Genomic DNA, 55187 nt, shown 5'->3' on the forward strand with positions numbered 1-55187 from the left:
TCCTCGGACGTGACCCTCGTCCGCGACGGCCGCGCCGAGCGGACGACCGACGCGGAGATCGGGGGCCACCCCGTCGGCGTGCCGATGGTCGACGTACACACTGTCGGCGCCGGCGGCGGGTCGATCGCCCGCGTCGACGAGGGCGGCGCGCTCCGGGTCGGGCCCGAGTCCGCGGGCGCCGAGCCCGGCCCGGCCTGCTACGGGAAGGGCGGCGACGAGCCGACCGTCACCGACGCGGCCGTGGTACTGGGGTATCTCGGCGCGGACACGACGCTCGGCGAGGGGCTCGACATCGACGCCGACCGCGCGGAGGAGGTCATGGAGGAACTGGCCGAGGAGGCCGGCCTCGACACCGTGATCGACGCCGCCAAGGGGGTCTACCGGGTGGCCAACGCGACGATGGCCCGCGCCATCCGCGGCGTCACCGTCGAGCGCGGCCACGACCCCAGGGAGTTCGCGCTCGCGGCGTTCGGCGGCGCGGGCCCGATGCACGCCGCGACGCTGGCCGACCGGCTGGGGATCGGGACGGTGCTCGTCCCGCCCGGCAACGGGGTCCTCTCGGCGCTGGGACTGCTGGCCGCCGACGAGCGCCACGACGCGACCCGGACCTACCGGACCGGCCTCGCCGACGCCGACCCCGAGGCGGTCGAGTCGGTGTTCGAGGGGCTGGCGGCGGACGCCCTCGGGGACGCCAGCGAGCCCGAAGCCGCCACAGTCGAGCGGGAGGCCGAGTGCCGCTACGAGGGACAGAGCTTCGAACTCGCGGTCGACGCGCCCGAGCCGTTCGACGCGGCGACGGTCCGCGAGCGGTTCCACGACGCACACGAGCGCGCCCGCGGCTACCGCATGGACGAGCCGGTCGACCTGGTGACCTGCCGGGTCACCGCGACGGTCTCGGGGGACCCGCCGGACCTCGCGTACGAGCCCGAGGGCGACCCGCTACTCGGGAAGCGCGACGCCTTCTTCGAGTCGGGGTTCTACCGCGCGCCGGTCTACGACCGCGCCCGCGTCCCGGTCGACGTGTCCGTGGAGGGACCGGCCGTCTTCGCCGGCGGCGAGAGCACGGTCGTCCTCCCGCCGCAGTGGACCGCCCGCGCCGACGAACGGGGGACGCTCGTGCTGGAGGCGGGCGAAAAATGAACTACAGTGTGACTTCCCGTCCGGCGTGCGCTGTCGCGCGCTCTCGTGCGCGCGACGGAACCGCGCGAGGGATGAGCGAGCGAGCGGGGCGAGCGAGCGAATCGGCTGGGGAGGCCCGTGGTTCGCGGTGTCGGTGCGGTCGTGTCGGGTGGACTGAAAGGGGCCGCTCGCTCCGGGAACCCGGGCGACGCAAGCACCGCAGCCGAGCGAAGCGAGGCGAGGCGCGCAGCGAGCCCCGGGACCGGAGCGGGCGGGGGATTTCAGCACTCGTTCCCGTCGGCCGGCTCGCAGCCGCTCACGCCACCAACCGACACACCACCCACCGATACGACACCGAAGGAGGCGACGACGGATGGTAGACCTCGACCCGGTCGAACTCGAGATCCTGCGGAACCAGCTTGAGAGCGTCGCAGAGGAGATGGGCCAGACACTCATCCGCGGCGCCTACTCGCCGAACATCACCGAGCGCCGGGACTGCTCGACGGCGGTCTTCGACGCCGACGGACGCATGATAGCCCAGGCTGAACACATCCCGGTCCACCTCGGCGCGATGCCCGAGGCCGTCGACGCCGTCCTCGATCGGGATCCGCAACCGGGGGACGTGTTCGCGCTGAACGACCCCTTCGAGGGGGGCACGCACCTCCCCGACGTGACGCTCGTCTCGCCGATCGCGCCCGGGCGGGATCCCGACTCCGACGACACCACCGACTCGGACGACCCCGAGATCCTCGGCTACGCGGTCTCGCGGGCCCACCACGCCGACGTAGGGGGGATGGCGCCGGGGAGTATGCCGGCCGGTGCGCGAGACATCCACCAGGAGGGGCTCCGCATCCCGCCGGTCCGACTGGTCGAGCGCGGCGAGATCCGCGAGGAGGTCGAGTCGCTCCTGCTCGCCAACGTCCGCAACCCCGACGAGCGCCGGGCGGACCTGCGGGCGCAGATCGCCGCTAACGAGCGCGCCGAGGTGCGGATCGGCGACCTCCTCGACGACCACGGCGACCGCCTGCTCGCCGCCTTCGACGCCGTGATCGACTACTCCCGCGAGCGCGTCGAGGCGGAACTCCGCGAACTCCCGGACGGCACCTACCGCGCGGCCGACGCCATGGAGGGCGACGGCGTCACCGACGACGACATCCCCGTCGAAGTCGCGGTCGCCGTCGACGGCGCGACCGTCGACGTGGACTTCGCCGGCACCGCAGACCAGGTCGCCGGCAACGTCAACGCCCCCCTCACCGTCGCCAAGAGCGCCGTATACTTCGTGATCAGGTGTATTACGGACTCCGAGATACCGCCGAACCAGGGCTGTTACGAGCCGGTCACGGTCGACGCGCCGGACGGATCGCTGTTGAACCCCGAGCCGCCGGCGGCGGTGGTCGGCGGGAACGTCGAGACGAGCCAGCGGGTGACCGACGTGGTCTTCGCAGCGCTGGCGGAGGCGGCGCCCGACCGCGTGCCCGCGGGCGGACAGGGGACGATGAACAACCTCGTCGTCGGCGACGCCGGCTTCGCCTACTACGAGACCGTCGGCGGCGGCGCGGGGGCCAATCCAGGGAGTGACGGCCTCTCGGGCGTCCAGGTCGGGATGACGAACACGCTGAACACGCCCGTCGAGGCGCTCGAAGCGGCCTACCCGCTCCGCGTCGAGCGCTACGCGCTCCGCGAGGGCAGCGGCGGCGACGGCCGATATCGCGGCGGCGACGGCCTCGTCCGCACGGTGCGGGTCGAGACCGACGCGACCGTCTCACTGCTGACCGAACGCCGCCGGCACGCGCCCCGGGGCATCGCCGGCGGCGAAGACGGCGAACCGGGCGTCAACCGCATCGACGGCGAACGCGTCGCCCCGAAGGTCACCTGGGAGGTGTCGGCCGGGACGACCGTCACCGTCGAAACCCCCGGCGGCGGCGGGCACGGACCACCGCCGAGCGACTCGGAGGGGGCCGGAGCGGACGACGCCGACGGCGACCCGGCCGACACCGGGTGACGGGTCGAACCGACGAGCGTGTTCAGTACAGGTGACGGCTATGGAACAGCCGACGTGGCGCGCGCTGTCGCGCGTCTCGTCGCGCGACAGCATCGTGCGAGGGATGAGCGAGTGAGCGACGCGAACGAGCGAATCGGCTGGGGAGGCTCGTGGTCCTCTACGGTGCTGTGCGGTCGTGGTCTCCTGGCGGACTGAAAGGGCGAGGCGCGCTCGCGCTTGTGTAGTCGCCTGAGCGGGCACTATTCAAGGGAGTGCAACGACCGAGAATATCCCGCTCAGCGACCGCGAGCGTGCCGAGGGCTTTCACCGCCCGTTGTTGGTAGCGGTACCGATGGTTGAGAGTGAGCGTACCGAAGGCTTTCACCGCCCGCAGTCTCCTGCGGTCGTCTTCGCGGGACTTCATTTCACGCCACGTTCGACAGAAACAACCACTCAACTCGCACGACCGCAGTATCACTCCGTACCTCACCACGCAGACCGACGGGCATTTGCCGTCGGGCCGCCCATCCGTCCCTCAGTGCGAGAGTTCAGCGCCGACTACCTGGAGACGACCCGCGAGGGGATGTGGGCCGACTCCCGCGAGGCCCTCGCTGATCTCGACCTCGACGGCCGCGAGCGTATCCTCGACGTGGGCTGCGGGACGGGCGAACTCACGCGCGTCCTCGCGGAGGAGAGCGGCGCCGAGGTGATCGGCGCCGACGCCGACCCGCGGCTGCTCGCCGCCGCGAGCGAGGTCGCCCCCGTCGTCCAGGCCGACGCGACGCGCCTGCCCTTCATCGCGGACGCCGTCGACCTGGTGGTCTGCCAGGCGCTGCTCATCAACCTGCCCGACCCCGTCGGCGCGGTCGAGGAGTTCGCCCGCGTCTCCTCGGACCTGGTCGCGGCGGTCGAACCGGACAACGGCGCCGTCAGCGTCGACTCGACGGTCGACGCCGAGCCGCCGCTGGCCCGCCGCGCCCGAGAGCGGTTTCTGGACGGCGTCGAGACGGACGTGACCCTCGGTGCGGGCGCCCGCGACGTGTTCGAGGAAGCCGGGCTCGACATCGTCTCGACGCGGCGGTACGACCACGAGCGGGTGGTGGCGCCCCCCTACTCCGAGGGAGCCGTCGAGGCCGCCCGCCGGAAGGTCACCGGCGAGGGGCTGGCCGACGACCGCGAGACGATCCTCTCCGGGGAGACCACCGAGGGGGAGTACGACGACCTGCGCGCGGCGTGGCGCGCGATGGGCCGCGACGTGGTCGACCAGATGAGCGACGAGGAGTACGTCCGCACCGAGACGGTCCCCTTCTTCGTGACCGTCGGCCGAGTGTAGTCGATACTGACCGGGTTCCCCGTGTAGTCGTTCCCGATCCCGGCGGAGTGGGTTCGACTGCGAGGATGGCTGAGCGATGAACGCCCTCGGTCCGTAACGATGACTGCGACCGCTGGAGACAGCAGACGATGAACGCCCTCGGCGCGCTCGCTCACGGCTCACTTCGTTCGCCGTTCGCGTAGCCGAGGCGCTCCCTGCGGTCGCGCCTCGCTCTCGCGGTCGCTGAGCGGGATATCCGCGCTCTCGGCACCGCCCGCGCGGATAGTACCCGCTCAGGCGACTGAACTGCACGCGAGCGCGCCTCGCCCGTTCAGTCCACCAGGAACAGCACCGCGACCGCAGACAACCACACACCTCCCCAGCCGATTGCGCTTCTCGGCCTCCGGCCTGCGATGCTCATCCCTCGCGCGGTTCCGTCGCGCGCATGAAAGCGCGCTCCAGCGCGCGCCAGAAAGGAAGGTCAGTGGTCGGGATTCAGTCGTCGGCGGGTGCGGGTTCGCCGGACTCGCCGGCTTCCCAGTGGCTGACGTTCGCGGGTTCGAAGAGATCCGTCGAGAGGTAACGCTCGCCGGTGTCGGGGAGGACGACGACCACTAGGTCGTCGGGGCGCTCGCGGGCGACCTCGGCGGCCGCGGCCAGGGCGGCGCCGGCGGAGACGCCCGTCAGGACGCCCTCTTCGCGGGCGAGCTTGCGCGTCGTCTCGACCGCCCGCTCGTGTTCGACGGCGCGGACCTCGTCCAGGAGTTCGGTCCGCAGGATCTCGGGGACGAAGCCCGCGCCGATGCCCTGGATGGAGTGCGACCCGGGCTCGCCGCCCGAGAGGACCGGCGAGTCGGCCGGTTCGACGGCGACGCTGTCCACGTCGGCACCCCGCTCCTCCTTGAGGTACTCGGAGACGCCGGTGATCGTGCCGCCGGTGCCGACACCGGCGACGAAGACATCGACCTCGCCGTCCGTATCGGCCCAGATTTCGGGGCCGGTCGTCGAGCGGTGAGCCTCGGGGTTGGCGATGTTCTCGAACTGGCTGGCGACGACGCCGTCGCGCTCGTCGGCGATGGCGTCGGCGGCCTCGATGGCGCCGTCCATCCCGCCGTCGGCGGGGGTGAGGACGACCTCGGCGCCGAGTGCGGAGAGCAGGGCCCGGCGCTCCTCGCTCATCGACTCCGGCATCGTGAGCACGAGGTCGTAGCCGCGGGCGGCGCAGGCCATCGCCAGCCCGATGCCGGTGTTGCCGGAGGTCGCTTCGACCACCAGGGAGGTGTCGTCGAGGTGGCCCATCCGCTCGGCGCGGTTGAGCATGGCGGCGCCGATGCGGTCTTTCACCGAGCTGGCGGGGTTGAACGACTCGACCTTGCCCGCGAGGTTGTCGGCGAACGAGTCCAGCCACACGAGCGGCGTGTCGCCGATCTCCGCGGCGATGTCGTCTGCGATTTCCATCGTCTCGCCGTAGGCGCTCGCCGCGGTTGGGTCGCCGCCCTCAACATCGGGGGGAACGACCCCCGGCCGCCCCCGGCGTGTCGGTTCGCTTGCAGAACGGCGCGTCAGGGAACCATTAACAGTCCGGCGGTCGACCCGGTGGGTATGGATCCCCGAGTCGAAGACCACGCCGACGTGATCGTCGACCACTCGATCGACCTGCGGGCCGGCGACGAGGTGTTGATCTCGGCGCCTCCGGCGGCCGAGGACCTGGTCGTGGCCCTGTCGGAACGGATCGGAGAGCGCGGCGCCTACAGCATCTCCTTCGGCGGCAACAGCCGCGCCCGGCGGGCGTTCATGCGCGCGATGGACCCCGACGACTACGACGAGGTCCCGGGCGTCGTGGAGGCGATGGTCGACTCGGTCGACGCGATGGTCACGGTCCGGGGGGCGCGCAACACCCACGAGACCAGCGACGTGTCCCCGGAGAAAAACGCCGCCTACGCGAAGATCATGGAACCGCTGTTCGACGCGGTCGCCGACAAGCGCCGGGTCATCACCCAGCACCCCGCGCCCGGCAACGCCCAGGCGGCCGAGATGTCCACTGCGGCCTACGAGGCGTTCGTCTACGACGCCGTCACCAAAGACTGGGACGAGCAACGCGAGTTCCAGGCCAACATGGTCGAGATCCTCGACGGCGCCGACGAGGTCCGGATCGTCTCCGGCGACACGACCGACGTGACCATGTCCGTCGCGGGGATGAACCCCGTCAACGACTACGCCGAGAAGAACCTCCCCGGCGGCGAGGTGTTCACCGCGCCCGTCCCCGACTCCGTCGAGGGCGAGGTGCTCTTCGACAAGCCCCTGATGGCCCAGGGACGGGAGGTCGAGGACGTGCGCCTCGTCTTCGAGAACGGCGAGGTCGTCGACTCGTCGGCCGCCAAGAACGAGGACGTGCTCGCCGCGATGCTCGACACCGACCCCGGCGCGAAGCGCGTCGGCGAGCTGGGCATCGGGATGAACCGCGACATCGACCGGTTCACCTACAACATGCTGTTCGACGAGAAGATGGGCGACACCGTCCACATGGCGCTCGGTCGCGCCATCCCCGAGAACGTCCCCGACGACGGCGACGCCGAGGCCAACGAGTCCGCCGTCCACACCGACATGATCGTCGACATGAGCGAGGATTCGTACATCGAGGTCGACGGCGAAGTCGTCCAGCGGGACGGCACCTTCCGGTTCGAAGACGGCTTCGACGCGTAGACCGCCTCGACCGCACCAACACCCCTACTCTCACAGCGGGTCGTCGCCGTCCCGCGTCCACCCGTCGGTCTCGTATTTCTCGCTCGCGCGCTCTCGCGCCCGCGACAGTTCCGCGCCCGCCCACGTGCCCTCGTGGGCATCGGCCCACGACCGGAGCGCCCCCTCCAGTTGCGCGACGGCCTCGTCCCTGTCGATCCCGGTCTGCTCGCGGACGCTCGTGACGCGCTCGTCGAACTCGGCGGCGGTGGCGTCGGGGTCGGCGAAGCAGTTCAGGTGGCGGTCGGTCCTCCGCGCGAACGTGATCGAGCCGTGCTGGACGACCGCGTCCTTCCGGCGGTACTGGGCGTTGCCCGAGATCTTCCGGCCGTCGCCGGCGACCACGTCGTGAGCGGGGTGCAGCGCCCGGAGGTAACACGCCGGCTCGTACACTGCCGGCCGCTCCTCGTCGGCGAAGTGCGCGTCGACGCCCATCCCGTCGAGGGCGTCGAACAGCGGCTCGCAGAGCAGTTCGTAGGAGTCCAACAGATCGCCGGGGAGTTCCTCGGCCGGCGCGACGACGGAGTAGGAGATGTCGCCGACGGCGTCGTGGTAGATGGCGCCGCCGCCGGTCGGCCGGCGGGTGACCGTGACCCCCTCGCGCTCGCAGTGCTCCCAGTCGACCGTCGCGGGGTCCTGATGGTAGCCCAGCGAGAGCGTGCTGGGCTCCCAGCGGTAGACCCGGAGGGTGCGGATCCCCTCCTCGGCGGCGGTTTCGGCGGCCGTCTCGTCCAGCGCCATCTGCAGCGGCCCCGGGCGGGACTCCTCGGCGATCAGCCGCCACTCCCGGTCGGCCAGGCTCATATCCGGGGTTGGCACGGCCCCAGGAAATCGGTTGCGTTCGTCAGGCCCGACGACTGCGAGCGACCAGGACCAGCGTCACGACACCGGCGACGACGAACGGCCCGGCGACCAGCGCGCTCGTCAGCCGCGAGACGAGGAAGTCGAGGAACTGGAAGGCGTACGGCTGGACCACGTCGAATCCGAACAGGCGCGCCCACTCCGCTCGGGATCTCGGTTCCAGCGGTGCCACCGGCCGGACGGCCGGCAACAACCGCGTGCTGAAGGGCAGGTACAACAGGAACGTCAGCGCCAACGCCGCGAACAGCCTGCCGAGCGCGCCCGTACGCGCGGACCACTCAGTCGCGCCGCTCGTGAGCCTCGATCGGTGTCGCTCGGTTCATCGGTGGTCGGGAGTTGACAGTCGAAGTTGGTAAATATCAGTCACCGAGGCGGCAGTGGTCAGTACAGGCGGTAGCTGTTGCGGTGAGCGGTTGCGGTGGGGTCGGCGTGCGCTGTCGAGCGTGCCCGCCTCCTGGCGGGCCGCTCGAAACAGTCGCGCGAGGGATGAGCGACGGCAGGAGCGAATCGGCTGGGGAGGTATGTGGCCGTCTGCGGTGCTGTGCGGGGCGGTGCGGTCCCTGGTGGACTGAAAGGGCGAGGCGCGCTCGCGCTTGCCTGGTCGCCTGAGCGGGCACTATCCGCGCGGGCGGTGCGGAGAGCGCGGATATCCCGGTCAGCGACCGCGAGCGCGCCGAGGGCTTTCACCGCTCGCCATCGAGTGCCGTCACATTCATCTCGCTTCCTTCCACACCAGATCGACCAGAAACCACTACTCAACTCGCACACCGAACCGACCGGCCGGGAGACGTGACGGGAGTCTTAAGTTCCCGCTGACTGAGTAGTCAGGAAATGGCAGACCGGCTCGCCGCGGCGGCGGTGGTGGTGTTGTGTGTCGTCGCGCTGGCGCTGACGGCGTCGACGCTCTCGGCCACGTCGAGCAACCAGCGCGGCGCGGGGGAGGGCGAATCTGTCGGGGCCACCGACGACCCGCTGGGTCAGCAGACGCCCACGAACGGGAGCGCGCCCGACGCGCCGGGGCTCCCCGGCGAGTGGGTGGCGGGGCTGATCGCGGCGGCGGTGATCCTCGCGGTCCCGGCAGCGTTGCTGGTGGGGCGCGCCAACGCGCTCGGCGTCGCCGCCGCCGTCGTGGCGTTCGTCGTACTGCTGGGGCTGTATCTGTTCCTCTCCGGGACGTTCGACGGGTCCTCGATGGGCCAGTCGCTCCCGAACGTGAGCGGCAGCCCGCTGGGGGGTGGCGGCGACATGGGAAGCGCTGACGAGAGCGCGGCCGACAACGCGCGGGACCTGCCGTCGCTGGTGACGTTCGGCGTCGTCGGGTTCGCACTGGTCGCCGCGCTGGGGCTGATCTACTACGCCAGCGCCAGCGTCGACGCGTCGGTCGACCCGGCGCCGCCGGCCGAACCCGACGCGCCCGACCGGGAGGCCGTGGGCGCCGCGGCGGCCCGCGCGGCCGAGCGCATCGACGACCACTCGGGCGACGCCGAGAACGCCGTCTACGAGGCCTGGGTCGAGATGACGGGGGCGCTCGACGTGGCCGACCCCGCGACGAGCACGCCCGGCGAGTTCGCCGCCGCCGCGACCGGGGCCGGGATGGACGCCGACCGCGTCAGCGAGCTGACCGACCTCTTCGAGCGGGTCCGCTACGGCTCCGAACCCGTCACCGCCGACCACGAACGGCGAGCCGTCGAGACGCTGCGGGCGATCCAGGCCGCACACGCGGATGTCGACGCCGACTCGGTCGCCGCGACCGCCGACGCCGAAGCCGACGGCGGGTCGCCCGCGGGCGAGGAGCCGGGGGGAGAGGCGGACGCGACCGGCGCGGAGGCCGACGGGACGGACGCGGCCGACACCGGGGCCGACGACGCGGACGCGGTCGACGACGCGGGTGATCGGCCGTGAGTCCCGACGACGTGGACCGGGACCCCGGGAGCGTCACCGACCAGCGGCTCCAGCAGGGCCAGGCGATGCGGGAGACGATGGCGGCGGTCGACACGGGCGTCACCGGCGACATCGACTTCGCGGCGCCGTCGGTGCGGGACAACCCGGTCAGGACGGCGGTCGGGCTGGTCGTCGTCCTCGCGGGGCTGGCCGCGGTCGTCGGCCTCGACGTGGTCCCGGCGCTCCCGTTCGGGAACGCGGTCGTAGCGGGGATCTCCCTCTCCGCGGTCCTGACGGGCGGGGTCGTGCTGGTCCGGCGGCTGTTCACCGACTACGAGACCGCGGCGACGGCCGACGTGGAGTACCGCGAGTCCGTCACCGTCCCCGGCACCGAGTTCGACGACACGCTCGCCGGCGCGATCCACGGGCGGAGCCGACGGCGCGTGGACGCCCGCCGCGACGTGACCGAGCGGCTCCGGCGGGCGGCCGCCTCCGTCTACGCCGGAGCCGAGCGCGTCCCCGAGCGCGAGGCCCGCGAGCGGGTCGCCGCGGGGACCTGGACCGACGACCCCGTCGCCGCCGACTTCCTCTCGGAGGGGTCGACGCTCTCCGCGACCGGCGACCAGGTCCGGTCGCTGGTCGGCCGCCGCCCGAAGCTCGCGACCGACATCGACCGCGTGCTGGTCGAACTCGCCGCGCTCGCGCCCGGGCTGGACCCCGACGACTGGCCCGACCCGGCCGACCCGCGGGCCGACCGCCCCGCCACGGTCCGGACGACCGACCGCCAGCGCCGCCAGGTCGACCGGCGGACGAACCGCTGGACGGGGCTGACGGGGCTGGGCCTGCTCGCCGTCGGCGTCGGCATCTGGGCCGGCCACTCGGCGGTGCCGCCGTCGCTGATGGTCGCCGCGGCGACCGTCGTCGGCGCCGCCGGCTACGTCTACCTCTCCTCGCCGCCGCCGGTCGACCTGGCCGTCGAGCGCGAGCTCTCGGCGGCCGACCCCGCGCCCGGCGAGGCGGTCACCGTGACCGTCCGCGTCACCAACGGGAGCGACGAACTGCTACCCGACCTGCGGCTCGTCGACGGCGTCCCGTCGGCCGTCCGCGTGGTCGAGGGGTCGCCGCGGTTCGCCACCGCCCTGCGGCCCGGCGAGACGGTCGCGTTCTCCTACACCGTCGAGGCGGTGCGCGGCGACCACCCGTTCGACCCCGTCCACGCCATCGTCCGCGACTTCAGCGGCGCGCTGGAGCGCGAGCGGTACGTCCCGAGCGAGGCGGAGACGGTCCTCTCGACCGCGCTGGAGCTGAGCGCAGACGAGCAGATCCCCGTCCACCCCCAGACCGCCCGCCGGGTCGGACGCGTCGTCACCGACACCGGCGGTAGCGGCGTCGAACTCCACTCCGTCCGGGAGTACCAGCGGGGCGACCCCCTCTCGCGGATCGACTGGAACCGCGTCGCCCGGACCGGCGAGTTCGCCACCCTCCTCTTCCGCGAGGAGCACGCCGCGACGGTGGTCGTCCTCGTCGACGCCCGCGCGGAGGCGTACGTCGCCCCGCGGGTCGACGCCCCCTCCGCCGTCGACCACGGCATCGCGGCCGCCGACGTGGTCGTCGCGTCGCTGATTGCGGCCGGCGACTCCGTCGGGCTGGCCGCCCTCTCGCCGGAGCGGTGCTGGCTCGAACCCCGCGGCGGCGCCACGCAGGCCGCCCGCGCCCGGAGCCTGCTCGAACGCCACCCCGCCTTCGACGGCAACCGGCCGGAGGGGGCCTTCTACGGCGAGTTCGCGGAGCGCCGACTCCGGCGGGAGCTCCCCAGCGACGCCCAGCTCGTGCTCTGCTCGCCGCTGTGTGACGACGACGCCGTCGACATCGTCCGCCAGCTACACGCCCGCGGGTACCCGGTCACGGTCGTCAGCCCCGACGTGACCGCCCGGGCCTCGACGGGCCAGCGGCTGGCGACCGTCGAGCGGGCGATGCGGATCTCCCGGCTGCGACGGGCGGGCGTCCGCGTCGTCGACTGGGACCCCGACGAGCCGCTGGAGACCGCCATCGACGCCGCCCAGCGGCGGTGGTCGGCGTGAGCGTCGTCCGCTGCCCCGCCCGCGAGTCGGTGTGGCTCGCGCTCGCGCCGGGCGTCGTCGCCGTCCTCGGCCTGGCGGTCAACCTCGCCGCGTTCGCCGTCGCGGCTGTCGGTCTCGCCGTCGTCGGCTTCGGGACCGACCGCGCCTCGCGCGGACTCGTGACCGCCGGGAGCGGCCTGATTTTCGCCGGCGTCCTCGTCGCCGGCGCCCGCGGCGCCCCGCCGGCGGTCCTCCTGCTCGTCACCGCAGCGACCGTCGTCACCTGGACGACCGCCGAGCACGTCGTCGGCCTCGCCGAACACCTGGGTCGCGAGGCCCCGGTCCAGCGGTCGGTGCTCGTCCACCTCGGCGGCGCGGCGCTGACGACGCTGCTGGCCGGCGGGATCGCCCTGGCCGTCTTCCTGCTCTCGACCGCGACGCTCACGCCCGGCGTCCTCGTCTTCCTGCTGGTCGGCAGCGCGCTGTTACTCTACGCGCTGGAACCCTGATGCGGGAGCCACCGCGGTCGCGGCTCGGGCCACCACAAAGGTTTCGAGGCCTCCGGACCAACCACTCGACTGACAGCATGGAACTCGCTACTCGCCCGGCGGTCGTCGCGGCGCTCGCGGGGGTTGCCCTCCTGGCGGCGCTCGGCGGGCTGGTCCACTGGTACGGTCCGCTGTGGGCCGCCGTTCTGGTCGTCGCTGGCGTGGCCTACGTCGCCTTCGAGACCGCCTTCGCGAACGCGTCGTTTTGAGTCCCCGGCCGGCGGACTCGCCCCCGCTCATTTGCAAGGGCAAGGCAGTTGCGCGGCCCGGCCCAAGAGGGGATATGGCCGAGGACGACAGCGACGAGGACCACGAGCAGGGGGTCGAGTTCGGGTCGATCGAATCGGTCTTCGAGGGTCTCGACTACCCGGTGACGGCCGGGGCGGTCGTCGACGAGCACGGCGACCGGGAGATCGAGCGCACCAGCGCCGACCCCATCGCCATCCGGGACCTGTTCGCGGGCGCGGGCGACCAGTCGTTCGAGTCCGAGGCGGAGCTCCGCCAGGGGATACTCAACATGATGCCCGCCGAGTCGGTCGGGCGCCAGCGCTACTCGGACCGCGACTCGGACGGGCAGGAGCCGGGCGACGAGGACGAGAGCCTGTGACTGGTTTGGGTCAGACCGTCGGGACGGGGACCTCGTCGAGGACGGCGTCGACGACGGCGGACTTCTGGACTTCGTCGACGCGGGCGTCGGGCGTGAGGACGACGCGGTGGGCGAGCACCGGCTGGGCGACCCGCTTGACGTCGTCGGGGGTGACGTACTCGCGGCCGACCATGGCGGCGCGGGCGCGGGTCGCCTCCAGCAGGCGCTGGGTCCCGCGCGGGGAGACGCCCACCTCGACGCGGCGGTCCTCGCGGGTCGCGCGGGCGATGGCCGAGACGTAGGTCACCAGGTCGTCGTCGACCCGGACCGACTCGGGGGCGTCGCGGAGGTCGGTGACCAGATCCTGGTCGAGCACCGGCGAGACCGACGGGCTCTGCTCGCTGCGGCCCAGCCGGCGGTGGAGCAGTTCCTCCTCGCCGGCCTCGTCGGGGTAGCCGATGGAGCTCTTGACGAGGAATCGGTCGACCTGCGCCTCGGGAAGTTCGAAGGTGCCCTCCATCTCGACGGGGTTCTGCGTGGCGAGGACGAAGAACGGGGAGGGCAGCTCGTAGGTGTCGCCGTCGACGGTGACCTGCTCCTCCTCCATCGCCTCCAGCAGGGCGGACTGCGTCTTGGGGGGCGCGCGGTTGATCTCGTCCGCGAGGACGACGTTGGCGAAGAGCGGCCCCTCGTTGAACTCGAACTCGCGCTCGCGCTCGTTGAACACGTGGGTGCCGGTGATGTCGGCGGGCAGGAGGTCGGGCGTGAACTGCACGCGCGAGAACTCCAGGCCCAGGGCGGTAGCCATGCTGCGAGCGGTGAGCGTCTTCCCGGTCCCCGGCACGTCCTCCATGAGGACGTGGCCGCGGCCGACGAATCCCAAGAGGACGGTCTCGAGGAACTCCCGGTCGGCGATGACGGCCGAACCGATCTCGTCGAGGACCCGGTCGCACTCCGCGCTCGCTTCGCTTACGTCCATGGAGTCCCGTGAGCGCGCCGACAAGTTAGGCGTTGGGTCTGCCGTCCAGGTCGCCCGCTGTCCGTCGACGGGTCGACCGCGATCCGGAGGTCGTCGGCGGCCCGATGTCCCCCGATCTCCCCGACACCGACGGGACGGATCGTAACCGATAAAGTCGCCCTGCGTGTAGCGGGGAGTGAGCCGAGGTAGCCTAGCCTGGCCAAGGCGCCTGCTTCGAGAGCAGGTCTCCGCAAGGACTCAGGAGTTCAAATCTCCTCCTCGGCGTTTCTCACCGACTCACGTGCGCGAGGGCGTCGTATCGCTCTCGCTCCGAGTCGAGGGGCGCTTCCGCGTCCTTCTCAGGGTTCCGACCGCGTAGCGGCCGCTCACGGCCGGGTCATCGATCGGAGTCACGTGACCGGGGTCCGCCGGCGGTTCGTCGGGCGGTCAGTCGCCGGTCCCGGGGTTCTGGTAGACCGCGGTGACGATGCCGGCGGTCTGACCGACGCCGACGGCGGCGATCCCGACGGCGGCGTCCACGTCGGAGCCGGCCAGCGCGTAGGTGGCGGTGCCGGCCAGCGCGAGGATGGCGCCGGCGAGGTAGACCCGGTTGAACGGCGGCTCCACCTCGGCGGCGGTCGCCACGTAGGCCAGCGCGGGGATCACCATCCAGCCGTACAGCGTCACCGGGAGCACGGGGTCGGTGCCCGGCGTGACCGCCAGGTCGACGGCGCCGACCAGCGTGATGACGAAGCCGAGGACGATCACTCCCTCCCAGACGGCCAGGACGGGCCCGGTCATCTCCCCGCGGGCGACGACGGCGAACGCACCGAGCAGGACGGTCATCACCGCGAGCCCGACGAGCAGGACGTGGCGGGAGACGGCCGGCGAGACGTGGGCGGCGAGGGTCAGCGCCCACGCCGCCGGGACGAGGACGGCCGGCGCGACGTCTGTCAGCGAGCGGCTCACGGCGTGCGCTACGGATAGCTCCGTGTTCGGCGTTTCGGTCTCGCGGGCGGCGGGTCGGCCGCCCGGAGCGGTAGCCAGTCGCCGCTCACAGCCGCGCGACGAGGAAGATGAGCGCCGACACCGAGAGGGCGGCAGTGATGATGGCGCCGGCCAGCGGCGCGCCCATGGAGACGGCGGCGTTGGCCGTCGAGGCGAGCATCTCCGTGCGGTCGTTGCCGAAGACGGTCACCTCCGCGTTCTCGGTCTCCATGCCCGCCTCGACGGGTTCGAGGTCGGCCTTCGCCTCGGCGACCAGTTCTTCGATGGCCGCGGCGATCTCGGACTCGGGCAGGGCGTCGCCGACCTGATTCTCCGCTTCCATCGTGTTGACGACGTGGGTGTCGGTGGTAAGCACCTCGACGCGGTCGACGGCGTCGACGGCGTCGACGATCCGCTCGCGCAGTCCCGGAACCATGTTGTTGCCGTCGACGAACACGTAGGCGGTCTGCTGGTCGTCCACTTCGAACACCGCCACGCGGATACCCAGCGGGCCGATGCCCTCCTCGGGCTCCCAGTCGGTCTCGTCCCAGGCGACGCCACAGCGGAAGGGCTTGCGGGTCGCGGCGGCCAGTCGGGCGCCGACCTCCCCGGCGCCCTCGATCATGTCGAACGAGCGCTGGCTGCCGGGGACGACGTGGCCCAGGTCCTCGCCTTCCAGCCCGTTGTTGCAGTTGTGGGCGTCGGCGAGCATCACCTCCTCCAGGTCCTCGGTGCGGGCCTCGGCGACCGCCGAGAGGCCGACGGCGTACTCCACGTCGTCGGCGAACTCGGGGGAGAACGTCGACGCGAGGAAGGCGCCGTCGCCGAACCCCTGGCCGGTCAGGGTGGCCTCGCCCGACTCGACGCGGACGGACTCGGTGGCGGTCGGGCCGTACTCGATGCGCTGGTAGGCCGTCTCGGCGGTGTCGATGACGGTGTCGACCTCCCGCTCGGTGACGAGGTTGAAGTCGTGGCCGGCGGTGGCGTGGGGCGGGAACGCCAGCCCGTCGGCCTGCTCGGCGATCCGACGGGGGAGGTTGCCGCCGCCGATGTCGCCCATCGGCCCGGGGTGGAGCATCGGGAGGACGAACCGCGCCTTCTCGCCGCCCTCGGGCCGGCGGACCGAGAGCACGGTCACCGGGACGATGGCGTCCTCGCCGATGTCCTCGAAGAACGTCTCCAGTTCGCGGCTCCCCTCGGCGACGTGGCCGATGAACCCGCGGACGAAATCGAGGACGCTCACGCCGAGGCTGCGCTTCCAGGGCTGGTCGATGACGGTGAGAAAGAGCCAGACGCAGCCGGCGTAGACGAGACAGATGAGCGCCAGCAGGCCGAACTTCCCTGGGTCGATGTACTGCATCTCGGCGATCCGCTGGGGCGCCTCGTCGGGCCGGAAGAGAAAGGCGCGGGCGACCGGGCCGCCGCCGAACTCCATGTATCGCATCGTCCCGCTGTAGATGAAGAGGAGCAAGGCGGCGGAGACGGTCTGGATGCTGGCGGCCGCCGACGCGACGACCAGTCGCTGGCGGGAGACGGCCATGATGATGAAGAGTCGCAGGGCGAAGATCGACGCCAGCGCGACCAGCAGGGCGTCGACGACGAACTCCTGGCCCAGCGGCGTCGCCACCGCGACGACCGCGGCGACGGTCAGCACGCCGATGGTGATGAGCTCGCAGGCAAGCGCCAACAGCGACGCCTGGTTGCGCGAGAGCTGGCCGCCGAGCTTGCGGTCGACGTACGGCGTGAACACGCTCGCCGCGACGGTCGGGATGCCGATGTAGAACAGCCCCTCCCAGGCGTCCTCGAAGACGAACCGGGAGTCGAAGGCCGCCACCCCGGCCACCGCCGCGATGAGCAGGGCGAACCCGACGCTGGAGTACCAGCTGGGCGCGCGGAAGACGAACCGCGAGAGGCTCGCGAGGTTGCCCTGGGTGGTCGTCATGACTAACCTTGTCCACCAATGACCGTACGATCACTTCAAACGTGGGAGTTCCGTCAGACGCCCGTCAGCGGCCCGTTCGAGCGCCGAAGCCCCGAGATCGCCGGTCGATATCGCGCAGTCGCGTGGATGAATAACACGCCGCAGGAGGGCGGCCGTCCGCGGTCGCCCGACGGCGGTCGGCCGCAGTCGTCCGAGGGCGGTCGGCCGCAGTCGTCCGAGGGCGGTCGGCCGTGGTTGCCCGACGGCGGTCGTCGGTGGTCGTCTGACCGCCGTTGTCCGCGGTCGACTACTCGCAGATGTCGAGGAAGTTCTCGAAGACCTCCTCGCCGCGCTCGGTGTGGGCGACCTCGGGGTGCCACTGGACGCCGTACAGGTCGCGGTCGGTGTCGCTCATCGCCTCGACGCCGCAGACGTCGCTCTCGGCGGTGCGCGCGAAGCCCTCGGGGACGCGCACGACCTCGTCGGCGTGGCTCGCCCAGACGCGGGTGTTCGGGGCGAGCGACCCGATCAGGGGGTCCGCGTCGTCGAGCACGTCGACGGTCACGTCGGCGTAGCCGCCGTAGTCGCCCTCGCCGACCTCGCCGCCGAGTTCCGTCGCGATGACCTGGTGGCCGAGGCAGATGCCCAGGACCGGGATATCGAGGTCGAGGTAGTCGGGGCAGTTGCCGATGCGGTCGATCGAGGGACCGCCCGAGAGGACGAGGCCGTCGGCGTCGATCTCCTCCGGTGGCGTCTCGTTGTCCACGAGTTCCACGTCCACGCCCATGTCCCGGAGCGCGCGCTGCTCCAGGTGGGTGAACTGGCCGTGGTTGTCGATCACGTCGATGCGAGTCATTACGCCCCCGTAGCCCACCGGGCGATAAAAGGCGTCCGGAACGCGCAGGACTGGCCGGCCGGCCGGGCTCGCGGCCGTGTCAGTCCCGAGGTCGAGGTTCGCGCGACCGTGCCACCGCGCTTATGCCTAGTCACCGCGAGAAGCCGGTAGATGCGACGCATCCTCCGGGTCGTCCTCGGGTTCGCGCGACCGTGCCACCGCGCTTATGCCCAGTCACCGCGAGAAGCCGGTAGATGCGACGCATCCTCCGGGTCGTCCTCGGGTTCGCGCTGGCTCTCCTCGCGGTCGGCGGGTTCCTCTGGGTCGTCGGGCCGCGGCAGGTCCTCGACGAACTGGCGGGCGTCGACCCGGCGACCTACGCGGCGGGTTTCCTCGCGGTGGTCGCCGCCTTCTACTGCTGGAGCGAGGCGCTGCGGCGGCTGCTCGCGGGCGTCGGCCACGACGTGGGCGGCCCCCGCTACCGCGCGGCGTTCATGAGCGGCGAGTTCGCGAAACAGGTGGTCCCGATGGGCCACTCCGGCGGTCCGGTCTTCGTCTCCTACGCGGTCAGCCGCGAGACCGACACGCCCTACGAGGCGGCGCTCGCCGCGGCGACGGTCGTCGAGTTCGTCAACGTCGCGGCGTCGATGGGGCTCGCGGGCGCCGGCCTCGCGGTCGTCTTGCTGACGAGCGACGGGCCGGTCACGCCGCTGTTCGCGGCGCTACTCGTCGGCTTCGCGGTCGCCGTCGCCGCACTCGGCGGCGCCGCGCTGCTGGTCAACTCCCGCCGGGCGCTCGTCGAGCGGCTCGTCCTCCGGGCCGCCGGCGTCGGCCGGGCGACCCTGGGGAGACTCTCCGCCCGTGCGCGCGACGCGCTGGCGGCCGACCGCATCGCCGGGACCTTCGGCACCTACTACGCGGCGTTCGACCGGGCGCTGGCCGACCGGGCGGCGGTCCGGCGGGCCGGCGTCTTCTCGCTGGCGGGCTGGGCGCTCTTCCTTGCCCCGATGTACACGAGCTTCCTGGCGATCGGCGAGCCCGTGCCCTACGCGCTGGTCGTCTTCGTCGTCCCGGTGTTGAGCCTGGTGAACGTCGTGCCGCTCCCGGGCGGACTGGGCGGGTTCGAGGTGGCGCTTGCCGCGGTGGTCGTCGCGCTCGTCGGGCTGGAGCTGCCGGCGGCGACGGCCGGCGTCTTCCTCTACCGGCTGTCGAACTACTGGTTCGTCGTCCTGCTCGGCGGGGTCGCCGCAGGGTGGGTCTCGACGCGGCTGGCCGACCCGCCGAGCCCCCTCGCGCCGACCCCGGAACCTGACGGATCGTGTGTGGAGTCACCGCCGGACGGGGAGTGAGGGTGCTGTTCGGTTCGATGTGCGAGTGTCTCAGTTGTTTCTGGTCGTGGTGTCGTGAAACGAAGTCGAGCGAGAGTGATCGCAGGAGACGGTAGGCGTTGAAAGCCCTCGGCGCGCTCGCGGTCGCTGAGCGACATACCCTCGCTCCGCTCGGGTAGGGGTCGCTCAGGCGACTGCATAAACGCGAGCGCGCCTCGCCCTTTCAGTCCGCCAAGGACTGCACAGCACCGCAGCCGCACCGCAGACAGCCACGAACCTCCCCAGCCGATTGCGCTTCTCGGCCTGTGGCCTGCGATGCTCATCCCTCGCGCGGCTACGGTCGCGCGCATGAACGCGCGGTCCAGCGCGCGCCGACCGCACCGTTCACTGCCACAGCCGTCACCTGCATTGATCGTCGCCAAGACGGGCGCCGGGCGATTTTTACGGGCCGGCTGCGTCCGTTGGCGTCATGTCACGTCGCGTCCGGCTGGTCGCGGGGTTCGCGGTCGCGCTCCTGGCCGTCGGCGGGTTCCTCTGGGCGGTCGGCCCGGAGGCGGTGTTCGCGGAACTGGCGTCGGCGGATCTGGCGGTGCTGTCGGTGGGCTTTCTCGGAGTGATCGGCGCGCTGGCCGCCTGGAGCGAGGCGGTGCGGCGCCTGCTGGCGAGCACCGGCCACACCGTCCGGGGGCGACGCTACCGCTCGGCGTACCTAAGCGGCGAGTTCCTCAAGCAGGTGCTACCGATGGGTCAGAGCGGTGGCCCGGTCCTCATGTCTTACACGGTCAGCCGCGAAACCGACGCGCCCTACGAGTCGACGCTGGCCGCGGCGTCGGTGTTCGCCTTCCTCAACGTCGTCGCGTCGCTCGTCCTCGCGGTCGCCGGCCTGGCGCTGCTGGTCGCCACCCGGCGCGGCCCGACCGGGACGCTGCTTCGCAACGTCCTCGTCGCGATGGTCGCCGTGACCGCCCTCGTCCTCCTGGTGACCTACCTCGCGGCCTACCGTCGGGAGACCCTCGAACGTCTCGCGCTCCGGGTCGCCGCCGGCCTCCGACGGACGGTGGGTCGCGTCTCGACCCGGGCCGAGGCGGCGCTCGCGCCCGAGGGCGTCGCGGACGCGGTCGCGCGGTTCGGCGGGTCGGTCGGGGAGCTGGCCGACGACCGGCGGGGGATCGGGACGACCGTCGGGCTCGCCGTCGTCGGCTGGCTGTGCTTCCTGCTGCCGCTGTACACGAGCTTCCTGGCGATCGGCGAGCCGGTGCCCTACGCGCTGGTCGTGTTCGTCGTCCCCGTCGTCACGCTGCTGAACGTCGTGCCGCTCCCGGGCGGGCTGGGCGGGTTCGAGGTGGCGCTGGCGGGCGTGACCGCCGCGCTCGCGCCCGTCGACCTGCCGACGGCGACCGCCGCCGTCTTCCTCTTCCGGCTGTCGAACTACTGGTTCGTCGTCCTGCTGGGCGGGGTCGCCGCCGCGTCGCTGTCGGTCCGAGTGAGCGACCCACCGCCGCTCGCGCCGGTCGAGGACGACGAGGGGATCTGACCCCGACTTCGTATCGCCGTCAGGCGCTCTCGTCGTCGGTGTCGAACCGCTCGGCGGCCGACTGGAAGCCCAGCTCGGCCTGCTCCCGGGAGCGGCGCCCCTCGCGCTCGGCGATGGCCTCGGGGTCGGGGTTGGCGTCGTCGTCGATACTCGCCCACGAGTCGTGGACCTTCGCGTGACACCACCGGCAGAGGAAGACCGTGATCTCGTGGCTCGTCTCCCCCTCACCCGTCCGCGAGTCGTCGGCGTACGACAGGTGGTGTTCCTCCAGCAACGGCCGCTCGTCGTCGTGGGCCATCCGGCGCTCCTCGAGGCCGCAGCGTTCGCACTCCCGGTCCCTGTTTCGACACCGGAAGTGCGGGCAGTCGGCCCACTCCCACGGGCCGGTCAGCCCCTCCTCGTCGAGATCTCCCACGACGGGACACCGGAAGTCCTCGCGACTGCGCGCGTCCGCGAACTCGGGGTCGCGGTCGCCCTGCTCGACGGCGAACCGACAGCGGCCCTCGCCGGTGCAGTGGTCGCAGCGGTCGACGTGGGCGTAGGGGTCCGCCACGCCGACCGACGTGCCCGAGGGCGTCTTCTCCATGCATCCGGCCACGGCCGCGATCCGTTAGAGCGTTTCGAGGGCGACCCGGTCGCGATCCCCGGAAGATTTGTACCGGTGTCCGCGCAATCGCCGGCCATGGCTCCACGTAGCGCCGCGCTCGGACTCGTCGTCCTCGTCGCGGTCACCGGCTGTCTGGGCGGTCCGACCGCGACCCCGGGGTCGACGGCGACCGACGCGCCGACGCCCTCGCCGACGCCGACCGAGACCGCGGCGTCACCGGCCGTGCCGACCGCGACGACCACTGACGGGACCGCCACGCCGACGACCGACCGCGGGACGCCGACGCCGGCGACGGCGGCCGAGACCGTGACCGTCGAGTACGTCGTTCGCGCCGGCGACCTCCCCGACGAGGTGGTCGCGGCGAACGCCACGCTCGCCGTCGCGTTCGCCGACACGCACGTCTACAACTGCGACGGCATCTCCCCGTCGGCGGCGTCGGGGTCGTTCTCGACGCCGACGCAGACGCCCGACCTGGACCGGGACCTGGACTGTCTCCGCTATGGGGGGATGCAGGTCGACCTCGCGGACCTGAACGGCTCCCGCTCGCTGGGCGCGTACACCGTCCCCGCCTCGGCCGTCTCGGAGTACGCGCTGGTCGTCCGCGACCTGACCCTGACGCTGGAGAACGGGACCGTCGTCGAGGACGTGTACGCCGGGGAGTTCCGGGCACACACGGCCAGGGACGCACGGGGCGGGACGGTCGGCGCCGAGATCGACGTCGACCGGCGACCCGCCGACGCCACGCCGCGACCGAACCGCGGCGCCCACGCCGACAGCCCCTACGAGACCGGGTCGAGCGAGTTCTCCACGGAAACCGGCGAGCCGCCGGTCCGCTACCGGCTCGCCACCGGCGGGAGCGTCGCGGACGGCGAACTGACCGTCAGCGTGACCCGCGACGGCGCGCCGGCGAACGTGACGCTGGCGACCGTCGGCGCGGCCGAGTCCCGGTACCGCACCGGCGCCGACGGGCTCGTCGCCCTCGACATCACGAGCCCGGAGATCGTGGAGATCGAGGCGACGGTCGACGACCGGGTGCCGTGAGCGCGCGAGCGGCTACCCCGCGTCTTCTCAGCTATTGAAATACAGTTCCCGATTTTATAGGGCCCGTCGCCGACCGACTGACCATGTACGATCGCCCCGTGAAGTGGTACAAGCGATTCATACGACGGTGGATGACGGCGATGGGGATCGACCGGTCGGTCGAGCGGACGGTCGTCGGCGCGGCCGGGATTCAGTTTCTGATATCGGTCGCCCAGGCGGTCCTGCCGTTCGTGACGGCCGGCGCCGCGCGCGTGGCGCTGGGTGCGGTCCTGTTCGTCGCGGCGGCGCTCGCCCTGGTCAACACGGTCTGGATCACCCGCGAGGACGTAGTCGTCCCCATCCAGCGGCTGGAGTCGGCGGCCGACAGGATCGCGGACGGCGAGGTGGACGTGGCCGTGCCGGCCAGCGACGACCCCTCGGAGGTCGGGAGCCTGACGCGGTCGTTCGCGGAGATGAGTTCCCACATCGAGCTCGTCGCCGCGCAGGCGGACGCGCTGGCCGACCAGCAGTTCGACGCGCCCGTCCTCGACGAGCAGGTGCCCGGCGCGTTCGGCGAGTCGCTGTCGCGGATGGCCGACAACCTGCGGGAGCACACGGCGGAACTGGAGTCGATGACGGCGGACCTGGAGCGGCGTTCGGAGCGGCTGGAGTCGCTGGTCGAGGCGTTCGCCGGGGCGGCCGACCGCGCTGCGGACGGCGACCTGACCGCGCGGCTCGACGCCGACGACATCGCCGGGGAAGACGACCAGTACCGGGAGATCTGCGAGAACTACAACCGTCTGGTCGAGACGCTCGGCGCGACCGTCGGCGACGTGCGTGCGTTCGCCGACGAGGTGTCGGCGGCCAGCGACGACGTGGCCGCGAGCATGGACGAACTCGACCGGACGAGCGACGAGGTCGCCGAGTCGGTCCAGGGGATCTCCGAGGGCGCGACCCGACAGAGCGAACAGGTCCGGTCGGCCGCCGAGCAGTTGAACGACCTCTCGGCGACCGTCCAGCAGATCGCGGCCTCGGCCGACGAGGTGGCCGACACCGCGGGGACCGCCGCCGAGCGCGGCCGCTCCGGGCGCGACGCCGCGGCCGAGGCCATCGACGCGCTCGACGACCTGGAGGACCGGATGGAGCGGACCGCCGACGCCGTCGAGGGGCTGGCCGACCGCATGACCGAGGTCGACGAGATCGTCTCGTTCATCGACGGCATCGCCGAGCAGACGAACATGCTGGCGCTGAACGCCTCGATCGAGGCCGCCCGCGCCGGGGGCGGCGACGGGAGCGGCGACGGGTTCGCGGTCGTCGCCGACGAGGTGAAGGGCCTCGCCGGGGAGACCCGCGACGCGGCCGAGGAGGTGGGCGACCTCGTCGCCGAGCTCCAGCGCGAGTCCGCCGAGGCGGCCGCGACGGTCAGGGAGATGCACGCACAGGTCGGCGACAGCGTCGCCACGATCGAGGGCGCGCTGGGCGACTTCGAGGACATCGTCGCCGACGTGGGGGAACTCGACGCGAGCGTCCGCGAGATCAGCGCGGCGACCGACGAGCAGGCCGAGACCACCCAGGACGTGGTCGCCGTCGTCGACGAGGTGGCGGGTATCAGCGAGGAGACCCGCGACGAAGCGGAGTCGGTCGCTGCGGCGGCCGAACAGCAGACCGCCTCGGTCTCGACGGTGACCGCGGACGTGCAGTCGGTCGCCGAGCGCGCCGACGACCTCCGGACCGCCCTCGACGACTTCCGCCTGCCCGACGGCGTGGGCGAGGGGAGCGGGGCGCTCGCGGGCGGCGAACCCGGACTGGCGTCGGCCGCGACAGACGACTGATACGGATTATTGCAAGCGTTTCCCGGGTCGCCCGCACGCAGTCGTGCGGTCGATCCCGGAATGACTTGCAATAATCCGTATGACGAGCGTCGAGTCGCCGGCGCGGTCGCTCCGGTGCGCACCCACCCGCGCCGGAACGGTTTTGTCCCGGTCTCTCCAGTGTCGAGCCATGCGCCTCGTCCACGAGCCGGCCGATGGCGACCCGCGCACGCTCGCGACGGACGTCGAGCGCGCGGACTCGCTGTTGAAGAAGGTCAAGGGACTGATGGGGAAGTCGTCGCTCCCCGACGGCTACGCGCTCGTGTTCGACTTCGGTCGGACGGGCTACCGCGACGTGCATATGCTGTTCGTCCGCACGCCGCTGGACGTGGTCTGGCTCCGCGACGAGGAGGTCGTCCAGGTGAAGACGCTGCGGCCGTGGCGCGGCACCGGCGTCGCCAAGGCCGACCGGTTCGTCGAACTCCCGGGCGGCGCCGCCGACGGCGTCGAGCCCGGCGACCGCGTGGTGCTCGACGGCGAGGCGTGACCGATCCGGCCCGCGGGTCGCCGGTCAGGGGCTCGACCCGAACGCGCCGTGGGTCCCGAACGCGGTGAGGTTCGCGCTCACCGTCCGGGCGTCCGTGTCGACGGTCGCGCCGCCCGCCTCCGTCCAGGCGGACCCGTCGTGGGTCCACAGCGACAGCGTCGACTCACCCACGCCCGTCGCGTCACCGGCCTCGTAGTGGAGCGTCACGTCCAGGTACGCGTCCGGCCCCAGGCTCGTCGCGTTGAACAGCCGGCCGATGCCGGCGCCGTTCGGGTTCGACGGCGCGGTATCGGCGGGACTGATCCGAACGTCGCTGCCCTCGAACGAGAGCGTCGTGTTCGGCGCGGTCGAGTCGCCGATGTCCAGCGACTCGACGGTCGTCCCGCTCGCGCCGTCGAGCGCGAGCGCCCGCGTCCCGCTCCCGGCGGCGTAGACCCCGGTGTCGGTCAGCGCGTTGCCGCTCGACCCGTCGGTGACGTGGATCCCGCGGTAGCTGTTGACGACCGTGTTGCGCGACAGCCGGTTGTCGTGGGCGTCGGTCAACTCGATCCCGGTCGGCCAGGTGATCGTGCCCCGGGTGTGGACGTTCTCGACCGCGTTCCCCGTCACCCGGTTGTTCGACGACCCGCCTTCCAGCCGGATCCCGCCGTCCGGGTGGCGTTCGACCGCGTTGTCCGTCACGTCCGAGTCGGTGACGCCCCTGAGAGAGACGCCCCAGCCGCCGTTGTCCGCGACGGTGTTGTTCGCCACGGCGTGGCCGCCGTTGTCCCGCAGGCGGATCCCGGTGTTGCCGTTGCCGACCACGGTGTTGCTGCGCACGGTCGCGGCCCCCGCGTCGCTGACCGCGATCCCCTTCCCGCCGTTGGCCTCTATCGTGTTGTCCCGGACGGTGTACCGGCTCCCCGCCTGCGAGATGTAGATCCCGGCCCCGTTGTTGCCGGTGACCGTGTTGTTGCGGATCGTCAGGTCCGACCCGCCGCCGATGCTGAACCCGGCGCTGCCGGTCCCGCCCCACCGCGAGTCGTGGACGACGTTGTCCGCGAACGTGTTCCCGCCGGACCCCCTCACGACCCTGACGTTGTCCGCGCTCGACCAGCCGATCTCGTTGGCGCGGAAGACGTTGTCCGACGACGACACGACCGTGACGCCGTACTCGTCGGCGTCCAGCACGGTGTTGTCGACCAGCGTGTTGCCGTCCGAGCCGGACTCGAGCGCGAGCGCGGCCTGGCCGAACGTCGCGTCGTCGATCTCGTTGTCGGCCAGCCGGTTCCCGGTCGCGTCGATCAGCCGGATCCCGTAGTCGCCGCCGGTGATCTCGACGCCGGAGACCTCGCCGTCGTCGACGCCCTCGAACCTGACGGCGTGGCCGCTCTCGCCGAACCCGTTGTGCGCCCACCCGCTCATATCGAGGTCCGTTATCGTCACGCCGGTCAGTCCACCGGCGCTCCCGTTGGCGTAGACCCCGAGGCTGTCGGACGCGGGGTCGGTCCCCGTCAGCGAGTGCCCCTGCCCGTCGACGGTGACGTGGCTCGCCGCGATCTCGATGCAGGTCCCGTCCGACGAGAGGTCGGCAACCACCTCGTAGCGACCGGGCTGGTCGACAACGGTACACTCGTCGATCTCCTGGTTCGCCGGTTGGCCGAGCGACTCGCCGCAGTCGACGTTGCCGACGCACTGGTCGGGACCGGGCCCCGATGCCTGCCCCCACCAGTTCCGGGTGGCGTCGCCCGCCGGGCTCGCGCCCTCGGCGTCGACGCCGTTGACGGCGTTGTCGGTGATCCCCGTCCGGTGGATCGTCCACGCGCCGCCGGTGTCCGCGGCGAGCACGCCGACGGCGTTGCCCGTCACGTTGGCGTGTCGGACCCGCCAGTCGCCGGTCGACCGCTCGGCCGCGATGCCGACGATGCTGTCCGCGATCCTGGTGTCGTGGACCGACCAGTCGCCGGTCGCGCCGATCGCCCGGATATTGACGCCGGACTGGCCCCGCTCGGGCCGGAAGGTGTTGGCCGAGACGTTCGATCCGACGACCGACCACGCGCCGCTCGTCCCGCTGGCGTCGATACCGTGGTCGTTGCCCGCGACGGTCGTGTTCGAGACGACCCAGTCGCCGGTCGCGTCGCCCGCGGCGATCCCCGGTTCGGTGATGTTGTCGCTGCGGGACTCGCCGTTGTTCCGGACGACCGAGTCGGTGATCGACCAGTCGCCCTCGGCGGCGTTCGCGCGGACGCCGACGGCGTCGTTGCCTTCGACGGTCGCGTCGGCGATCGCCCAGTCGCCGGTCGTCCCCTGTGCCTCGACCGCTTCCTCGCCGTTGTCGCGGAGGGTCACGTCCGCGAGCTCCCAGTCGCCGGTCGCGCCGACCGCTCCGACGCCGACCCGGTCGTTGCCCTCGACCGTCGCGTCGGCGAGCGTCCAGTCGTAGCCGGCACCCCGGGCGTCGACCCCGATGACGTTGTCGCGGACGGTGAGGTCGCGGAGCGTCCCCGCCGCCGGCGAGCGGCGGGGGAGCGCCACCCCGACCGCGTACCCGGTGACCGTGAACCCCTCGACATCGACGGCGACTCCCTCGGCGAACCGTATCGCGTCGTTCTCCCCGCTCAGCGACGAGCCGTCCAGCGTCGCGCCGTCGGGCGCCACCAGCCGCACGTTCGCGTCGACGAAGACGCTCTCCTCGTAGGTGCCGGGCCGGACCTCGACCGTGTCGCCGTCGTCCGCCTCGGAGACGCCCTGGGTGATCGTCTGTGCGTCCCCGGTCCCGTCGTCGTCGACGACGACGGTGTCGGCCGACCGCGTGACGGTGTCCGCGGTATCCGGCCCGCCGATCCCCGGCGCGACCGCGTCGGGAGCGGCCGGTCCGTGTCCCGCGTCGACAGCGGCCGGTCCGTGGCCCGTCTCGCCCGGTCCGCCGTCGGCTCCGGCCGCCGGGGCGGCCGCCCCGACGACGGACACGACCATCAGGAGCGAGAGCGCGACCGCGAGGTGCGAACTTCGACTCGTCATCGTGACCCCTCCCCGGAGCGGCGACCGAGGACGTAGCCGGCCCCGACGACGCTCCCGAGGGCGCCCAGGGCGCCGGCGCCCGGACCGGACCCGCTCGTCGCCGTCTGCGACGCCGGGCCGCCGCCGTCCCCGCTCCCGTTGCCACCGTCGTCGAGAGTATCGGTCGGCGCGTCGGTCGCCCGCGGATCTGTCTCCGGCGAGTCGGTCTCCGGCGCGTCGGTTGCCGTCGGTGCGGGCGTCGACACCGTCGCGGTCCCGTCGTCGTCGGCCACGGCGTACGTCGCGTCGACCGCGACGCGGGGGCCGTCCCGGGTGACCGAGCGGTCGTCGGCGGTCGTCCCGAGCGGGGCGAGGGGGTCGTCCGCGACGCCCTCGGCGCTCCTGTAGACCGCCGCCGCGGTCGCGCGGGCGACCGCCCCGTCGGCCAGCGACACGGACTGGGCGAACCCCTCGGCGCCGTCGAACGCCGAGTAGTCCTCGCCGCCGTCGCTGCCGCCCCCGCCGGCGCGGATCGGGCCGTCGACGCCCGCGGCGACGACCGCGAAGTCGCCGGCGCCCGCCGTCTCGAGGAGCCACGCGTACCCGTCGTCGGCCTCGCGGTGGCCGTCGACCTCGCCGGCGCCGGTCCCGGCGACGGCGTCGACCCGGTCGGGGTCCGGCCCGACGACGACCGCCCCGTCCGTCCAGGTGACGGCGGTCCCCGCCGCGTCGTGTCGGTAGGTCCCGTCGCCCGCCTCGGAGAACGGGCCCGAAGCGACCGCGTCGCGGAGCGCCGCTGTCTCGTAGGACCCGAGGTACACCTGCGTCTCCCGGCCGACGACGGCCGTCCGGTCGGTCGGCACGGCCGCCGGGTCGGCGGACCCGTCGGTCAGCGCCGGCCCGAGGACCGGCGCCCCGAGGCCCAGTTCGCCGAGCCCGAGCCACGAACTGGCGACGACCCCCCCGGCGACGACGGGGTTGGCGACGGCCGGGTCCGACCGGACCTCGTCGCGGCCGACGCCCGGCGTCGCGGTCCCGGTGACGCCCGCGGTCACCGCCCCCGTCGCCGCGGCGTAGACGGCCTGGACCGGGTCCGAATCGCCGCCCCTGGACGGGTCCGGGACCCAGTCCCCGTACCCCGACGCCTGCCGGTCGCGCGGTCGGACGCCCGCCCCGGACGGCCGCCGGTCGGTGCCGTCGCTCGTCGCCGTCGCCCCGCCCGCGACCCCCGCGGCGACCGCGAGCACTGTTCCCGTTCGTACGATCTCCCGTCGAGTAACGCCCATTCTGACCGTAGCGGCGTTTCCGGGTAAGAAATAGGGCGTCGCTACGTACGTAGCGTCGCCCCGGCCCCCCGATCGTCAGTTCGGACCGGTGGCCGGACCCTACTCGTCGCCGTCCCCGCCGGCGCGTCGGCCGATCAGGTAGCCGACGCCCGCGACGCCCGCGAGTCCGGCGAGGACGCCCGGTCCCGGCCCGGATCCGCTCGCCGTCCCGTCCGGATCGCCGTCTCCGTCGCCACCGCCTCCGCCGCCACCGTCTCCGTCTCCACCGCCGCCACCGTCTCCGTCTCCACCGCCGCCACCGTCTCCGTCGCCACCGCTTCCGCCGCCATCGCCGTCTCCGCCGCCGCTACCGCCCCCGTCGGATCCGTCCGGCGCGTCGGTCGCCGTCGCCGCCGATGGCGCTCCGTCACCGACCTGACTCCCGTCGTAGGTCGCGGCCATCGTGACGCGCGGCCCGTCGCTCGTCAGCGCCGTGTCGTCGGCCGCCGTCCCGAGCGCGGATTCGAGGCGGTCGACCGCGACGTCGTCGGCGCTCGGGTAGACGACCGCCGCCGAGGCCCGCGCGAGCGCGCCGCCCTCGACCGACGCCGTCTGCGCGACGCCCCGGCTCCCCTCGAACATCGAGAAGTCCATCGGACTGTCACCGGACCCGCCCTGGCCGACCTGAGCGGGGCCCCCCTCGCCGAGAATCGCGCACGTGAGGCCGCCGGACCCGGCCGTCCGGAGGAGCCACGCCCAGTCGTCGTCGGCCTCGTGGCGTCTGGACCCCTCGCCGGTCCCCGCGGCGCGGACCGCCTCGACGAGCGACTGGCTGTTGCCGACGACGACCGCCCGGTCGTTCCAGGTGAGAAATCGCTCTTGCTCGTCGTGGGCGTACAGTTCGCCGCTCGCCTCCGAGAACGAACCGGCGTCGACCGCCGCCCGGATCGCGCCCGCGTCGAACGACCCGAGGTACACGGTCGTGTTCGTTTCGCTCCCGACCACGAGGGTCCGCTCGGTCGGCACGTCGGCCGGGTCGCGCTCGCCCTCCTCGGGGGTCGGGCCGATGACCGGTTCGTGGATGCCGAGCTGTCCGAGCCCGAGCCACGTCAGGGTGCTGGCCCCGCCGAGCGTCGCGGGATTGGCCAGCATCGGGTCGGACGGCGCCTCCTCGGAATCGGGTCCCAGCGCCGCCTCCGTCGTCGCGGAGTAGGCGACGCCGACCGACTGCGGATCCGACACCGCCGACGGCGCCGGGATCCAGTTCGCGTACTCCGGGACCGAACCCTGTCTCGCTCGCGCCGCCCCGTCGAGAGACCGCCCCGCTCGCCCGTCCGTGTCGCCCGTCGATACCCCTGCGATCCCGCCGACCGATGCCAGCGCGGCACCGGTCCGCAGTACCGTTCGTCTGTCGACTGTCATTCCACCGATGACTTTCCCCCGACCCGTCCTAAACCGGGTCGCTACGTGCTTCGTGACCCCGGGCCTCGGGCGGGTCGCGGGCCCGGCTCCCTGGAACCGACGTGGGGGCCGGGGCGCCTGCATCCCCGCACCGTCGCCGCCGAACCCGACGGATTAATGAGGGCGGCTCGCTTCACCTCGGAGTACGATGTCGGACCATACCGACACGGAGGATAGAGGAAGTCGCCTCACGGCGGCTGGCCGAGAAATTCTCCGTCATGTGTGACGGCTCCGGTGAGCGCGAAGGGACCACGCTCTTCGGCGACCATCCCGAGACGACTCACCTCTCGCAAGTCGGCGACGTACAGTTTCTCGACACGACGCTGCGCGACGGCGAGCAAGCGCCGGGTGTCTCGCTGACGCCCGACGAGAAGGCCCGGATCGCCCGGGCCCTGGACCGCGCGAACGTCGGGTTCATCGAGGCCGGCAGCGCCTGCACCGGCCCCGGCGAGCGCGAGACCATCTCCCGCGTCGCCGAACTTGACCTCGACGCGACGGTCACGAGCTTCTGTCGCGGCATCCAGCGGGACATCGACCTCGCGCTGGAGTGCGACGTGGACGGCATCAACCTCGTCGTCCCGGCGAGCGACCGCCACGTCACCGAGAAGGTGGGGACGACCCGCGAGGACAACGTCCGCGACACCGTCGAACTCGTCGAGTACGCCAAAGACCAGGGCCTGTGGGTCGAGGTGATCGGCGAGGACGGCTCCCGCGCGGACCTCGACTACCTCGAAGAGCTTCTGGGCGCTTCCCTGGAGGCGGGCGCCGACCGCATCTGCTGGGCGGACACCGTCGGTCACGCCACGCCCGACGGCGCCCTCGAAGCGGTCTCCCGCCTCTCGGAGCTGGGGCCGGTCAGCGCCCACACCCACGACGACCTGGGCCTGGCCGTGATGAACGCCCTGACCGCCGTCGCCGCGGGCGCCGACGTCGTCCACGGCACCGTCAACGGCATCGGCGAGCGGGCGGGCAACGTCGCCATCGAGGAGGTGGCGATCGCCCTCTCGCACGGCTACGAGGTGGAGACGCTCGAACTCACGGAGGTGTACGACCTGGCCGAACTCGTCGCCAACGCGACGGGCATCCCGCTGCCGCCGAACAAGGCGGTCGTCGGACAGAACACCTTCACCCACGAGTCGGGTATCCACACCGACGGCACGCTCAAGGACGACGCGATGTACGAGCCCTACCCGCCCGAGAAGGTCGGTCGCGAGCGCCGGCTCGCCCTCGGAAAACACGCCGGCCGCGCGGGCGTGAAGGCCGCGCTCGACGAGAAGGACTTCGAGGTGACCGACGAGGAACTGGGCGAGATCGTCGCCCGCGTCAAGGAGATCGGCGACCGCGGCAAGCGCGTCACCGACGCCGACCTCCTCACGATCGCCGAGGACGTGACCGACAGCGAACACGACCGCCGCGTCGAGATCACCGAACTCACGACCGTCGCCGGCGGGTCGACGCCGACGGCCACGGTCACCCTCGTCGTCGACGGCGAGGAGCGCACCGAGGCCGAGATCGGTTCCGGTCCCGTGGACGCCGCGATCAACGCCGTCCAGTCCGCGCTGGGTCGATCCTTCGACACCCACCTCGAATCCTACCACGTCGACGCCATCACCGGCGGGACGGACGCCGTCGTCACCGTCGAGGTGGAGATGTCCCGCGGCGACGACTTCGTGACGGTCACCGCCAGCGACTCGGACATCACCCGCGCGTCCGTCGAGGCCATGGTCGACGCCATCGACCGCCTCGTCGCCACGAGCGACGACCGCGTGATCGCCGACGACTAGGAACCATCTTTTTCCCGACCGGGTTTCCTCGGTCGCCGTAGGCGACCGAGGAAACCCGGTCGGCAAAAACATGGGTGAAAAAGCCGGACGACTCGCTCACTTCGTTCGCTCGCGTCCGGTGAACCGCGCCGGAGGCGCGGATGCTGGAAACCGCGACCGCACCGCCTGTCTACGTCCACTTCTCCGGTCACGCCGACAGCCACGCGTACGTCTGGACGGCACCGAACAGGACGGCGAGGACGCCGTTCTCGACGAGCATCGGCTGGTTCCCTTCGAGCGCGGTCCGCGAGACCAGCGCCAGGACGCCGAACAGCGTCGCGAGCGCGAGGTTGTACTTCGCCAGTACTACCCAGGTCTCCTGGTCGAGGTCGACGAGGCCGTCGGATCCCATACCACAGTTCCGGGTTCGAGACGGAAAACCCCCTCAGAACGGGTCGTCGCCGCCGAAGCCGGGATCGTCGTCCTCGTCGTCGAAGTCGAAGCCCTCCTCGCCGAAGTCGTGCTCGCGGCGGGCCTCCTCCTCGTCGACGAAACCGAGTTCGTCGGGGTCGCGGCCGGCCTCGTCGACCACCTCGTCGGAGACGATGATCGGACAGTCGACCCGCAGCGCGAGGGCGATGCCGTCGCTGGGGCGGGCGTCGAACACCATCTCCGAGCGCTCGTCGCCGGTGTACTGCTCGGTGTCGACCTTCGCGTAGAAGGTGCCGTCGGCCAGATCGTCGATGCGGACGCGGTCGATGGCGGCGCCGAACTCCGCGACCATGTCGACGAACAGGTCGTGGGTGAGCGGGCGCTCGAAGGGCGTCCCGTCGAGCGCGTGTTGCATCGACTGGGCCTGGTCGGCGCTGACGAAGATGGGGACCAGCTGTTCGCGGGCGCGCAGGAGGACGACCGGGTGGCCGGGGCCGTCGTCGCCGACGCCCACGCCGACGCCCTCGACCGTGGCCTCGTGTGTTGCCATATCACAGCGTTGGGGCGCGACCATCAAAAAGGACCGTGCGCCACCATCTTTTTCCCGCTCGGGTGCCCGCAGCGCGCCGCAGGCGCGCGAGGACACCCGAGCGGCAAAAACATGGGTGAAAAAGGCGCGGCTCGTGCGCTTCGCGCACTCGCCGCGTAGAACCGCGCGCCGCAGGCGCCCGGACGATCAATCAAATGAGGACTGTTAGTCGCGGTTGCGGTGGCGTGCGCTGTCGAGCCGGGAGTGCGCGGCGCGAAGCGCCGCCCAGTCGAGGCGGCGATAGCGAGGGAGCGAAGCTCACTCGGTCCGTTGGCGCGGTGAAGCCGCGCCAGGCAGCGGCCTCGCGCGAAGCGACCCGTGAGCGGGTGCGCTAAGGGCTTTCATCGCCTGCTGTCGGGTGCAATCGGGCCGGCGAGGGCGCGGTCAGAAGAAACTGCCGAGGACGGCCATGTAGAGGATCACGGTCGCAGCGTAGGTGACCCCCAGCGCGACGACGGCCTTGGCGTGGAACAGCCACAGGTCGTCCCGCTCGGTCTCCAGGGCGGCCTCGTAGCGCTCGCGCTCGGCCGCGGTCGGGTCGTGGCGCTCGCCGACGTGGAGGTCGCGGGCGTGTTCGCTCCGGAACGGACGGCCGCAGCGCGGACAGGTCACGGCGGGCTCCTCGTCGGCGGGCACGGCGGTGTCGCGGCTCGGGCGGAGCGCGGGCGCGCGGTCGGCGTGGCGCGGTGTGGCTGTGTCGTCGGGCATGGTCAGACGTACGGCGGCGGCGCGTACGGTTGCGTGATCACCCATAGGGAGGTCATCGTGTAAAAGACCATCACCACCACGGAGGGGTACTGGCTCCGGATGGCCGCGAGCACGCCCGGGAACAGTTCGAACGCCAGCGAGTGGGCGACCCAGATGGCCAGCACGTGCCCGCCGAGGACGAAGAGGAGTTTCGCGGACCCGAACCAGCCCGGCAGGACGAGCGCCAGCGGCGAGGCCGGTGGTGCGAACGGGCTCGCGACGACGGCCGCGAGCGCGGGCGCGAGCCCGAGGAAGTAGCCCAGGAAGTGCGCGAGGTGGTAGCCGGCGGCGATGGGCAGGAGTGCGGGCGCGAACCACCGTTCGATGGCCCGCGCGGTGACGTAGGTGTCGGCGCTCGCCCGCACCCGCCGCGCGGCCAGCCGGTAGACACCGAGGAAGAGGCCGAATCCGGCCAGCAGGACGGCGGCGTAGACGGCGAGCCCGGGAACGCCGAGGGCGACGACGGGCTCGACGGCCGCCGCCCAGGTCGGGGTCGCGACGAGGCCGTCGTAAGTCGTCACCCACAGCAGGGCGACGACGAAGGCGACCTCCCCGGGTCGGTCCGGTAGGGGGTCCTCGGTGAGGGCGGTGCCGGGCAGCCGGACGGCGAGCGAGCCGTCGGTATCCCGCTGAAGCGGCGCGACGCGCCCGTACGCGGCGAAAACCTGACTCACGGGGTCGACGCGCTCGAACCACGCCGCGCCCACGAGCAGCGACCCGGCGACGGTCACCGCCGTGTACGCCACCACGACGCCCGCGAGCAGTCGCGGGTTCTCCCCGACCGGGCTGACCACCTCCAGACAGACCAGCGCGAGCAGGCCCGCGACCGCCGGCCAGCGGCCCCACGAGGCCGGGAGCGCGCCGCTCCCGACGCGGGAGCCGGCGCCGTGGTCCGCATCGCGGTCGACACGTCCGCCGTCGTCACCGCGGGCGCGGACCCACCGGACCGCCGCGAGCGGCGCGCGCCAGGGGTTCAGCGCCGGCCAGGTGTTCCCGACGAGGTACGTCGTCGCCGTGTAGCCGGCCCACCAGCCGACCCACACGAGAAGCAGCGCGAAGTTCCGGACGCCCTCGCGCGGGCCGACGAACCCGGTCGCCACCACCAGCAGGAGCACGCCCACCGAGAGCGCGCGGACGTGCGGGACGACCGCCCGACGGAGCCGGGCCGGCGTCGGGACGACGAGGCGCCACCAGTTCACCCCCCGCATCGCGTCGTGGTCCGTGAGCAGCGTCGTGAACAGGAAGGAACCGCCGACGACGATGCCGCCGGTGAGGATGGTCAACCACGTCGGCACCGTCGCGGAGGCGACCGACCCGCCCAGCGACCCCGAATGCGCGGCCGCGCGGTCCGCGAGCGCGCCGAGCGCGACCGCGGCCGCGACGACCTCGCCCAGCGGCCGCCCGCTCCGACGCCGTCGGTTCCCCGTCATGCGTTGGCCACCCTTTCGCCCGGAGCCTGTTAACTGCTAGCTCGTCCCGCCGGAGGACCGGCTCCGCCCTCGCGCGGAACGGGTCGCTTTTTGCGGTGGGTGCCCAAGACCGGGTATGGCCGACAGCGACGAGGGCGGGTACAACCGGAAACGGGCGGCACTGGCGGTGTTGCCCTTCCTCCTGCTCGGACTGGCGGATGTCGTCCTCCTGTTGCAGTGGGGGATCAACCCCCTCTGGGGCTTCATGATCCTCCCGCCGATCCTCTTCATGAGCGCGCTCGCCTGGATCGCCTTCCGCTCGGGGTTCGTCGGGGACCGCGTCGTCGACGACGACCCCGCGGTCGCCGACGTGGACCACGACTGAAGCTACCGGGTTCCGCGGTCAGTCGACTCGCGTCGAGCGCCGGCGTCGTCGAGAGCGCGCGCGAGAAGAGCCCGTTCGGTCGGCACGGCCGCCGTTGACTCGGGAGCGTCGCCACTGGTCGAGCGAGCGTCGCCGGCCGAGGTCCGGCCGGGCTACGCGAACAGGTCGTCGACGGCGCCGCGCGCGGCCAGCGCGGCGTCGTCGGCGACGCGGTCGGGGTCGCCCGCGGCGTCGGGCGCGTTGAGGTACACGTCGACCTCCAGGACCCCGTCCTCGAAGGTGACGGTCACGTCGAGGTCGTCGACCGCCGACCGGTCGAACCGCGAGAAGACGACGTTTTCGGCGGCTTCGGCCGCGGTCCGGACCACTTCCTCGTCCGTGGGACCGCTGTCGGACTCCCCGTCGGCGTCAGCGTCGGCCGCCGCGTCGTCGGTCGGCATCTACGCGCCGCCGGCGCCCGGGCCGCCCATGCCGCCCGGACCGCCCGCGCCGCCGCCCTGCAGCATGTTCTGGAGTTCGGTCTGGAGCTCCTCGAACTGCTCCTGGACGCGCTCCTCCTGTTTCTCCAGCGTCTCGACGCGCACTTCGAGGCTGTCGACCTTCTCCTCGAGGTCGTCCTGGGCCTCGCCGTACTCCGTCTGGACGAGCAGCTCGCCGACGCGGCGGTACATCCCGGCGTCCTCGTCGATGTTCTCCAGCTCTTCGAGGGCCGTCTCGGCCTCCTGGAGCTGGGTCTCGGCCTGCTGTTTCTGCGCGGCGACCTGCTGGGCCTTCTCCTGCAGATCCTGCAGTTCCTCGAGCTTCTCCTGTGCTTCAGGCGGCAGATTACCCTGCATACCTCTCCGTGGGTGACCCGTGGTGAAAAACCCCCGCTTTCGAGTCGGCCGGCAGGCGGCCCGGTTGCCGGCCCCGTCGTACGGTCGGTTGTACGTTATCTCCGGGGTCCGCCGGGCGGTCCGGCGAACCTCCGGCAAACAGTTACAACCGACCGTATCAGTTGTTGTGGCCGTCGACCTCGGTGACGTGTTCGAGCCACTTCTCGACGGTCGGCTGGCCCCAGTAGCGCACCGTGTCCGAGCGGTCGTCGTAGTCGACGACGCCCGCCGCGTCGAGCCGCGGGAGGTGCGTCTCCACGAGCTCGGTCGCGAACTCGTCGTGGCTGCGCCCGCGGGGCTCCCCGAGTCCCGCGGGCTCGCTGGCCGCCAGCAGCATCGCAAGTTCGTCCACCGTCGCGGTGCTCACGTCGCCCTCCCGGAAGAACTGACAGACCTCCCGACGACGCCAGTCCGACAGGGCCTCGAACACCGTGTCGATGAACGGCCGATCCCCCTCCAGGTCGTCGACCGCAGGTTCCGCGCGACCACCGCCGTCGTCCGTTGACCCACTCCGTTCACTCATACCAGTCTACTCTACCCTTTCCCCCCTCTCGGTCAAGAATATCGGCCCTAGAAGCCTAGGCATCCTGTTGACTCGTTCACCTGTTTCGAGCGGTGGATGTTCGCCGCCGCGGCGGGTCCGCGCGGTCACTGGGCGTCGAACATCGACTCGAGGACGCGGCGGTGGCCCTTGCGGAGGTGCTGGAGGAAGGTGGTCGAGGCGATGTCGAGCGAGTCGGCGAGCGTCTCGGAGTCGGCCTCGCGGGGCCACTCGTAGTAGCCGTTGTAGTAGGCGGTCTTGAGGACCGCGCGCTGGCGGTCGGTCAGCCGGGTGCCGATGTCGCCGTGGCCCGGCCACCAGGGCGCGTCGGTCCTGTGGCGCTCGCGCTTGGCGGCCAGTTGCACGTCGGGGAACCGGGCGTCCATCGCCTCGGTGACCCGCCGCACGTCCAGATCCGCCGGCGCCTCGACGAGCATGTGGCCGACGCCGTCCTCGACGACGCCGCGCTTGCCGCGCGCGCCGGCGTCGGCCAGGTGACGGAAGACGGAGTCGGTCAGCGTCAGCTCGAAGTGGGGACCGTCCTCGCGGTCGAGCTCGCGGATCTCTTCGAGGTTGGACAGCTCGCGGGCGGCCGCCGCGCCGACCTCGGGGTCGGCGCCCTCGACGGTGAGGTAGTTGACGACGCGGTCGTCGCCGGTCCGGACCGCGTGGTCGATCTCGAAGCGACAGCCGTGCTCGCGGCTGGCCGCGAACAGCGGCGTCGTGCTGTGGACCTCGAACTCCAGTTCGAGGACGGAGTCGGCCTCGACCAGCCGGCGGTACTGGGCCGCGGCGAGCGCGAAGCCGACCGCCTCGCCGAGCGTCTCGAAGCCCGCCAGCTCCCGCTCGCTGAAGGCGTTCGCGCGGTCGGCGTACACCGCCAGCAGGCCGTGGGTCGTCGCCCCGTGGGTCAGCGGCACCGCGACCATCGACCCGAACCCGCTCTCGACGGCGGCCTCCCGCCAGGGCTCGAAGACCGGGTCCGTCGTCACGTCGTGGACGACCTGCACCTCGCCGGTGCGGTAGGCCTCGGCGGCCGGACTACCGCCCTCCTCGCCCGCCGCGACCGTGACCGTGACCTCGTCGAGGTAGCCGTCGTCGATCCCGGCACAGCACTCCGGCCGGACTTCCCGCTCGGAGGGCTCCCGCCCGCCGATCCAGGCGAACTCGTAGTACTCCGAGCCGGCCAGCCGCTCGCAGACGGTCTCCTTGACGGCCTCGCTGGTCGTCGCTCCGGTCAGCGCGCGCACGCTCTCCTGGACGAGCTCCTGGATCTCGGCCAGCGTCTCCAGCTCGCCGCGCTGTCGCTCCAGTTCCGTGATGTCCCGGGCGATGCTGACGGTCCCCTGTATCTCGCCGTCGGGGCCGCGGTACGGCGCGAGCGTCAGCTGGACGACCAGCTCGCCGTCCTCGCCGGACAGTTCCTCCTCGACGGTGCGGGCCCGTCCGGACTCCAGCACCGCCTGTCGGTGGTCCTCCATGCGCTCGGCGACGGGGTCGGCGAACAGCTCGCAGGACTTCGACCCGACGACCGTCTCGCGGTCGAACTCGACGTTCTCCAGCATCGCCTCGTTGACGATCTGGTAGCGGCCCTCCGCGTCCTGCATGACGATGGGGTCGGGACTGCTGTCGATGACCGCCCGCAGCTCCTGTTCGCGCGTCTGGAGCTCCTCCTCCCGGCGCTTGCGGTCGGTGATGTCGATGGCGACGGCGATAGCGCCCGTGTCCGCCGGGTCGCAGGTGCCGTCGCGCGTCGGCGTCGCGGACTCGGACAGCGGCTCGAAACACGCCTTGTAGGTCCGGCCGTTGATCGCCGCCGTCTCGACGGTCGTCTCCCCGTCGAGCGCCCGGCGGAAGCCGTCGACCAGGTCCGGACAGACGGGCTCGAACGCCTCGACGGGTTCGCCGAGGAACTCCGAGCGGTCGCAGGCGAGCGCGTCGAAGTCCACCCCGCGGCAGTGGTCGATCCGCCCCGCCCCGTCGAGGACGACCATCATCACCGGCAGGTCCGCCATGATGGTGCCGAGCCGCTCTCGGTTGGCCGCCAGCGCCTCCCGGCGGCGCTCGCGGTCGGTCACGTCCCGGACGACGTTGACGACCGCCACCACCTCGCCGTCGCGCTCGATCGGCGTCATGCGGTTCTCGACGAACCCGGTCCCGTCGTCGAGCCGGACCTCCGAGGTGACGTGACGGCGCTCCGCCTCGCCCGCGAACAGCTCGCGCAGCGCCCGCATCCCCTCGTGGAAGACCTCGCCGTCGACGATCCCGAACTCCCGCAGGCAGTCCACGTCCCGGCCCTCGACGCGCTCGGTCGGGATGCCCGTGAACCGGGTGAACCCGTCGCTGGCCGCCCGGATCGCGTGCGAGCGGTCGACCACGTACACCGCGTCGGCGGCGGCGTCGACGCTGGCCTCGTAGAGCGCCCGCTCGGTCTCGAAGGGGTCGGTCGGCCCGGCGAACGTCACGACCGCCGCCGTAACCGTCCCCTCGCGCTCGACCGGGCGGACGGCGACGGTGACCTCCCGGCCGCCCCCGTCGACCGCCCCGCTCCCGATGGTGCGCTCGCCGGTCTCGACCGCCCGTTCCAGCGGGTCGCTCGGGCAGTCGACGACCTCGCCGACCGACGACTCGCCCGGGTCGGCCTCGACCCGCTCGGCGAACGGTCCGTTCCAGGCGCGGATCGCGCCGTCGGGGTCGCAGACGACCGCCGGGTCGTCGACCGCGTCGAGCAGTTCCGCGACGACGGGGTCGGCCGCCGCCTCGCGTCGCCCCACCCGCTCGCTCACGGCGTCCCCTCCCACACGTGCTCAGTACCCATGATGGAGGTACGTTACTGCGGCGAGGGTCATAACTTGTGGGCTCGGTTCACGCACGACGGCGCGCCAGTTCGCCACTGCTTCAGTCCGCCGTGGCGACGCGTAAGTTCGCCGCCGCGTCAGTCCGCTGTCACGGCGGCCCCGCAGTCCTCGGCGACGGCGACGAGCGACAGCCAGGTGTTACAGCCGGCCCGCAGCGCGACGAGGTCGGCGGCGGCGACGGTGACCGTCAGGGTCGGCCCGTCGCGCTCCAGCGTCGCGGTCGTGCGGTCGCCCTCGATGTCGCCGGCCTCGACGGCGACGCTGCGCTCGACGCGGCGGGCGCGCTCGGCGTCGGGATACTCGCAGTCGAAAACGGCCTCGTGGTCCACGGCTGGGTCGCGCTACTGTACGTCGACTTCCTTGATGTCGCGGCTGCGCTCCTTCAGGAGCACGCGGTGGCCGCAGTACGGGCAGCGGACACCGCCGTACTCGTCCAGTTCGACGTCGCGCTTACAGCGGGAACACTTGTAGCTCATTCGTCGTCGTCGGCGAGGGCGGCGCGGATCGACCGGGTGACCGTCCGGCCGCCGGGGGTCGTCGGGCTGTACGCGCCGCCGGTGAAGGTGTGCCCGCAGTAGCCGCACTCCCAGATACCGGTGCCCTGGCGGTCGACGCGGTCCTCGCCACAGTCGGGGCAGGTGTGGTCCTCGTTCATCTCGCTCTCGATCTCGGCGACGCGGCGGCGGGCGACGCGGCCGTACCGCGCGCCGAACCGTCCCGCGCTCCCGGTTCGTCCCTGCTGTTCGGCCATAGTATCGTACCGTCCGGCAGTTGGCCGTATAAACCCTGCGAGTCGCACCCGCCCGCTCTCTCGTCGCCGGCCGCTCGGTCGTCGGGGCTCGATCGCCGGCCGCCCCGTCGGCCGCCGTCCGGTCGCGGCGCTCACTCGCCGGCCGGCCACTCGCCGGCCGCCCGGTCGACGGCCGCGGGGACAACTCGTTTGTCCCCTCCGCGCGACGGCCCGCACATGGGATGGACGGTCGAGACGGACGCAGTCACGCACTGCCCGACCTGCGGCGCGGAACTCGGTGAGCGCGAGACCTCCGACGGGGTCCGCCCGCACTGCGGGGCCTGCGACCTGACGGTCTACCGGAACCCGGTCCCGATGGCGCGGGCGACGGTCGTCGACGGCGACGAGTTGCTGCTGGTCCGGCTGGGCGTCGGCGAGGACGCCGGCGAGTGGGCGCTGCCCGGCGGTCGGGTCGAACACGGCGAACCGCCCCGCGCCGGCGCCGCGCGCGAACTCGAGGAGGAGACCGGACTGTCGGTGGCCCCCGACGACCTGCGACTGCTCGGCGACGGCTTCCTGGAGTTCGACGCGACGACGATGGTGTCGTTCAACTACGCCGCGCCCGCCGACGCGGCGACGGGCACGGTCGCGGCCGCCTCCGACGCCGCCGCCGCGCGGTTCGTCTCCCGGGCGGAACTGCGCGAGGTCGACGCCCCCTTCCGGGCGTCGGGCCGCGACCAGTTGCTCGCCGCGTTCGACGCCGTCGGCGACGGGTAGAGCGGTCCGGCCGCCCGCGAGACCGGTGCCGGTCAGTCCTGCAAGTCCGCCTCGCGCAGCGCTTCGTTGAGGTCCTCGCGGACGACTTCCCCGAGGTCGCGCTCGCGGGCGGTCGTGACGACGCGGTTCTCCTGGACGGAGGAGCCGTCGCGGATGAGCAGGCGGACGTTGCCGTTCTCGCCGGCGCGGGTGGCCTTCGCGCGGACGCCCGACCGCGAGCCCGAGCCGCCGGCGTCGATGGGGCCGGGGATGATCTTCTTGACGTGGGGGTGACCGGCGACGGTCTGGATGGCGCGCTGGCCCGCCCGCCCGCCGACGAGCGTCGAGTGGGAGCCGCCGATCTTCTCGCGAGGGGGCGTCTCGACGACCTCCAGCGGGGCGTCGCCCCTCCGGGAGATGACGGACTCGACCGGGTCGTCGGCGTCGCCGATCCGGTAGAACTCGTGGTGCAACTGGCCGCGCACCGCGCGGAGGACCTCCCGGTTCCCCGTCGCGTACACCTCCTCGGGGCGCTTGCGCCGGACCTCGTCGGCGACCAGCCCGGCGAAGTTCCGCAGTTCGACGACCTCGCTCTCCGAACCGTCCTCGGGGGTCGTGGTCACCTCGCGGACGCCGACGACCTCCTCGTCGACGAGCGTCGTCACGCGGGCGCGGTCCCGGTCCAGCTCCAGCACGACGGCGTCGGCGTTGTCGGAGCGACAGACCAGGCAGTAGTCGCCCGGCCGCTCCAGCGACGAGCCACAGCGCCGACACTCCATGTACGGGGACATCCCGGTCGAGCGGCAAAAGGAGCGCGGAACGCCCGTTCCGTGCGGATCGGTGACAGACCCGCTCCCGACGACCCGGCATCTCGTTCAGAGATCGTCGGGATCGGTCTTGAGATACTCCCGCAGGACGACCGTGGCGTAGCTCCCCTTCGGGAGCGTGAACTCGAAGGCGAGCGCGTCGTCGGCATCGCCGGCCGCCCGCTCGACAGCGAGGTCCGTCCGCAGCAGGATCGCCCGCCGCGTCCCCGTCGACTCGAACTCGCCCGGGAGGTCGAAGTCCGCGGGGTCGAGGTCCAGCTCGTCCAGCACTTCGCGTTCGATCTCGCCGGGCTCGCCGTCGCCGAGTTCCGTCTCGGTGCCGACCAGCGGGGCGGTGACGAACGCCCGGCCCCGTTCGCAGTGGCGCCGCACCGTCCCGACCCGGTCCTCGGTCACGCGCTGGGTGCGGTCGGTATCGGGGAGCGCGACGCCCGCCGGTGCGTCCGAGTCCGCGAAACAGACCACGTCGCCGGCCACGGGCTCGTGGAACGGGAGCCCGCGGTCCAGCCGCTCCGAGAGGATCCGGTTGAACGCGTACGACTGGGCGGCGTTGACGAACAGCCGCTGGAGGTTCGAGGGGACCGCTTCGAGTGCGGCGCGGTAATCCTCGTCGTCGAGTTCACCGCCGTCGCTCCCGCCGTCCTCCTGTCGCTCGACGAGCCGGTGGCACATCGACCGCTCGAATCCGAGTCGCCTCGGCAGTCGCTCCAGCGCGCCCGCCCAGTCCTCGGTCTCGTCGACGTACGCACGCGCCTCGCGAGTCGACTCGGGCTCGCGCTCGGCGGGGTTGCCGACGTAGGCCAGGACGGCGCCCTTCCAGTCCCCGCGGAGGACCGCCAGGCCGACCTCGTGGGTGACCGGGCGCTTGCTGCCGAACCGCTGCTGGCCGAAGTAGTTGGGGACGCCCACGGTGACGGGGTCGTCGCCAGCGGTGGCCACGCCCTCAGACTCCGCCGTATCGCTCCCGCTGGCGAACGCCCGGAGGTCGGCGGTGACCGCGTCGGCGAGTTCGGGCGCGTCGGAGTCGAGCCCGCGGACGGTGATCTCGAAGGCGTTGCCCGCCAGGTCGCCGAACAGGACGGGGCGGCCGGTCCGGCCGAGCAGTTCGACCTCGGTGTCGCGGATGTCGACCGCCCGGAGGTCGTCGGGGCCGACCTTCTCCACGGAGAACAGCTGTGTCGTGACGGCGTGTTTGTCCTTCGTCCCCGCCCAGGAGACCCGCTCGCGGGAGATACCCAGGCGGTCGGACAGCTCCGCGGCGAAGTCGTTGGTGTCCCACCCCCGCAGGGTGACCCGCGCGAGCACGTTCGGGTAGGCGCCGGCGTCGGCGTCCAGGGGGTCGGGGTCGAATGCCTCGACCTCCGTGACGCCGAAGTCCTCGGGCGACTCGCGGAGGCGGCCCCCGATACCGGGCGCGTCGCTGACGTAGTACTCCATGCCGACCGCCCGCTCGACGGGGTGTGCCTCGCGCATCTATCGGGAGTCGCCCGGCCGCGAGTAAATGCCTGTCGACCCTCGCGGGTCGAGACGTGCCTCACGTCGACTGCCGGCCGTCGTCACTCGATGGTGACGGTGCCCGTCGCGTTCTGCCGGTCGTTGACGCGCACGTCGACCTCGTACTCGCCGGGCTCGTCGGGGTTGTCGACGGCGGGGTAGCCGACGACGACCACGTCGCCCTCCGAGAGCGTGTAGTCGGTGTCCAGCGTCACGTCGAAGGAGTAGGCGTTGTTGTTGACGCCGCTGACCGAACCCTCGTCGAACTCGCGGTCGAGTTCGCCGTCGCCGTCGGTGTCCACGCCGAGGCGGATCTCCTCGTGCTGGGCTGAGTCGACCGTGAAGTTCTCGCGCGGGTACGTCGCGCCGATCGCGGTCCACTCGCTACCGTTCGTCGTCTCGTCGACCGTCAGGCGGAGGGTCTGGTTGACCCCGGTCGCGCCCGCGCTGTCGTTCTCGACGGCGACCCGGTCGTCCGAGACCGTTGCGCCGGGCCCGTCGGTGCCGGCGTCGCCGCCGGTCAGCGCCGAACAGCCGGCCAGTGCGACCGTCGCTACCAGTCCGACCGCGATCAGGGTGCGTCTCACGCTTCCGGGGAAGTGGTAACCACCCGTAAATGTGTCGCATCATCTGGGACAGAAAACTTATACGCGTCGAACACTGCGGCCCCCGAAACTGACAGGTGTCGCCCGGTCGAACGGGGACGCATGGAATCCGCGTGCGCCGGCGCGGCGCGAGTCGACGCGTCGGTCGAGACGCGCGCGCCGACGGGCGAGACGGCCGCGTACGTGCTGGGCTCGGACCCGGCGCTACTGATCGACCCCGGCGCACGGACCGAACGCCTCGACGCCGTCGCAGCCGAGCGCGGCGTCGGCCACGTCGCAGTCACGCACCACCACCCCGACCACGTCGGCGCCGTGGCCGACTACGCGGCCGAACACGACGCGACCGTCTGGGCGCGAACGGGGCGGACGGACGCGTTCGAGGCGGCCACCGGCGTCGCGCCCGACCGGACGTTCGCCGAGGGCGCCCGCATCGGGATCGGCGAGGGGGTGGTCCGCGTGGTCGACACGCCGGGTCACGCACCGGAACACGTCGCGTTCGCTGCGAGCGGGGTCGGCAGGACCGACGACAGCGTCCTCGTCGCCGGCGACCTCGCGGTCGCGGAGGGCAGTGTCGTCGTCGGCGCCCCGGAGGGCGACCTGCGCGCGTACCTCACCTCGCTCCGCCGGGTCCACGCGATGGCCCCCGACCGGCTCCTGCCGGCCCACGGCCCGAGCGTCGAGGGGCCGGCGGTCCGCGCGACGGCGACGCGGCTGGTCGCCCACCGCCTCGACCGCGAGCGGCGGGTCCGCGAGGCGGTCGGGGCGGGCGCGGAGACCGTGCCCGAGGTCACCGACGCCGCCTACGGGAAGGACCTGTCGGGCGTGCGCGACCTCGCGGAGGCGACCGTCCGCGCGCACCTCGAAAAGCTCGCCGTCGAGGGCCGTGTTCGGTGGGACGGCGAACGGGCGCGGCCCGTCGGGTGAACGAGTCCGCTGAGTGAGGCGACGTCCGACTTCGACTGTCTCGCGGCCGGCGCGCTCGCGACGCGCTTTTGGCCGTCGGCCCGGTAGCTCGCCCATGGAGAGTCTCGAGGCCGAGCGCGAGCGGGCCGAGGCGCTGGACGTGGCCGAGCTGGCCGACGCCATCGAGGCCATCGGCTTCGAGTGCACCCGCTGTGGCGCCTGCTGCAAGGCCGTCGAGGGTTGCGAGAGCGACGCCGAAACGGGCGAGGAGAGCGACCCCGAAGCAGGCGAGGGGAACGAGGAGAGCGGCGGCCACGACCACACCGCGACCGTCTTCCCGGACGAAGTGCGCGAACTGCAGGAGACGGGCGACTACGACTGGCGGGACGTGGCCCGGCCGATGCCCTACGGGCTCGTCGAGGGCGAGGACGGCCTCCAGGGCGAGACCTTCGAGTGGGCGCTCCAGACCGACGACTGCGGCGACTGCACCTTCTACGCGGAGGACGACGACGGCGTCGGCGCCTGCACCGTCCACGAGGACCGCCCGCTGGTCTGTCGGACCTATCCGTTCAGCGTGGCCCTGGGCGGGACGAGCCAGCCGATGGGCGAGGCCGTCGACGAGGAGGGGATGGTCCGCGCTCACGAGTGCGAGGGGCTGGGTCGGGACATCTCGCGCGAGGAGGCCGAGGAGCTGGCCCGGGCGCTCAAGGAGCGGGCCGTCCGGGAACTGGAGGAGGCCATCGCCGTCCGCGACGGCTACCGGCCCGTCGAGCGCGACCCCGGCGAGGTGGTGGTCTTCGACTCGGAGGGCGCGAAGCGACCGGACGGGACGCCGGTCGAGTGACCGCGGCGGGCGGGCCCGGCCGGCCGCGACGCGCGGATCCGCGCGCTCGGGCTGGAATACTTTCTTAATAGAGGGGTTCCATGACCCACCCGGAGGTCTACATCGTGGAAATCTCGGATAAACTGCTGTGTCTGTTCAGTGCGGACGTGTCGGACGACGGCGACCGATACGTCGTGGAGGTGCCCAAGCGGGAGATCGAGACGGGGGCGGTCGAGCCGGGGGAAACCTACCGCGTCGCGCTCATCTCCTCGGAGGTGGACCGGGCCGAGAGCACGGACGAGGACAACGTCCCATCCGAACCGCAACCGCCGGTCGAGGCCGGCGAGATCCGCTACGTCGAGATCGAGGACATCGGCAAACAGGGCGACGGCATCGCCCGCGTCGAGCGCGGGTACGTCATCATCGTCCCCGGCGCCGACGTGGGCGAGCGCGTCAAGGTGGAGGTCACCGAGGTCAAGTCCAACTTCGCCGTCGGCGAGATCATCGACGAGGACCTGTAGTTCTCCGGGCGCCCCTTCGCCCGCCTGCCAGCCGCCGAGCGGCGCGACCGTCGACGCTGCCCGCGACTGCGTTCGCTTCCGACCCATGGTACGGCCGGTTAACCAACGGCACCAACGGCACCCGGCCTGCCGGTCGTAGGCCGCCGTTACGACTGTGTCCGGACCCGGTAACCGCAGGAGGGCGTCGGGTTTTACCGATCGTACCAAACCCGCTTTAGGGGAACGGTACCAGAGTGGAAGTATGAGCGCGACCACCGCGAGCGCGACGGGCGACCAACTCACCCCCAAGCAGTGCCGGATCCTCGAGTACCTCCGCGACAACGCCGACACCCAGACCTACTTCAAGTCGCGACTCATCGGCGACGAACTCGATCTGTCGGCCAAGGAGGTCGGCTCGAACATGACCGCCATCCAGAACAGCGACCTCGATCTGGACGTGGAGAAGTGGGGCTACTCCTCGTCGACCACCTGGAAAGTCACCGCGTAACCGACCGCTCACTTCGCGCTTTTTCACACCCGCCAGCGACGGCTGGCGGGTGGCGGGTCTTCGGTAGCTCGCGTAACTCGACCGGAGACGCCCGACTCAGGGGTCGTAGGTGACGATGTCGTCGGCGTCGGCCGCCAGCTCGGCGGCCTCGGGGCCGAACGAGTCGGCGTGCTGGACGAGCAGGAGGAGCAGCGTCTCGGGCCGGCGGAGCGCGTAGCCGTCCTCGCGGGAGAGCAGGCCGGCCTCCTCCAGCTGGCTGGCGTACTTGCTGACGGTGGGCGCGGAGACGCCGAGTTCCTCGGCGAGCGCGGTGCCCGACGCCGCCGGGTCGCGCAGGAGCGCGACGACCATCCCGCGGGGGGTCTCCCGGCGGAGGTAGCCCAGCGCTACCTGCTCGAACTCCGAGAAGCGGCCGGCCGGGAAGTAGCGGCGGTACTCGCCGTCCTCGCGGCTCTCGACGGCGCCGTCCCGTTCGAGCCGGCGGAGGTGGTGCTGGGTCTCTCCCGTGCCCAGCTGCAGGTCGTCGCGGATCTTCGAGAAGTGCGCGCCGGGGGTCGCGGCGACGTACCCGAGCAAGGCGTCGGGCGCGTCGCTGTCGCTGTCCTTCGCGAAGCCGACGAGCGGGCTGGACGCGCCCAGCGCGGCGAACCGGCGGAGCGTCGCCCGCTTGCTCTCGTCGACGTCCCCCTCTTGCGCCATTACGAGCACTTTGGCAGTGGGGTGGTAAAACGGCTTCGGCTCCCCGAACGGCCGCCACTCGGACGGTCGAGCGCCGCTCCGGCGGCCGAATTCGGACGAACGAGTCGCCCGCGGGATCGTAACGGGGAGGAGGGCGGTACGTATCTGGGTCGGAGCCGATCAGGTCCGAACTGGGGGCCAGCGCGGGCTCCGAACCCGGGCGGACAGGGACGGCTTACTCGGTCTCGGTCTCGGGTTCGCGCTCGCCGTCGGCGTTCCCACCGGCGCTTTCACCGCTGCTCCCGTCGGCGCTCCCGCCGCTGCCGTCGCCGCCGGGGCCGCCGACCGGGCTCCCCGAGGGGTCCATCTCGGCGTCCATCTCCTGGATGACCTCGTCGGGGTCGCGGATGTTCGTCGCGTCGCTGCCCTCCTTGATGGCCTGGGCCTCCTGTTCCATCTCCTCGACGTCGACCTCGGCCTCCTGGTCGATCTGCCCGAGGATCTCCTCGATGTCGTCGAGGCCGAGCAGCTCGCGGGTCTCGCTGTCGAAGTCGAGGCTGTCGAGTTCGCCCTCGCCGTTGGCCTTCGCCATGTCGGTCACGTCGCTGCCGGAGAGGTGCTTGCCGTAGCGGCCGACCAGCGAGGTGAGCTCCTGGGGCATGACGAACGTGGTCGACTCGCCCTGGCCGATATTTTCGAGGGTCTCCATCCCCTTGTCGATGATGGCGCGTTCGCCCATCGACTCGGCGGATTTCGCGCGGAGGACCGTCGAAATCGCGTCACCCTGCGCTTCGAGGATCTGCGACTGTTTCTTCCCCTGAGCGCGGACGATGTCGGACTGCTTCTCACCCTGGGCCTGCTCGATGGCAGAGCGACGCTCGCCCTGCGCCTCCAGGATCATGGCGCGGCGCTTGCGCTCCGCGGAGGTCTGCTGCTCCATCGCCTGCTGGACGTCCTTCGAGGGGTTGACCTCGCGGACCTCCACGCTCTCGACGCGGATCCCCCACTCGTCGGTGGGCTCGTCCAGCTCCTTGCGGATCTTCGCGTTGATCTCCTGGCGCTTGTTCAGGGTGTCGTCGAGTTCCATGTCGCCCAGGACGGCGCGCAGCGTCGTCTGGGCGAGGTTCGAGACGGCCTTCTTGTAGTTGTCCACCTCGAGGAACGCCTTCTTGGCGTCCATGACCTTGATGTAGACGACCGCGTCGGCAGTGACGGGGGAGTTGTCGCGGGTGATCGCCTCCTGGCGGGGCACGTCCAGCGTCTGGGTCCGCATGTCGAAGGCGTAGGTCTTCGAGACGAACGGCGGGACGATGTTGATACCCGGTTCGAGGAGTTTGCGGTACTCCCCGAAGACCGTCAGCGCCCGCTTCTCGTAGGCGTTGACGATCTCGACGGACTTGTAGACCACCACGACCGCCAGCAACAACAGCAGTACTGCGACGATCGGAAGGGCGCCACCGAGGCTCTGCAACACAGGTGCGGGGCTCATACGTTCGAAGTTTGCTCCACCCAATCAAAAGTGTTGGGTGAGATACCACAGTTCAGGCCGGTCCCGCGAGAACGGGATCGGACGGGGGCGGACGGGATCGGACGGGGGCGGACGGGATCGGACGGGGGCGGACGGGATCGGACGGGGGCGGAACGGTGAGCCGGGCGCGCGGTCGGGGTGGTGGTCAGGCGGTGTCGGTCTCGAACTCGCGGTCGCGGTCGGTGTCCTCGGCGTCGGGGTCGGACTCGTCGGTGGCGTCGTCGGTCGAGGGGCCGTCGCCGTCGGTCGCCGTCCCCTCGCGCTGGCGCTCGCGGGCGAGCGCGCGGTCGATGTCGTCGACGCCGCCGGCGAGGGGTTCGACCGTGAGGACGTTGCCGCCGCCGGGGTCGACGACCATCACCTCGGTCCCCTCCTCGATCTCGCCGTCGACGCTCTCGGCGCGGTAGTAGGGGTTGAACCCGCCCCCGTCGAGTTTGACCTCGCCGCCGCTCCGGGAGACGCGCTCGGTGACGCGGCCGGTCTTGCCCCGCAGCGAGTCGGAGTCGCTCGTCTGGTCGGTCCCCTTGCCCCCGTAGAAGTCGAACTGGCGGTAGACGTAGAGGGCCGCGCCGCCCGCTCCGAGGACGAGCCCGGCGAGGATCAGCGGCGCGAGGACGCCGAGCCCGGGGGGCAACAGCAGGCCGACCAGCCCCGCCACCAGCAGGGCGACGCCGAGGACGACGAAGTGCGCGCCGGGCGCGAACGCCTCTGCGAACATCAGTCCGGCGCCGGCCAGCACCAGGAACAGCGAGAGGTTGGCCCCGATCCACGACAGGACCGAGGTCTGACCGATCCACTCGAACATAGCGGAGATTCGGTCGCCTGCCCGAAAACACTTCTGCTCGTACGGGGTTCGGGCCTACGAGCGTCCCGTCGCCGTCAGAACCGCACGAACACCGCGTAGACGACCGCGGTCACGGCGGCGACGCCGAACGTTATCCCGCCGACCGTCGTCGGTGTCAGCGACGTGACCACGCTGGCGAACACCAGCAGGACCAGCAGCGCGCCGGCGGCGACGAACACCGCGCTCTCCGGGCTGGGCGTGTCGGACTCGACCGGGACGTCCGGCGTCACCGACCCGGCGACGTTACCGCCGCCCTCGGCCTCGCCGTCTCCCCCGTCGCGGTCGCCCCCTTCGGTCCCGCCGAACGCGACCGTCGGACCGTCGCCGTCGTCGCCGACGGCCACGTCCCACTCGTCGCTCCCCTCGTCGAGCGTGTCGGCCTCCTCGACGTCGCCGGTGTCGTCGCCCACCTCGTCGACGGAGAACCGCCACTCCTCCTCGTCGTCGGTCCCGGCGTCGTCTGCCATGGCCGCTCGTAACGGCCGGCGACCAATAGGGCTTGTCGTCGCCGGCCGCGCCCTGGTCCGAGTCCTGTCGCTCCCCGGATAGAAGCGACGTTCTCCAAGCGCTTTTGTTTCAGGGGGTTCGCCTCCGAGTATGCGAACCTGCCCTCCAGACGAGCGGTGGCGGTCGCAGTACGGACCGCCGTCCGCCCGACCGCAGTGCGGAGTCGAACGCGAGTCGGTCCCGCGCCGCGCGAATTCCGACGGCCCCGCGAACGTCGGAGGTGACCGACGGTGACCGACCCGGCCGTCGCCGCCGACGGGCTGACCAAGCGCTACGGCGGGGAACTGGCCGTCTCGGACCTGTCGCTGTCGATCCCCGCGGGCGACGTGTACGGCTTCCTCGGTCCCAACGGCGCGGGGAAGACGACGACGATGCGGATGCTGACGGGGCTGACCCGCCCGACCGAGGGGACCGCGACGGTCGCGGGCGCCGCCGTCGACGACCGGCCGGCGCTGACCGAGCGGATCGGCTACCTGCCGGCGGACCCGCCGGTCTACGACGAGCTGACCGGCCGCGAACACCTGCGGTACGTCGCGCGACTCCACGAGCTCCCACCGGAGGCGGCCGGCGAGCGCATCGACGACATGCTCGCGCGGTTCGACCTGGCGGGCGACGCCGACCGGCGGATCGGGGACTACTCGACGGGGATGCAGAAGAAGGTCGGCGCCATCGCGGCGCTGCTGGGCGACCCCGACGTGGTCTTTCTCGACGAGCCGACCAGCGGACTCGACCCCCGGGCCGCGCGGACGATGCGCGAGACCGTCGCGGCTGTCGCCGAGCGCGACGTGACGGTCTTCCTCTCCTCGCACGTGCTCTCGGTCGTCGACGAACTGGCCGACACCGTCGGCGTCATCGACGACGGCGAGCTCGTCGCCGAGGGTCCCACGGAGGAACTGAAACGCCGGGCCCGCGACGACGGCGAGACGGACCTGGAGACGGCGTTCCTCGACATCACGGAGGACGAGGATGTCCCGGACGAACGAGTCGAGGCCTGAGTCGCCGTCGGTCGAGCGGCGGTCTCCGTCACGGAGCCGGCGCGGGCGGTTCCCGTCGCCCTCCGTCAGCGCGACCGTCGCCCGGGTCGAGTTGCGGCGGATGGTCCGGCGGGTCCGCGCTCAGGACGTGTGGCTCGCGATGGTCGCGCTGGGGGCGCTGGCCATCCTCGCGGTGCTCCCCATCGCCTTCGACGCAGCGAGCGACTGGGGCGCGACGCTCGCGAGCGGCGACGCCGCTCCCGCCTCGACGGTCTCCCTGCTCGTCGCCAGCGGGTGGGTGTTCGTCCTCGCCATGGGCGTCGTCGCCGGCGTCGGCTCCTACGGCGAGATCGACGAGCCCGCCGCGATGCTGACGATCCGACCGCCGAAGGACATCGCGGGCGGACTCCTCCTGATGAACGCCGTCGCCTACGTCCCGTACGTGGCCGTCCCGTTCGGCGTCGGGTTCGCCGGCCTGGCCGCCGGCGCCGGCACGCCGCTACCGCTGGCCGGCGGCCTCGCCGCGACCGCCGCGCTGCTGGTCAGCGCGATGGCCGTCGGCTACCCCGTCGGGCTGGCGCTGAAAGGCGCCGTCCGCCGGTCGAAGTGGCTCTCGCGGCTCAAGCCCGTCCTCGGTGCGGTCGTCGCAGTCGCGTACTTCTGGGTGATGTTCGCCGGGCACCTCCCCGCGCTCATCGACGCCCTCTCGCCCGTCCTGCGCGGCCCGCCGCTGGCCTGGCTGGGCGACCTCGCGCTGGTCACCACGGAGGGCGCCGACGCCTCGACGGTCGGCGCCGCGGCCGCGCTCGGCCTGACCGTCGTCGCCGCCCCGGTCGGCGCCCTCGCGACGGTCCGCGCGGCCGAGTTCGCGTGGTTCACCGACGAGCAGCGCGACGCCGGGGACGGGACCGAACCCGACGAGGAGTCCGAGCCCGGAGCGGCATCGGGCGCCGCCCCCGGGACGGTCACGCCGACGGGTTCGACCCGGCTGGGGGACGCGCTCGGGCTGGTCTGTCGCCGGCAGGGCACGGTCGGCGTCGCGGCGACGACGCTCGTTCGCGCCTACCGGGCGCCGCTGCAGTTGCTGTTCGCCGCGGTGCCGTTGCTGTTCGCGCTCCCGATGGTCGAGGGCGCGCTCGCGACCGGGACGGTCCCGTCGTACGCGCCGTGGTTCGCGATGCTGTACGGCGCGTGGGCGGCCGGCGTCGCCGCACCGCTCAACCTCCTGGGCAACCAGGGCGCGGCGCTCCCCGGACTCCTGACCTCCCGCGCGAGCGGCCGCGAGGTCGTCCACGGGACCGTCCTCGCGGTCGTCGCCCCCGCGGCCCCCGTCGCGGCGGTGCTCTCGGGCGCAGCGGCACGCGCGAGCGGGGGCTCGACGGGGGAGGCCGTCGGATTCGCGGCGCTCGCGCTCGTCGTCGTCGCCGGCGGATGCGTCCTCGCGGCCGCGGTCGGCGCGCGGTTCCCCCGCTTCGACGGGGTCGACGTGACCGCCGACCGGACTGCGACGCCGCCGAGCAAGGCCGCGTTCTCGCTGTACTCGATCCTCGCCGCCCTCGGCGTCAGCGCCGCCGGCGTCCTCACCGACGAGGTCTACCGGCTGGTGATCCACTCGCTGCTCGCCCCCCGGCTCCCGTTCGGCCTCTCGCTGTCGGTCGCCGGGCTCGAACGGGTCGCGCTGGGCGTCGCCGTCGTCCTCGTCGCTGCCGTGCCGGCGGCGTACGTGCTGGCGGTCCGGCGGGTGAGCGACTACCACATCGAGTAGAAACCGAGCGTCGAAAACGGAGCGGCCGCCTGCCGCTCGCTACCGGATCTTCGTCCCGGGCTCGGCGTCGCCGTGGGTGGTCAGCAGGTCGGCCTGCTCGCCGGCGGCCAGCACCATCCCGTTGGACTCGACGCCGAACAGCTCCGCCTTCTCCATGTTCGCCAGCAGGACGACCTTCGTCCCCGGCAGCTCGTCGAGGTCGTGCAGCTGCTTGATACCGGCGACGACCTGCCGCGTCTCCAGGCCGATGTCCACTTCGAGGCGAGCGAGCTTGTCCGAGTCCTCGATGGGCTCGGCCGACTCGATCCGCCCGACGCGGATGTCAAGCTCCTCGAAGTCGTCGAATCCGATCCGTTCCTCGGCGAGGGCTTCCACGTCCATGCTTCCCTCGTCGCTCCCGGCGGCCTCGTCCGTTTCGGTTCCGTCGTCTTCGGCGTCACCGCCGTCGCCCTCGGCGACTGCCTCGACGCGGTCTTCGAGTTTCTGGTTCAACTCTTCGACGCGCTCGTCCTCGATCTTCTCGAACAGCTCCGTGGGTTCGCCGAAGTCGCTCGGTGGCGCTTCCAGCGCGGCGTCGAGGGTCGCGTCGGCGACCGACCCGTCCTCGCCGAGCTGATCCCAGAGCCGCTGGGCGGTGTCCGGCGTCGCCGGGTAGACGAGGACGGCGACGGCCTTGGCGACCTGGACGCAGTCGCGGATGACCGGCGCGGCCTCGTCGTCGTCCAGGTTCCACGGCTCGTGGCGCTGGATGTACTCGTTGCCGAACGCGGCCAGGTTCACGGCGGCCTGGGTGGCCTGTCGGGTGGAGTAGTCGTTGACCGCGGCCTCGAACTCGTCGACGGCCTCCTCGATGCGCTCGCGGACCTCCTCGCTCACGTCGGCGTCGGGCGTGCCGCCGAAGTTGCGCTCGGCGAACAGCAGCGAGCGGTAGGCGAAGTTGCCGACGTTGCCGACGAGTTCGCCGTTGACCCGCTCGGCGAAGCGGTCCCAGGAGAAGTCGATCTCGTCCTGGAAGCCGCCGACGGTGGTGAGGTAGTACCGCAGCGTGTCCGGGTGGAACCCCTCGTCGAGGAACTCCCGAGCCCAGATGGCGCGGTTGCGGCTCGTCGAGAACGCGTCGCCGTCGAGGTTCATGAACCCGCTGGCGACGACGGCGCGGGGCTCGTTGTAGCCGGCGACGTGGAGCATGGCCGGCCAGAAGATCGTGTGGTGCTGGATGATGTCCTGGCCGATGATGTGGATTATCTCGCCCGAGTCGGGGCCGGCGGCCTCGACGCCGACCTCGTCGGCCTTCCAGGCCCGTTCCCAGTCGTAGATGTCGGCGCCGACCCGCTCGGTGTACTGCTTCGTCGAGGCGACGTACTCGATGGGCGCGTCGACCCAGACGTACAGGACGAGGTCCTCGCCGTCGTCGCCTGGGTAGTCGAAGCCCCAGTCGAGGTCGCGGGTGATACACCAGTCCTGCAGGCCGTCCTCGATCCACTGGCGGGGCTGGTTGCGGGCGTTGCTGGTCCCCTCCAGCCGGTCGAGAAAGGCCGAGAGGTAGTCGGTGAGTTCCGAGACGCGGAAGAACTTGTGGGTCCGCTCGCGGTACTCGGCGGGGTTGCCCGAGATCGTCGAGACGGGCTCTTCGATCTCGCCGGGTTCGAGGTGGCGGCCGCAGCCCTCGTCGCACTCGTCGCCGCGGGCGTCGGCGCCGCAGTAGGGGCAGGTGCCCTCGACGTAGCGGTCGGGCAGCGGCTGGTCCTCCTGAGGGTCCCAGGCGACCTTGATTTCCTGTTCCTCGACGTAACCCTCCGCCTCCAG

At 72.1% G+C, this 55187-nt stretch carries 53 protein-coding genes and 1 tRNA gene (2 of these 54 running past the window's edge); 24 read left to right on the forward strand and 30 right to left on the reverse strand.

Going from position 1 to position 55187, the window contains the following annotated elements:
* From ACMGFI_RS09340 to ACMGFI_RS09350, 3 genes are all read left to right on the forward strand, one after another.
* Nucleotides 1–1140: the 3' portion of a hydantoinase/oxoprolinase family protein gene (locus ACMGFI_RS09340; RefSeq protein WP_436909168.1), read on the forward strand. Its footprint begins 876 nt before the window's first position; only the last 1140 of its 2016 coding nucleotides appear in the window; its start codon lies beyond the left edge, outside the window; its stop codon occupies nucleotides 1138–1140.
* A gap of 352 nt (nucleotides 1141–1492) precedes the next feature.
* Nucleotides 1493–3121 carry a hydantoinase B/oxoprolinase family protein gene (locus ACMGFI_RS09345; protein WP_436909169.1) on the forward strand — a complete coding sequence of 543 codons (1629 nt, stop codon included), beginning with the start codon at nucleotides 1493–1495 and terminating at the stop codon, nucleotides 3119–3121.
* A 517-nt stretch (nucleotides 3122–3638) separates the two neighbouring features.
* A complete protein-coding gene (locus ACMGFI_RS09350; RefSeq protein ID WP_436909170.1) occupies nucleotides 3639–4433 on the forward strand; it encodes a class I SAM-dependent methyltransferase in 795 nt (264 codons plus the stop codon).
* A 474-nt stretch (nucleotides 4434–4907) separates the two neighbouring features.
* Here ACMGFI_RS09350 and cysK read toward each other — a convergent pair whose 3' ends face one another.
* Nucleotides 4908–5870, reverse strand: coding sequence for a cysteine synthase A (gene cysK / locus ACMGFI_RS09355; protein WP_436909171.1), 963 nt, complete (start codon nucleotides 5868–5870; stop codon nucleotides 4908–4910).
* Nucleotides 5871–6014: 144 nt separating this feature from the next.
* On the opposite strand from cysK, the gene ACMGFI_RS09360 reads away from it, so the two are divergent.
* The gene (locus ACMGFI_RS09360) at nucleotides 6015–7115 is read left to right on the forward strand and encodes an aminopeptidase (protein ID WP_436909172.1); all 1101 of its coding nucleotides are present in this window, start codon (nucleotides 6015–6017) and stop codon (nucleotides 7113–7115) included.
* A gap of 30 nt (nucleotides 7116–7145) precedes the next feature.
* Here the strand turns inward: ACMGFI_RS09360 and ACMGFI_RS09365 are convergent, their stop codons facing one another.
* A complete protein-coding gene (locus ACMGFI_RS09365; protein ID WP_436909173.1) occupies nucleotides 7146–7955 on the reverse strand; it encodes a lipoate--protein ligase family protein in 810 nt (269 codons plus the stop codon).
* A gap of 40 nt (nucleotides 7956–7995) precedes the next feature.
* Nucleotides 7996–8229, reverse strand: coding sequence for a hypothetical protein (locus ACMGFI_RS09370; RefSeq protein ID WP_436909175.1), 234 nt, complete (start codon nucleotides 8227–8229; stop codon nucleotides 7996–7998).
* Nucleotides 8230–8843: 614 nt separating this feature from the next.
* Between ACMGFI_RS09370 and ACMGFI_RS09375 the strand changes: the two genes are divergently transcribed.
* The 5 genes from ACMGFI_RS09375 to ACMGFI_RS09395 all read left to right on the forward strand — a co-directional run bounded on the left by ACMGFI_RS09375 (nucleotide 8844) and on the right by ACMGFI_RS09395 (nucleotide 13108).
* On the forward strand, nucleotides 8844–9914 hold the full coding sequence (locus tag ACMGFI_RS09375; protein ID WP_436909176.1) for a DUF4129 domain-containing protein: 1071 nt from the start codon (nucleotides 8844–8846) through the stop codon (nucleotides 9912–9914).
* The gene (locus tag ACMGFI_RS09380) at nucleotides 9911–11974 is read left to right on the forward strand and encodes a DUF7269 family protein (protein ID WP_436909177.1); all 2064 of its coding nucleotides are present in this window, start codon (nucleotides 9911–9913) and stop codon (nucleotides 11972–11974) included. The genes ACMGFI_RS09375 and ACMGFI_RS09380 overlap by 4 nt, the downstream gene beginning before the upstream one ends.
* Nucleotides 11971–12462 (forward strand): DUF7519 family protein, encoded by a 492-nt coding sequence (locus ACMGFI_RS09385; protein ID WP_436909178.1) that lies wholly within the window; start codon nucleotides 11971–11973, stop codon nucleotides 12460–12462. The genes ACMGFI_RS09380 and ACMGFI_RS09385 overlap by 4 nt, the downstream gene beginning before the upstream one ends.
* 77 nt (nucleotides 12463–12539) lie before the next feature.
* Nucleotides 12540–12710: a hypothetical protein gene (locus ACMGFI_RS09390; protein WP_436909179.1), complete on the forward strand. Its 171-nt coding sequence runs from the start codon at nucleotides 12540–12542 to the stop codon at nucleotides 12708–12710.
* Nucleotides 12711–12784: 74 nt separating this feature from the next.
* Nucleotides 12785–13108: a DUF5789 family protein gene (locus ACMGFI_RS09395; protein WP_436909180.1), complete on the forward strand. Its 324-nt coding sequence runs from the start codon at nucleotides 12785–12787 to the stop codon at nucleotides 13106–13108.
* 10 nt (nucleotides 13109–13118) lie between these two features.
* Here ACMGFI_RS09395 and ACMGFI_RS09400 read toward each other — a convergent pair whose 3' ends face one another.
* Complete coding sequence (locus ACMGFI_RS09400) at nucleotides 13119–14066, reverse strand: AAA family ATPase (RefSeq protein WP_436909181.1); 948 nt, start codon at nucleotides 14064–14066, stop codon at nucleotides 13119–13121.
* Nucleotides 14067–14245: 179 nt separating this feature from the next.
* On the opposite strand from ACMGFI_RS09400, the gene ACMGFI_RS09405 reads away from it, so the two are divergent.
* Nucleotides 14246–14330 (forward strand) — tRNA-Ser (locus tag ACMGFI_RS09405).
* A gap of 162 nt (nucleotides 14331–14492) precedes the next feature.
* Here the strand turns inward: ACMGFI_RS09405 and ACMGFI_RS09410 are convergent.
* The 3 genes from ACMGFI_RS09410 to ACMGFI_RS09420 form a co-directional block, all read right to left on the reverse strand.
* Nucleotides 14493–15014, reverse strand: coding sequence for a hypothetical protein (locus ACMGFI_RS09410; RefSeq protein ID WP_436909182.1), 522 nt, complete (start codon nucleotides 15012–15014; stop codon nucleotides 14493–14495).
* A gap of 85 nt (nucleotides 15015–15099) precedes the next feature.
* Nucleotides 15100–16974: a DUF2070 family protein gene (locus ACMGFI_RS09415; RefSeq protein ID WP_436909183.1), complete on the reverse strand. Its 1875-nt coding sequence runs from the start codon at nucleotides 16972–16974 to the stop codon at nucleotides 15100–15102.
* A 286-nt stretch (nucleotides 16975–17260) separates the two neighbouring features.
* Nucleotides 17261–17809, reverse strand: a complete 549-nt coding sequence (locus tag ACMGFI_RS09420) for a GMP synthase subunit A (protein WP_436909185.1) — start codon at nucleotides 17807–17809, stop codon at nucleotides 17261–17263.
* A 233-nt stretch (nucleotides 17810–18042) separates the two neighbouring features.
* On the opposite strand from ACMGFI_RS09420, the gene ACMGFI_RS09425 reads away from it, so the two are divergent.
* Together ACMGFI_RS09425 and ACMGFI_RS09430 are read left to right on the forward strand one after the other, a co-directional pair.
* Nucleotides 18043–19137, forward strand: a complete 1095-nt coding sequence (locus ACMGFI_RS09425; protein WP_436909186.1) for a lysylphosphatidylglycerol synthase transmembrane domain-containing protein — start codon at nucleotides 18043–18045, stop codon at nucleotides 19135–19137.
* 448 nt (nucleotides 19138–19585) lie between these two features.
* Nucleotides 19586–20650, forward strand: a complete 1065-nt coding sequence (locus ACMGFI_RS09430) for a lysylphosphatidylglycerol synthase transmembrane domain-containing protein (RefSeq protein ID WP_436909188.1) — start codon at nucleotides 19586–19588, stop codon at nucleotides 20648–20650.
* Nucleotides 20651–20669: 19 nt separating this feature from the next.
* Here ACMGFI_RS09430 and ACMGFI_RS09435 read toward each other — a convergent pair whose 3' ends face one another.
* On the reverse strand, nucleotides 20670–21236 hold the full coding sequence (locus tag ACMGFI_RS09435) for a DUF7097 family protein (protein WP_436909189.1): 567 nt from the start codon (nucleotides 21234–21236) through the stop codon (nucleotides 20670–20672).
* A gap of 96 nt (nucleotides 21237–21332) precedes the next feature.
* On the opposite strand from ACMGFI_RS09435, the gene ACMGFI_RS09440 reads away from it, so the two are divergent.
* From ACMGFI_RS09440 to ACMGFI_RS09450, 3 genes are all read left to right on the forward strand, one after another.
* On the forward strand, nucleotides 21333–22298 hold the full coding sequence (locus ACMGFI_RS09440) for a hypothetical protein (protein ID WP_436909190.1): 966 nt from the start codon (nucleotides 21333–21335) through the stop codon (nucleotides 22296–22298).
* 83 nt (nucleotides 22299–22381) lie between these two features.
* On the forward strand, nucleotides 22382–24109 hold the full coding sequence (locus ACMGFI_RS09445; RefSeq protein WP_436909191.1) for a methyl-accepting chemotaxis protein: 1728 nt from the start codon (nucleotides 22382–22384) through the stop codon (nucleotides 24107–24109).
* A 169-nt stretch (nucleotides 24110–24278) separates the two neighbouring features.
* Nucleotides 24279–24635 (forward strand): DUF192 domain-containing protein, encoded by a 357-nt coding sequence (locus ACMGFI_RS09450; RefSeq protein ID WP_436909193.1) that lies wholly within the window; start codon nucleotides 24279–24281, stop codon nucleotides 24633–24635.
* Between the two features lie 24 nt (nucleotides 24636–24659).
* Here the strand turns inward: ACMGFI_RS09450 and ACMGFI_RS09455 are convergent, their stop codons facing one another.
* The 3 genes from ACMGFI_RS09455 to ACMGFI_RS09465 all read right to left on the reverse strand — a co-directional run bounded on the left by ACMGFI_RS09455 (nucleotide 24660) and on the right by ACMGFI_RS09465 (nucleotide 30301).
* The gene (locus tag ACMGFI_RS09455) at nucleotides 24660–27635 is read right to left on the reverse strand and encodes a right-handed parallel beta-helix repeat-containing protein (RefSeq protein WP_436909194.1); all 2976 of its coding nucleotides are present in this window, start codon (nucleotides 27633–27635) and stop codon (nucleotides 24660–24662) included.
* The gene (locus ACMGFI_RS09460) at nucleotides 27632–28900 is read right to left on the reverse strand and encodes a hypothetical protein (RefSeq protein ID WP_436909195.1); all 1269 of its coding nucleotides are present in this window, start codon (nucleotides 28898–28900) and stop codon (nucleotides 27632–27634) included. The genes ACMGFI_RS09455 and ACMGFI_RS09460 overlap by 4 nt, the downstream gene beginning before the upstream one ends.
* A 99-nt stretch (nucleotides 28901–28999) precedes the next feature.
* Nucleotides 29000–30301 carry a hypothetical protein gene (locus ACMGFI_RS09465; RefSeq protein WP_436909196.1) on the reverse strand — a complete coding sequence of 434 codons (1302 nt, stop codon included), beginning with the start codon at nucleotides 30299–30301 and terminating at the stop codon, nucleotides 29000–29002.
* Between the two features lie 257 nt (nucleotides 30302–30558).
* On the opposite strand from ACMGFI_RS09465, the gene ACMGFI_RS09470 reads away from it, so the two are divergent.
* Nucleotides 30559–32124: a (R)-citramalate synthase gene (locus ACMGFI_RS09470; RefSeq protein ID WP_436909197.1), complete on the forward strand. Its 1566-nt coding sequence runs from the start codon at nucleotides 30559–30561 to the stop codon at nucleotides 32122–32124.
* 187 nt (nucleotides 32125–32311) lie between these two features.
* Here the strand turns inward: ACMGFI_RS09470 and ACMGFI_RS09475 are convergent, their stop codons facing one another.
* The 4 genes from ACMGFI_RS09475 to ACMGFI_RS09490 all read right to left on the reverse strand — a co-directional run bounded on the left by ACMGFI_RS09475 (nucleotide 32312) and on the right by ACMGFI_RS09490 (nucleotide 35301).
* A complete protein-coding gene (locus tag ACMGFI_RS09475; protein ID WP_436909199.1) occupies nucleotides 32312–32515 on the reverse strand; it encodes a hypothetical protein in 204 nt (67 codons plus the stop codon).
* A 33-nt stretch (nucleotides 32516–32548) separates the two neighbouring features.
* Entirely contained in the window at nucleotides 32549–33085 is a 537-nt protein-coding gene (locus ACMGFI_RS09480) for a bifunctional nuclease family protein (RefSeq protein WP_436909200.1), read from the reverse strand.
* A gap of 423 nt (nucleotides 33086–33508) precedes the next feature.
* The gene (locus tag ACMGFI_RS09485) at nucleotides 33509–33832 is read right to left on the reverse strand and encodes a DUF7410 domain-containing protein (RefSeq protein ID WP_436909202.1); all 324 of its coding nucleotides are present in this window, start codon (nucleotides 33830–33832) and stop codon (nucleotides 33509–33511) included.
* Nucleotides 33833–33834: 2 nt separating this feature from the next.
* Nucleotides 33835–35301, reverse strand: a complete 1467-nt coding sequence (locus ACMGFI_RS09490; RefSeq protein ID WP_436909204.1) for a hypothetical protein — start codon at nucleotides 35299–35301, stop codon at nucleotides 33835–33837.
* 115 nt (nucleotides 35302–35416) lie between these two features.
* Here ACMGFI_RS09490 and ACMGFI_RS09495 point away from each other — a divergent pair, with 115 nt between their 5' ends.
* Entirely contained in the window at nucleotides 35417–35665 is a 249-nt protein-coding gene (locus tag ACMGFI_RS09495; RefSeq protein ID WP_436909205.1) for a DUF8142 family protein, read from the forward strand.
* 152 nt (nucleotides 35666–35817) lie between these two features.
* On the opposite strand, the gene ACMGFI_RS09500 is transcribed toward ACMGFI_RS09495, so the two are convergent.
* From ACMGFI_RS09500 to ACMGFI_RS09530, 7 genes are all read right to left on the reverse strand, one after another.
* Nucleotides 35818–36105: a DUF3194 domain-containing protein gene (locus tag ACMGFI_RS09500; protein WP_436909206.1), complete on the reverse strand. Its 288-nt coding sequence runs from the start codon at nucleotides 36103–36105 to the stop codon at nucleotides 35818–35820.
* Nucleotides 36106–36501: a prefoldin subunit beta gene (locus tag ACMGFI_RS09505; protein WP_135363921.1), complete on the reverse strand. Its 396-nt coding sequence runs from the start codon at nucleotides 36499–36501 to the stop codon at nucleotides 36106–36108.
* Nucleotides 36502–36658: 157 nt separating this feature from the next.
* On the reverse strand, nucleotides 36659–37063 hold the full coding sequence (locus ACMGFI_RS09510; RefSeq protein ID WP_436909207.1) for a DUF7344 domain-containing protein: 405 nt from the start codon (nucleotides 37061–37063) through the stop codon (nucleotides 36659–36661).
* 125 nt (nucleotides 37064–37188) lie between these two features.
* Entirely contained in the window at nucleotides 37189–39867 is a 2679-nt protein-coding gene (locus tag ACMGFI_RS09515; protein WP_436909208.1) for a PAS domain-containing protein, read from the reverse strand.
* Nucleotides 39868–40016: 149 nt separating this feature from the next.
* A complete protein-coding gene (locus tag ACMGFI_RS09520) occupies nucleotides 40017–40268 on the reverse strand; it encodes a KEOPS complex subunit Pcc1 (RefSeq protein WP_436909209.1) in 252 nt (83 codons plus the stop codon).
* Between the two features lie 12 nt (nucleotides 40269–40280).
* Nucleotides 40281–40415, reverse strand: a complete 135-nt coding sequence (locus ACMGFI_RS09525; protein ID WP_015408900.1) for a DNA-directed RNA polymerase subunit P — start codon at nucleotides 40413–40415, stop codon at nucleotides 40281–40283.
* A complete protein-coding gene (locus ACMGFI_RS09530; RefSeq protein ID WP_179922426.1) occupies nucleotides 40412–40690 on the reverse strand; it encodes a 50S ribosomal protein L37ae in 279 nt (92 codons plus the stop codon). Before ACMGFI_RS09530 ends, ACMGFI_RS09525 begins: the two co-directional genes overlap by 4 nt.
* A gap of 216 nt (nucleotides 40691–40906) precedes the next feature.
* Between ACMGFI_RS09530 and ACMGFI_RS09535 the strand changes: the two genes are divergently transcribed.
* Nucleotides 40907–41446, forward strand: a complete 540-nt coding sequence (locus ACMGFI_RS09535; protein ID WP_436909210.1) for an NUDIX hydrolase — start codon at nucleotides 40907–40909, stop codon at nucleotides 41444–41446.
* A gap of 32 nt (nucleotides 41447–41478) precedes the next feature.
* Here the strand turns inward: ACMGFI_RS09535 and ACMGFI_RS09540 are convergent, their stop codons facing one another.
* The 3 genes from ACMGFI_RS09540 to ACMGFI_RS09550 form a co-directional block, all read right to left on the reverse strand.
* On the reverse strand, nucleotides 41479–42204 hold the full coding sequence (locus tag ACMGFI_RS09540) for a DUF2103 domain-containing protein (RefSeq protein WP_436909211.1): 726 nt from the start codon (nucleotides 42202–42204) through the stop codon (nucleotides 41479–41481).
* Between the two features lie 96 nt (nucleotides 42205–42300).
* Nucleotides 42301–43725, reverse strand: a complete 1425-nt coding sequence (truD, locus tag ACMGFI_RS09545; protein ID WP_436909212.1) for a tRNA pseudouridine(13) synthase TruD — start codon at nucleotides 43723–43725, stop codon at nucleotides 42301–42303.
* A gap of 83 nt (nucleotides 43726–43808) precedes the next feature.
* A complete protein-coding gene (locus ACMGFI_RS09550; protein ID WP_436909213.1) occupies nucleotides 43809–44333 on the reverse strand; it encodes a hypothetical protein in 525 nt (174 codons plus the stop codon).
* 120 nt (nucleotides 44334–44453) lie between these two features.
* Here ACMGFI_RS09550 and ACMGFI_RS09555 point away from each other — a divergent pair, with 120 nt between their 5' ends.
* The 4 genes from ACMGFI_RS09555 to ACMGFI_RS09570 all read left to right on the forward strand — a co-directional run bounded on the left by ACMGFI_RS09555 (nucleotide 44454) and on the right by ACMGFI_RS09570 (nucleotide 47085).
* Nucleotides 44454–45275: an MBL fold metallo-hydrolase gene (locus ACMGFI_RS09555; protein WP_436909214.1), complete on the forward strand. Its 822-nt coding sequence runs from the start codon at nucleotides 44454–44456 to the stop codon at nucleotides 45273–45275.
* 94 nt (nucleotides 45276–45369) lie between these two features.
* Nucleotides 45370–46098: a YkgJ family cysteine cluster protein gene (locus ACMGFI_RS09560; RefSeq protein ID WP_436909216.1), complete on the forward strand. Its 729-nt coding sequence runs from the start codon at nucleotides 45370–45372 to the stop codon at nucleotides 46096–46098.
* A gap of 104 nt (nucleotides 46099–46202) precedes the next feature.
* Nucleotides 46203–46598 carry a TRAM domain-containing protein gene (locus ACMGFI_RS09565; RefSeq protein WP_436909217.1) on the forward strand — a complete coding sequence of 132 codons (396 nt, stop codon included), beginning with the start codon at nucleotides 46203–46205 and terminating at the stop codon, nucleotides 46596–46598.
* 241 nt (nucleotides 46599–46839) lie between these two features.
* Nucleotides 46840–47085 (forward strand): DUF7123 family protein, encoded by a 246-nt coding sequence (locus ACMGFI_RS09570; protein WP_436909218.1) that lies wholly within the window; start codon nucleotides 46840–46842, stop codon nucleotides 47083–47085.
* 96 nt (nucleotides 47086–47181) lie between these two features.
* On the opposite strand, the gene ACMGFI_RS09575 is transcribed toward ACMGFI_RS09570, so the two are convergent.
* From ACMGFI_RS09575 to ACMGFI_RS09590, 4 genes are all read right to left on the reverse strand, one after another.
* On the reverse strand, nucleotides 47182–47784 hold the full coding sequence (locus ACMGFI_RS09575; RefSeq protein ID WP_436909219.1) for a winged helix-turn-helix transcriptional regulator: 603 nt from the start codon (nucleotides 47782–47784) through the stop codon (nucleotides 47182–47184).
* Between the two features lie 214 nt (nucleotides 47785–47998).
* Nucleotides 47999–49252, reverse strand: coding sequence for an SPFH domain-containing protein (locus ACMGFI_RS09580; protein ID WP_436909221.1), 1254 nt, complete (start codon nucleotides 49250–49252; stop codon nucleotides 47999–48001).
* Nucleotides 49253–49436: 184 nt separating this feature from the next.
* Nucleotides 49437–50096, reverse strand: a complete 660-nt coding sequence (locus ACMGFI_RS09585; RefSeq protein ID WP_436909222.1) for an NfeD family protein — start codon at nucleotides 50094–50096, stop codon at nucleotides 49437–49439.
* 74 nt (nucleotides 50097–50170) lie between these two features.
* A complete protein-coding gene (locus ACMGFI_RS09590) occupies nucleotides 50171–50602 on the reverse strand; it encodes a DUF7312 domain-containing protein (protein ID WP_436909223.1) in 432 nt (143 codons plus the stop codon).
* Nucleotides 50603–50872: 270 nt separating this feature from the next.
* Here ACMGFI_RS09590 and ACMGFI_RS09595 point away from each other — a divergent pair, with 270 nt between their 5' ends.
* The gene (locus ACMGFI_RS09595; RefSeq protein WP_436909224.1) at nucleotides 50873–51637 is read left to right on the forward strand and encodes an ABC transporter ATP-binding protein; all 765 of its coding nucleotides are present in this window, start codon (nucleotides 50873–50875) and stop codon (nucleotides 51635–51637) included.
* 100 nt (nucleotides 51638–51737) lie between these two features.
* A complete protein-coding gene (locus ACMGFI_RS09600) occupies nucleotides 51738–53381 on the forward strand; it encodes a hypothetical protein (protein WP_436909225.1) in 1644 nt (547 codons plus the stop codon).
* 39 nt (nucleotides 53382–53420) lie between these two features.
* Here ACMGFI_RS09600 and metG read toward each other — a convergent pair whose 3' ends face one another.
* A protein-coding gene (metG, locus tag ACMGFI_RS09605) for a methionine--tRNA ligase (protein ID WP_436909226.1) crosses the window boundary here: on the reverse strand, nucleotides 53421–55187 show its 3' portion. 351 nt of this gene lie beyond the right edge of the window; the window shows 1767 of its 2118 coding nt (coding positions 352–2118); its start codon lies off the right edge, out of view; the stop codon is at nucleotides 53421–53423.

It is taken from the genome of Halosimplex marinum (genome assembly GCF_051414075.1).
Classification (GTDB): domain Archaea; phylum Halobacteriota; class Halobacteria; order Halobacteriales; family Haloarculaceae; genus Halosimplex; species Halosimplex marinum.

Bases quoted from the DNA above. Each gene is read 5' to 3' on its own strand.
- ACMGFI_RS09345 (WP_436909169.1), top strand. From the start codon at position 1,493: ATGGTAGACCTCGACCCGGTCGAACTCGAGATCCTGCGGAACCAGCTT.
- cysK (WP_436909171.1), bottom strand. From the start codon at position 5,870: ATGGAAATCGCAGACGACATCGCCGCGGAGATCGGCGACACGCCGCTC.
- ACMGFI_RS09360 (WP_436909172.1), top strand. From the start codon at position 6,015: ATGGATCCCCGAGTCGAAGACCACGCCGACGTGATCGTCGACCACTCG.
- ACMGFI_RS09365 (WP_436909173.1), bottom strand. From the start codon at position 7,955: ATGAGCCTGGCCGACCGGGAGTGGCGGCTGATCGCCGAGGAGTCCCGC.
- ACMGFI_RS09375 (WP_436909176.1), top strand. From the start codon at position 8,844: ATGGCAGACCGGCTCGCCGCGGCGGCGGTGGTGGTGTTGTGTGTCGTC.
- ACMGFI_RS09390 (WP_436909179.1), top strand. From the start codon at position 12,540: ATGGAACTCGCTACTCGCCCGGCGGTCGTCGCGGCGCTCGCGGGGGTT.
- ACMGFI_RS09395 (WP_436909180.1), top strand. From the start codon at position 12,785: ATGGCCGAGGACGACAGCGACGAGGACCACGAGCAGGGGGTCGAGTTC.
- ACMGFI_RS09400 (WP_436909181.1), bottom strand. From the start codon at position 14,066: ATGGACGTAAGCGAAGCGAGCGCGGAGTGCGACCGGGTCCTCGACGAG.
- ACMGFI_RS09415 (WP_436909183.1), bottom strand. From the start codon at position 16,974: ATGACGACCACCCAGGGCAACCTCGCGAGCCTCTCGCGGTTCGTCTTC.
- ACMGFI_RS09420 (WP_436909185.1), bottom strand. From the start codon at position 17,809: ATGACTCGCATCGACGTGATCGACAACCACGGCCAGTTCACCCACCTG.
- ACMGFI_RS09425 (WP_436909186.1), top strand. From the start codon at position 18,043: ATGCGACGCATCCTCCGGGTCGTCCTCGGGTTCGCGCTGGCTCTCCTC.
- ACMGFI_RS09430 (WP_436909188.1), top strand. From the start codon at position 19,586: ATGTCACGTCGCGTCCGGCTGGTCGCGGGGTTCGCGGTCGCGCTCCTG.
- ACMGFI_RS09435 (WP_436909189.1), bottom strand. From the start codon at position 21,236: ATGGAGAAGACGCCCTCGGGCACGTCGGTCGGCGTGGCGGACCCCTAC.
- ACMGFI_RS09440 (WP_436909190.1), top strand. From the start codon at position 21,333: ATGGCTCCACGTAGCGCCGCGCTCGGACTCGTCGTCCTCGTCGCGGTC.
- ACMGFI_RS09445 (WP_436909191.1), top strand. From the start codon at position 22,382: ATGTACGATCGCCCCGTGAAGTGGTACAAGCGATTCATACGACGGTGG.
- ACMGFI_RS09450 (WP_436909193.1), top strand. From the start codon at position 24,279: ATGCGCCTCGTCCACGAGCCGGCCGATGGCGACCCGCGCACGCTCGCG.
- ACMGFI_RS09455 (WP_436909194.1), bottom strand. From the start codon at position 27,635: ATGACGAGTCGAAGTTCGCACCTCGCGGTCGCGCTCTCGCTCCTGATG.
- ACMGFI_RS09460 (WP_436909195.1), bottom strand. From the start codon at position 28,900: ATGGGCGTTACTCGACGGGAGATCGTACGAACGGGAACAGTGCTCGCG.
- ACMGFI_RS09465 (WP_436909196.1), bottom strand. From the start codon at position 30,301: ATGACAGTCGACAGACGAACGGTACTGCGGACCGGTGCCGCGCTGGCA.
- ACMGFI_RS09470 (WP_436909197.1), top strand. From the start codon at position 30,559: ATGTGTGACGGCTCCGGTGAGCGCGAAGGGACCACGCTCTTCGGCGAC.
- ACMGFI_RS09475 (WP_436909199.1), bottom strand. From the start codon at position 32,515: ATGGGATCCGACGGCCTCGTCGACCTCGACCAGGAGACCTGGGTAGTA.
- ACMGFI_RS09480 (WP_436909200.1), bottom strand. From the start codon at position 33,085: ATGGCAACACACGAGGCCACGGTCGAGGGCGTCGGCGTGGGCGTCGGC.
- ACMGFI_RS09485 (WP_436909202.1), bottom strand. From the start codon at position 33,832: ATGCCCGACGACACAGCCACACCGCGCCACGCCGACCGCGCGCCCGCG.
- ACMGFI_RS09490 (WP_436909204.1), bottom strand. From the start codon at position 35,301: ATGACGGGGAACCGACGGCGTCGGAGCGGGCGGCCGCTGGGCGAGGTC.
- ACMGFI_RS09495 (WP_436909205.1), top strand. From the start codon at position 35,417: ATGGCCGACAGCGACGAGGGCGGGTACAACCGGAAACGGGCGGCACTG.
- ACMGFI_RS09500 (WP_436909206.1), bottom strand. From the start codon at position 36,105: ATGCCGACCGACGACGCGGCGGCCGACGCTGACGCCGACGGGGAGTCC.
- ACMGFI_RS09505 (WP_135363921.1), bottom strand. From the start codon at position 36,501: ATGCAGGGTAATCTGCCGCCTGAAGCACAGGAGAAGCTCGAGGAACTG.
- ACMGFI_RS09510 (WP_436909207.1), bottom strand. From the start codon at position 37,063: ATGAGTGAACGGAGTGGGTCAACGGACGACGGCGGTGGTCGCGCGGAA.
- ACMGFI_RS09525 (WP_015408900.1), bottom strand. From the start codon at position 40,415: ATGAGCTACAAGTGTTCCCGCTGTAAGCGCGACGTCGAACTGGACGAG.
- ACMGFI_RS09530 (WP_179922426.1), bottom strand. From the start codon at position 40,690: ATGGCCGAACAGCAGGGACGAACCGGGAGCGCGGGACGGTTCGGCGCG.
- ACMGFI_RS09535 (WP_436909210.1), top strand. From the start codon at position 40,907: ATGGGATGGACGGTCGAGACGGACGCAGTCACGCACTGCCCGACCTGC.
- ACMGFI_RS09540 (WP_436909211.1), bottom strand. From the start codon at position 42,204: ATGGAGTGTCGGCGCTGTGGCTCGTCGCTGGAGCGGCCGGGCGACTAC.
- truD (WP_436909212.1), bottom strand. From the start codon at position 43,725: ATGCGCGAGGCACACCCCGTCGAGCGGGCGGTCGGCATGGAGTACTAC.
- ACMGFI_RS09555 (WP_436909214.1), top strand. From the start codon at position 44,454: ATGGAATCCGCGTGCGCCGGCGCGGCGCGAGTCGACGCGTCGGTCGAG.
- ACMGFI_RS09560 (WP_436909216.1), top strand. From the start codon at position 45,370: ATGGAGAGTCTCGAGGCCGAGCGCGAGCGGGCCGAGGCGCTGGACGTG.
- ACMGFI_RS09570 (WP_436909218.1), top strand. From the start codon at position 46,840: ATGAGCGCGACCACCGCGAGCGCGACGGGCGACCAACTCACCCCCAAG.
- ACMGFI_RS09575 (WP_436909219.1), bottom strand. From the start codon at position 47,784: ATGGCGCAAGAGGGGGACGTCGACGAGAGCAAGCGGGCGACGCTCCGC.
- ACMGFI_RS09580 (WP_436909221.1), bottom strand. From the start codon at position 49,252: ATGAGCCCCGCACCTGTGTTGCAGAGCCTCGGTGGCGCCCTTCCGATC.
- ACMGFI_RS09585 (WP_436909222.1), bottom strand. From the start codon at position 50,096: ATGTTCGAGTGGATCGGTCAGACCTCGGTCCTGTCGTGGATCGGGGCC.
- ACMGFI_RS09590 (WP_436909223.1), bottom strand. From the start codon at position 50,602: ATGGCAGACGACGCCGGGACCGACGACGAGGAGGAGTGGCGGTTCTCC.
- ACMGFI_RS09600 (WP_436909225.1), top strand. From the start codon at position 51,738: ATGGTCCGGCGGGTCCGCGCTCAGGACGTGTGGCTCGCGATGGTCGCG.